41 protein-coding genes, 1 other RNA gene and 1 pseudogene (2 of these 43 running past the window's edge) are annotated in these 57,671 nt (G+C 72.3%); 18 read left to right on the top strand and 25 right to left on the bottom strand.

Features of this window, described 5'->3' with window-relative positions; genetic code table 11:
• Positions 1 to 921, top strand: the 3' portion of a protein-coding gene (locus ACIBSV_RS32760) for a prenyltransferase (RefSeq protein WP_395869500.1). Its footprint begins 213 nt before the window's first position; the window shows 921 of its 1,134 coding nt (coding positions 214–1,134); its start codon lies beyond the left edge, outside the window; the stop codon is at positions 919 to 921.
• Positions 922 to 1,270: 349 nt separating this feature from the next.
• Positions 1,271 to 3,103, top strand: coding sequence for a protein kinase (locus tag ACIBSV_RS32755; protein ID WP_395869498.1), 1,833 nt, complete (start codon positions 1,271 to 1,273; stop codon positions 3,101 to 3,103).
• A gap of 72 nt (positions 3,104 to 3,175) precedes the next feature.
• Here ACIBSV_RS32755 and ACIBSV_RS32750 read toward each other — a convergent pair whose 3' ends face one another.
• The 7 genes from ACIBSV_RS32750 to ACIBSV_RS32720 all read right to left on the bottom strand — a co-directional run bounded on the left by ACIBSV_RS32750 (position 3,176) and on the right by ACIBSV_RS32720 (position 11,295).
• Entirely contained in the window at positions 3,176 to 4,189 is a 1,014-nt protein-coding gene (locus ACIBSV_RS32750; protein WP_395869496.1) for an LLM class F420-dependent oxidoreductase, read from the bottom strand.
• Between the two features lie 256 nt (positions 4,190 to 4,445).
• Positions 4,446 to 5,333, bottom strand: coding sequence for a hypothetical protein (locus tag ACIBSV_RS32745; RefSeq protein WP_395869494.1), 888 nt, complete (start codon positions 5,331 to 5,333; stop codon positions 4,446 to 4,448).
• A 180-nt stretch (positions 5,334 to 5,513) separates the two neighbouring features.
• On the bottom strand, positions 5,514 to 6,524 hold the full coding sequence (locus ACIBSV_RS32740; protein WP_395869492.1) for a hypothetical protein: 1,011 nt from the start codon (positions 6,522 to 6,524) through the stop codon (positions 5,514 to 5,516).
• A 111-nt stretch (positions 6,525 to 6,635) separates the two neighbouring features.
• Positions 6,636 to 7,658, bottom strand: a complete 1,023-nt coding sequence (locus ACIBSV_RS32735) for a hypothetical protein (RefSeq protein ID WP_395869491.1) — start codon at positions 7,656 to 7,658, stop codon at positions 6,636 to 6,638.
• 240 nt (positions 7,659 to 7,898) lie between these two features.
• Positions 7,899 to 9,002 (bottom strand): N-acetylmuramoyl-L-alanine amidase, encoded by a 1,104-nt coding sequence (locus tag ACIBSV_RS32730; protein ID WP_395869489.1) that lies wholly within the window; start codon positions 9,000 to 9,002, stop codon positions 7,899 to 7,901.
• A complete protein-coding gene (locus ACIBSV_RS32725) occupies positions 8,992 to 10,299 on the bottom strand; it encodes a hypothetical protein (protein WP_395869487.1) in 1,308 nt (435 codons plus the stop codon). Before ACIBSV_RS32725 ends, ACIBSV_RS32730 begins: the two co-directional genes overlap by 11 nt.
• Before the next feature lie 357 nt (positions 10,300 to 10,656).
• Positions 10,657 to 11,295, bottom strand: coding sequence for a class I SAM-dependent methyltransferase (locus ACIBSV_RS32720; RefSeq protein WP_395869485.1), 639 nt, complete (start codon positions 11,293 to 11,295; stop codon positions 10,657 to 10,659).
• 196 nt (positions 11,296 to 11,491) lie between these two features.
• Here ACIBSV_RS32720 and ACIBSV_RS32715 point away from each other — a divergent pair, with 196 nt between their 5' ends.
• The gene (locus tag ACIBSV_RS32715; RefSeq protein ID WP_395869483.1) at positions 11,492 to 13,696 is read left to right on the top strand and encodes an acyl-CoA dehydrogenase; all 2,205 of its coding nucleotides are present in this window, start codon (positions 11,492 to 11,494) and stop codon (positions 13,694 to 13,696) included.
• Positions 13,697 to 13,835: 139 nt separating this feature from the next.
• Positions 13,836 to 15,038: a lipid-transfer protein gene (locus ACIBSV_RS32710; RefSeq protein ID WP_395869481.1), complete on the top strand. Its 1,203-nt coding sequence runs from the start codon at positions 13,836 to 13,838 to the stop codon at positions 15,036 to 15,038.
• Between the two features lie 186 nt (positions 15,039 to 15,224).
• Here the strand turns inward: ACIBSV_RS32710 and ACIBSV_RS32705 are convergent, their stop codons facing one another.
• Entirely contained in the window at positions 15,225 to 16,523 is a 1,299-nt protein-coding gene (locus ACIBSV_RS32705) for an NYN domain-containing protein (RefSeq protein WP_395869479.1), read from the bottom strand.
• A 181-nt stretch (positions 16,524 to 16,704) separates the two neighbouring features.
• Here ACIBSV_RS32705 and ACIBSV_RS32700 point away from each other — a divergent pair, with 181 nt between their 5' ends.
• Entirely contained in the window at positions 16,705 to 18,387 is a 1,683-nt protein-coding gene (locus ACIBSV_RS32700) for a long-chain-fatty-acid--CoA ligase (protein WP_395869478.1), read from the top strand.
• 199 nt (positions 18,388 to 18,586) lie between these two features.
• Here the strand turns inward: ACIBSV_RS32700 and ACIBSV_RS32695 are convergent, their stop codons facing one another.
• The 5 genes from ACIBSV_RS32695 to ACIBSV_RS32675 all read right to left on the bottom strand — a co-directional run bounded on the left by ACIBSV_RS32695 (position 18,587) and on the right by ACIBSV_RS32675 (position 22,535).
• Positions 18,587 to 19,231: a LysE family translocator gene (locus ACIBSV_RS32695; protein WP_395869476.1), complete on the bottom strand. Its 645-nt coding sequence runs from the start codon at positions 19,229 to 19,231 to the stop codon at positions 18,587 to 18,589.
• A 358-nt stretch (positions 19,232 to 19,589) separates the two neighbouring features.
• Positions 19,590 to 20,240 (bottom strand): organomercurial lyase, encoded by a 651-nt coding sequence (gene merB, locus ACIBSV_RS32690; protein WP_395869474.1) that lies wholly within the window; start codon positions 20,238 to 20,240, stop codon positions 19,590 to 19,592.
• A complete protein-coding gene (gene rarD, locus ACIBSV_RS32685) occupies positions 20,237 to 21,217 on the bottom strand; it encodes an EamA family transporter RarD (RefSeq protein WP_395869472.1) in 981 nt (326 codons plus the stop codon). The genes merB and rarD overlap by 4 nt, the downstream gene beginning before the upstream one ends.
• Positions 21,218 to 21,309: 92 nt before the next feature.
• A complete protein-coding gene (locus tag ACIBSV_RS32680; RefSeq protein ID WP_395869470.1) occupies positions 21,310 to 22,203 on the bottom strand; it encodes an SDR family NAD(P)-dependent oxidoreductase in 894 nt (297 codons plus the stop codon).
• Between the two features lie 74 nt (positions 22,204 to 22,277).
• The gene (locus ACIBSV_RS32675) at positions 22,278 to 22,535 is read right to left on the bottom strand and encodes a hypothetical protein (RefSeq protein WP_395869468.1); all 258 of its coding nucleotides are present in this window, start codon (positions 22,533 to 22,535) and stop codon (positions 22,278 to 22,280) included.
• A 158-nt stretch (positions 22,536 to 22,693) separates the two neighbouring features.
• Here ACIBSV_RS32675 and ACIBSV_RS32670 point away from each other — a divergent pair, with 158 nt between their 5' ends.
• The 4 genes from ACIBSV_RS32670 to ACIBSV_RS32655 all read left to right on the top strand — a co-directional run bounded on the left by ACIBSV_RS32670 (position 22,694) and on the right by ACIBSV_RS32655 (position 27,857).
• Positions 22,694 to 23,308: a TetR/AcrR family transcriptional regulator gene (locus ACIBSV_RS32670; RefSeq protein ID WP_395869467.1), complete on the top strand. Its 615-nt coding sequence runs from the start codon at positions 22,694 to 22,696 to the stop codon at positions 23,306 to 23,308.
• A gap of 477 nt (positions 23,309 to 23,785) precedes the next feature.
• Positions 23,786 to 24,895 (top strand): Scr1 family TA system antitoxin-like transcriptional regulator, encoded by a 1,110-nt coding sequence (locus ACIBSV_RS32665; protein ID WP_395869465.1) that lies wholly within the window; start codon positions 23,786 to 23,788, stop codon positions 24,893 to 24,895.
• A complete protein-coding gene (locus ACIBSV_RS32660; protein ID WP_395869463.1) occupies positions 24,865 to 24,978 on the top strand; it encodes a hypothetical protein in 114 nt (37 codons plus the stop codon). Before ACIBSV_RS32665 ends, ACIBSV_RS32660 begins: the two co-directional genes overlap by 31 nt.
• Before the next feature lie 1,313 nt (positions 24,979 to 26,291).
• A complete protein-coding gene (locus ACIBSV_RS32655; protein WP_395869461.1) occupies positions 26,292 to 27,857 on the top strand; it encodes an ABC transporter substrate-binding protein in 1,566 nt (521 codons plus the stop codon).
• A 136-nt stretch (positions 27,858 to 27,993) separates the two neighbouring features.
• On the opposite strand, the gene ACIBSV_RS32650 is transcribed toward ACIBSV_RS32655, so the two are convergent.
• Entirely contained in the window at positions 27,994 to 28,698 is a 705-nt protein-coding gene (locus ACIBSV_RS32650) for a PaaI family thioesterase (RefSeq protein WP_395869459.1), read from the bottom strand.
• Positions 28,699 to 28,845: 147 nt separating this feature from the next.
• Between ACIBSV_RS32650 and ACIBSV_RS32645 the strand changes: the two genes are divergently transcribed.
• The 4 genes from ACIBSV_RS32645 (at position 28,846) to ACIBSV_RS32630 (ending at position 34,305) form a co-directional block, all read left to right on the top strand.
• Entirely contained in the window at positions 28,846 to 29,706 is an 861-nt protein-coding gene (locus tag ACIBSV_RS32645) for a MaoC/PaaZ C-terminal domain-containing protein (RefSeq protein ID WP_395869457.1), read from the top strand.
• A gap of 1,118 nt (positions 29,707 to 30,824) precedes the next feature.
• Positions 30,825 to 31,901 carry a Zn-dependent alcohol dehydrogenase gene (locus ACIBSV_RS32640; protein ID WP_395869455.1) on the top strand — a complete coding sequence of 359 codons (1,077 nt, stop codon included), beginning with the start codon at positions 30,825 to 30,827 and terminating at the stop codon, positions 31,899 to 31,901.
• A gap of 145 nt (positions 31,902 to 32,046) precedes the next feature.
• Positions 32,047 to 32,976, top strand: a complete 930-nt coding sequence (locus ACIBSV_RS32635) for a 3-oxoacyl-ACP reductase (RefSeq protein WP_395869453.1) — start codon at positions 32,047 to 32,049, stop codon at positions 32,974 to 32,976.
• Positions 32,977 to 33,156: 180 nt separating this feature from the next.
• Complete coding sequence (locus ACIBSV_RS32630) at positions 33,157 to 34,305, top strand: hypothetical protein (RefSeq protein ID WP_395869451.1); 1,149 nt, start codon at positions 33,157 to 33,159, stop codon at positions 34,303 to 34,305.
• A gap of 108 nt (positions 34,306 to 34,413) precedes the next feature.
• Here the strand turns inward: ACIBSV_RS32630 and ACIBSV_RS32625 are convergent, their stop codons facing one another.
• The 9 genes from ACIBSV_RS32625 to ACIBSV_RS32585 all read right to left on the bottom strand — a co-directional run bounded on the left by ACIBSV_RS32625 (position 34,414) and on the right by ACIBSV_RS32585 (position 51,197).
• Positions 34,414 to 36,207: an ATP-binding cassette domain-containing protein gene (locus tag ACIBSV_RS32625; protein WP_395869449.1), complete on the bottom strand. Its 1,794-nt coding sequence runs from the start codon at positions 36,205 to 36,207 to the stop codon at positions 34,414 to 34,416.
• A gap of 3,004 nt (positions 36,208 to 39,211) precedes the next feature.
• Complete coding sequence (locus ACIBSV_RS32620; RefSeq protein WP_395869447.1) at positions 39,212 to 40,978, bottom strand: ABC transporter ATP-binding protein; 1,767 nt, start codon at positions 40,976 to 40,978, stop codon at positions 39,212 to 39,214.
• Between the two features lie 459 nt (positions 40,979 to 41,437).
• A complete protein-coding gene (locus ACIBSV_RS32615) occupies positions 41,438 to 41,575 on the bottom strand; it encodes a VenA family class IV lanthipeptide (RefSeq protein WP_020549100.1) in 138 nt (45 codons plus the stop codon).
• A 79-nt stretch (positions 41,576 to 41,654) separates the two neighbouring features.
• Positions 41,655 to 43,472 carry an alpha/beta fold hydrolase gene (locus tag ACIBSV_RS32610; RefSeq protein ID WP_395869610.1) on the bottom strand — a complete coding sequence of 606 codons (1,818 nt, stop codon included), beginning with the start codon at positions 43,470 to 43,472 and terminating at the stop codon, positions 41,655 to 41,657.
• Between the two features lie 5 nt (positions 43,473 to 43,477).
• Positions 43,478 to 46,585 (bottom strand): lanthionine synthetase LanC family protein, encoded by a 3,108-nt coding sequence (locus ACIBSV_RS32605; protein ID WP_395869445.1) that lies wholly within the window; start codon positions 46,583 to 46,585, stop codon positions 43,478 to 43,480.
• A gap of 340 nt (positions 46,586 to 46,925) precedes the next feature.
• Positions 46,926 to 47,597: a response regulator gene (locus tag ACIBSV_RS32600; RefSeq protein ID WP_395869443.1), complete on the bottom strand. Its 672-nt coding sequence runs from the start codon at positions 47,595 to 47,597 to the stop codon at positions 46,926 to 46,928.
• Positions 47,594 to 48,856 (bottom strand): sensor histidine kinase, encoded by a 1,263-nt coding sequence (locus ACIBSV_RS32595; RefSeq protein ID WP_395869441.1) that lies wholly within the window; start codon positions 48,854 to 48,856, stop codon positions 47,594 to 47,596. The genes ACIBSV_RS32600 and ACIBSV_RS32595 overlap by 4 nt, the downstream gene beginning before the upstream one ends.
• Before the next feature lie 86 nt (positions 48,857 to 48,942).
• Positions 48,943 to 49,710, bottom strand: a complete 768-nt coding sequence (locus tag ACIBSV_RS32590) for an SDR family NAD(P)-dependent oxidoreductase (protein WP_395869608.1) — start codon at positions 49,708 to 49,710, stop codon at positions 48,943 to 48,945.
• A gap of 179 nt (positions 49,711 to 49,889) precedes the next feature.
• Positions 49,890 to 51,197 carry a PASTA domain-containing protein gene (locus ACIBSV_RS32585; protein ID WP_395869439.1) on the bottom strand — a complete coding sequence of 436 codons (1,308 nt, stop codon included), beginning with the start codon at positions 51,195 to 51,197 and terminating at the stop codon, positions 49,890 to 49,892.
• A 169-nt stretch (positions 51,198 to 51,366) separates the two neighbouring features.
• Between ACIBSV_RS32585 and ACIBSV_RS32580 the strand changes: the two genes are divergently transcribed.
• The 3 genes from ACIBSV_RS32580 (at position 51,367) to ACIBSV_RS32570 (ending at position 54,222) form a co-directional block, all read left to right on the top strand.
• Complete coding sequence (locus ACIBSV_RS32580; protein WP_395869437.1) at positions 51,367 to 52,194, top strand: Nif3-like dinuclear metal center hexameric protein; 828 nt, start codon at positions 51,367 to 51,369, stop codon at positions 52,192 to 52,194.
• Between the two features lie 136 nt (positions 52,195 to 52,330).
• Complete coding sequence (locus tag ACIBSV_RS32575; RefSeq protein ID WP_395869606.1) at positions 52,331 to 53,074, top strand: zinc ribbon domain-containing protein; 744 nt, start codon at positions 52,331 to 52,333, stop codon at positions 53,072 to 53,074.
• Positions 53,071 to 54,222, top strand: coding sequence for a bifunctional RNase H/acid phosphatase (locus ACIBSV_RS32570; protein WP_395869435.1), 1,152 nt, complete (start codon positions 53,071 to 53,073; stop codon positions 54,220 to 54,222). Before ACIBSV_RS32575 ends, ACIBSV_RS32570 begins: the two co-directional genes overlap by 4 nt.
• A gap of 267 nt (positions 54,223 to 54,489) precedes the next feature.
• Here the strand turns inward: ACIBSV_RS32570 and rnpB are convergent.
• Together rnpB and ACIBSV_RS32560 are read right to left on the bottom strand one after the other, a co-directional pair.
• An RNA gene (gene rnpB / locus ACIBSV_RS32565) (RNase P RNA component class A) lies at positions 54,490 to 54,899 on the bottom strand.
• 41 nt (positions 54,900 to 54,940) lie between these two features.
• Positions 54,941 to 56,368, bottom strand: a pseudogene (locus tag ACIBSV_RS32560) (RNB domain-containing ribonuclease); the annotation flags it as partial.
• Between the two features lie 150 nt (positions 56,369 to 56,518).
• On the opposite strand from ACIBSV_RS32560, the gene yaaA reads away from it, so the two are divergent.
• Together yaaA and ACIBSV_RS32550 are read left to right on the top strand one after the other, a co-directional pair.
• On the top strand, positions 56,519 to 57,316 hold the full coding sequence (yaaA, locus tag ACIBSV_RS32555) for a peroxide stress protein YaaA (protein WP_395869434.1): 798 nt from the start codon (positions 56,519 to 56,521) through the stop codon (positions 57,314 to 57,316).
• Between the two features lie 175 nt (positions 57,317 to 57,491).
• Positions 57,492 to 57,671, top strand: the start of a protein-coding gene (locus tag ACIBSV_RS32550) for a DUF732 domain-containing protein (RefSeq protein WP_395869432.1). 501 nt of this gene lie beyond the right edge of the window; the window shows 180 of its 681 coding nt (coding positions 1–180); its start codon is at positions 57,492 to 57,494; its stop codon lies off the right edge, out of view.

The following is a 57,671-nucleotide window of genomic DNA, read 5'->3' as shown; positions in this document are numbered from 1 at the left end:
GACGAGGCCGAGCGGGCGTACCGCTGGCTGGCGAGCCGGCAGGAGCCGGACGGCTCGTGGTACGCGGCCTACGTGGACGGCGTGGTCACCGATCGCAACAAGGAGGCCAACTTCACGGCCTACCTCGCGGTCGGCCTGTGGCACCACCATCTGCTCACCGGGGGCGAGGAGTTCCTGGTCCGGATGTGGCCGAAGCTGCGTGCGGCGATGGGCTTCATCCTGGACCTCCAGGCGCCCGGCGGCGAGATCCGCTGGAAGCGCGACGAACACGGCGTGCCGGTGCCGGACGCGCTGCTCACCGGCTCGGCGAGCATGTACCAGGCGCTGCGCTGCGCGCTGGCGATCGCCGAGCACCTCGGCGAGCCGCAGCCGGACTGGGAGTTGGCCGCGGGTCGGCTGGGCCACGCGGTGTTGTCGCACCCCGAGCGGTTCCTGGACAAGAACCGCTACTCGATGGACTGGTATTACCCGATCCTGGGCACGGCCCTGCGGGGGCCTGCGGCGGACGAGCGGATCAAGGACGGCTGGGACACCTTCGTGGTGCCGGACCTGGGCGTGCGGTGCGTCTCCGACCGGCCCTGGGTGACCGGTGCGGAGAGTTGCGAACTGGCCATCGCGCTCTGGGCGTTGGGTGAGAGCGACCGTGCGGTGGAGATCGTGTCGTGGATCCAGCGGTTGCGGCACGAGGACGGGTTGTACTGGACCGGGTACGTGTTCGAGGACGACGCGATCTGGCCCGTGGAGCGCACGGCGTGGACGGCGGGGGCGATGATCCTGGCCACGGCCGTGCTGGGGGGTGAGCCGGCGACCACCGCGGTGTTCGGTGGTGGGGGCTCGGCGTTCGCGGGCGACGGGTTGCCGGTTGGGCTTGCGCCCGAGCAGGTGCGGTGTGGCTCGGAGCTGTGCGTGGATGGGGTTTGAGGCCGGGGTCCTCAATCGCCGGACGGGCTTGTCCTCAAGCGCCGGACGGGCTTGTCCTCAAGCGCCGGACGGGCTGAAGGGGGCGGTTGGCTTGGGCGTGGGTGTGGCGGGCTTGGGCTTGAGCGTCGGACGGGCTGAAGGGGGCGGTTGGTTCGGGCGTGGGTGTGGCGGGCTTGGGCTTGGGCGCCGGACGGGCTGTATGGGTCGGTAGTCGGCGTGGGTGTACTCGGTTGTCGGGGTTGGTCGGGGCGGCAATAGGGTTCGCGTGGGGGGCTGGGCGACTCGCGTGACGAGGGTGGGCATGGCGGCTGGGTTGGGGCCGGGGGACCGGATAGGTCCTTATACGGTGGTGGGATTGCTGGGCGCCGGCAGCCCCGGGTGGGTGTATCTCGCGCGGACCGGTGCCGGGCGGCCGATGGCCGTGCGGATGTTGTACGGCGAGCAGCGTGGCATCAAGCGGGCCCAGAAGGTGCGCGGGCCCGGTGTGATCGAGGTGATCGGCAGCGGTGGCGCGACCCGCAATCCGTGGGTGGCGTCGGTGTACGTGCCCGCGCCGTCGCTGGGGGACCTGGTGATCTCGTGCGGCCCGCTGCCGCCGGACGCGGTGCGGTGGCTGGCGGCCGGGATCGCCGAGGGTCTGGTGACGATCCATCAGGCCTCGCTCACGCACGGCGATCTGCGACCCGCGCAGATAGTGGTGGCCTCGGACGGACCGAGGGTGACCGGATTCGGGATCGAGGGCGCGGGCAGTCCGCTGACCGCGCCCGGGTACCTCGCGCCGGAGCAGGCCCGAGGCGAGGAGCCGGGGCCGGCGTCCGACGTCTACGCGCTGGGCGCGTTGTTGTGCTTCGCGGCGACCGGACGGCCGCCGCACACCGGCGAGGGCGAGGCGGCGATCCGGCGCAGTGTGGCCGGCGGCGAGCCGGAACTTGCGAATGTGCCGGTTGAGTTGGCCGAGCTGATCCGGTCCTGTCTGGCCCGGGATCCGGAGGATCGGCCCACGCCGCGCGCGCTGTTGGAGGAGTCGGCCGCGGAACTGGCGGATCGTCAGGGGGCGTACGGTGCCGCGTCGTGGTTGCCGGCACCCGCGGTGGAGCTGATCGACGCGTACCACCGGCGTGGGCGTCTGGTCGGCGACCCGCCGACCGTGCCGCTCGGCGATCGATTCGGCGGCGCGTCGAAGGGCGGTTCCGCACACGGCGGTTCGGTCGGGGACAAGGTCGGCCCGAGAAAGGCCGTCAAGGCCGCCGAGCCCGCCGGGCCCGCCGAGGCGGGCGCTCCGGCCGAGGACGCCGAGCCGGCCCGGGAGGGTGTGGCCGTGTCGGCTCCGGCCGGCGCGGCGAAGAAGGATCCGGCGAAGAGCGAGGCCGTGCCGAGCGGGGCCACGAAGGCCGATGCGGCCAAGCCCGGGGAAGGCGCGCCCGAGCCGGAGGAGGCCGTCGCCGAGACGATGCAACTCGCCCGGATCGTCGACGCGATGGTGCCGCGGATCGACGACAGCGACGACCGTCAGGACCCCTACGACCTGCCCGTTCCGCCCGAGCCGCACGAGGGCGGCGGGGCCGGGTGGCTCCTGGTCGCCGCGCTCGTGGTGATCGCGCTCGTGGGCGGCCTGCTCGCGGGTGTCGCCTACGAGCGCGGGCGCGGGGATCGTGATCGGGGCAAGGCGGGTGCGGCCGATGCCCGCCCCTCGATTCCGCCCGGCGACCCGGTCGCGGCCTTCGTGGCGAGCGTACCGGTGGGCGGCTGTGTGGACTTCGCGAGCGACGGCACGCCCGGATGGCGACCGGCCGCGCCCCGCTCGCTGCCCTGTGAGGACCCGGCGGCCCGGCAGCGGGTGCTGGCGCGTACCTCGGCGGCCGGCGGCGCGAGCGACTGCATGAGTACCGACGGGCGCAGCCGCTGGCCGGCGACGCCCGGCGTGCCCGCGCTGTGCCTGGAGCGGATCTTCCGCCCGGGCGAGTGCGTGCCGGCCGAGACGCGCGACGGTCGGCAATGGGCCTTCCTGGCCTCGCTGGTGCCGTGCCAGGGGCCGCTTCCGCAGGATCGCCCGGCGCGCCTGCGGATCGACGAGGTGCACCCGATGACCGCGTCGAACGCCACCAGTTGCCCGGGCCGCTCGCCGGTCTACTATCCGTTGCCGTCCCGAGTCCAGGAACTGTGCATGGCCCCGCTGCCCTGATGGCAGGCCCGGGTCGTCCCGACCGCCGCTCCCGTGCCCGCGGGCCACGGGGCGGCGACGGCCGGGCGGCGGTCAGCTCGCGAGTTCGGCGAGGAGCTTCAGGGCCTCGGGGTTGCGGGTGGTGACGATCATGTCGGTGACGTGCGGGTCGGCCGCCCACGCGGCGTAGCGCTCGCGGATGCGGTCGGCCGGGCCGACCAGGGCGATCTCGTCGACGAAGCCGCTCGGGACGGCGGCGATCGCCTCGTCCCGCTTGCCGGCCATGAACAGCTCCTGGATTCGGTCCGCCTCCTCGGCGTAGCCGAACCGGCGCATCAGGTCGGCGTGGAAGTTCTTGTTCTTCGCGCCCATCCCGCCGACGTAGAAGCCCATCGCCGCCTTGATCGGGAACATCGCCTGTTCGACGTCGTCGCCGAGCGCGACCTGCACCATCGGCGCGATCCGGAAGCCGTCCGGCTTGTCGCGCAGCGCGTCCGCGTACACCTCGGGCCGGGTCGGCGCCCAGTGCAACGGCAGCCATCCGTCCGCGATCCGCGTGGTCAGGTGTACGTTCTTGGGCCCTTCGGCGCCGAGGAAGATCGGCAGATCCGCGCGCAACGGATGGGTGATCGACTTGAGCGGCTTGCCGAGCCCGCTGCCGTCCTCGCCGGTGTACGGGTGCCGGGCGTAGCGTCCTTCGGCGACCACCGGCCCCTCGCGGCGCAGCACCTGGCGGATCACGTCGACGTATTCGCGGGTGAAGGTCAGCGGGCTCTTCGGGAACGGCCGCCCGTACCAGCCTTCGACCACCTGCGGCCCGGAGAGGCCGAGGCCGAGGATCACCCGCCCGCCGGAGAGGTGGTCCAGGGTCAGCGCGTGCATCGCGGTCGCGGTGGGCGTACGCGCGGTCATCTGGGTCACCGCGGTGCCCAGCTTGATCCGCGACGTGTGCGCGGCGATCCAGGTCAGCGGCGTGAACGCGTCCGAGCCCCACGACTCGGCGGTCCACACCGCGTCGAACCCGAGTCGTTCGGCCTCCCGCGCCAGTTCGACGAAGTCGGCGGACGGGCCTCGGCCCCAGTACCCGAACGTCAGACCCAGCCTCATGGCGTTACCTCCACGGAGTTGCACGGCGAATCGCCCCCGCAGACTAGAACACGTTTTAGTTCGTGGGGAGACCGACTCCCCTGGCGCGGACTTCCGGCCGCTGCCGGACGGGCGCGCGGACTCGCGTCCCGGGCAGGCGCGGACTTCCGTACCCGGGACAGGCGAAAGGGCGCCGTCCGGTGTGGACGACGCCCTTGCCTTGTTGCCGAGTCGCGGTTCGTGTCTCGGTACTACCGGTTCCTCGGGAGCACCGGAGTCACGAGCGCTGGATGCCGATCGTGTTCTGGAGCACGCCGCGCACGTTGTCGACCTCGACGAGCAGGCCGTTGGGGTGCTCGGCCACCGCCAGGTACCAGACGCCCGTGTTCAGGACGCCCTTCTCCTGGTTGGTGTGCTCGTCCAGCATCGGCCGCGAGTCCGGCACCGAGAACCAGAAGGGCTGGAACGGCGCGCCGCCGGGTGCCGCGGCCGGGTTGGGCTGCTGCGCGCCGGGACCCTGCGGCCCGGGAGCACCGAAGCCACCCTGCGGACCCTGGGGACCCTGCGGCGCCGGGCCGCCGAAGCCGCCGGGCTGCGGGGCGCCGCCGTACGACTGCGGACCCTGGGGGCCCGGCTGGCCACCGTAGGGCGCGCCGCCGTACTGCTGCTGCCCCTGCGGGCCGCCGAACTGACCCTGCGGACCCGCCGCGGGGCCCGCGGCGCCGAGCAGCGGCGCCTGGAGGGCGGGCACCAGCGTGGTGGCGATCAGGGTTCCGCTGAGCACGAGGACCAGCAGAATGATGATGATGCCGCCGAACTTCATCTCCAGGCCGTCGTCGGCACCGCCGATCGACCACAGCGCGTTGATCGGCGAGATCGCCGCGAGCGGCAGCGCCCACTGACGCGCGGTCAGACCGAGGATCTGACGGTCGCGCAGTTGCGGGAGCAGCCCGCCGAGGATGAACAGCACGCCGGCGATGATCGGGGTCAGGACGACCGCCGAGATGGTCGGGGCCAGGAACCCGGACCAGGCGTTCCAGGTGAAGTCGGACGAGCGGCCGAGGCCGTCCTTGGCACCGATGTAATCCAGGAACGAGAAGATGAAGATGAGCACGGCGGCGACCCCGATGACCGCGTCGCCACGCGAAAGCTTTCTGACGTCCACTAATACTCCTCCCGAGGGGGATGGGCGCCGACAGCGTACGGGGGCGACCCAAGTCGTGCCACCGACGTCGCCCCCGCGCGTCCCCGGTGCATTGGTCCGGGGACACTGTGCCAGACGGGCGAACGATCTGTGCCCCGACCCCACGCGACGCGCCGTATGGGGGCATTTTTTCAAAGATGTCTATTCGCCCCGCTGAATGCCCGTCAGATCGGTCAACATGCCCTGCAGGCCGTCGATATCGATGACGATGCCGCCGTCCTGCACGCCCACCGCGAGATACCACACGCCGGGATGCAGCGTGGCCACCGCGTCACCGGGGTGGTCGAGCGGCTGGAGCGGCCTCTGTTCGGGCACGGCCAGCCAGTACTGCTCGAACGTGCCCGGATCGCCCGATTCCGGCTCCGGGGCGCGGACCGGGTCCGCGGCCGGGGCGGGTTCCGGTTCGTCCGACTTGTACAGCAGTACCGGCGGTTGCACGGCGGGCGGTTGCATCGGCGGCGTCAGCGGCGGGGGAGTGTTGCCGGACGGCCCGTAGACCGGCGGCGCGACGGGCGGCGGGACCGGGAAGCCGCCGGTGCCGGGCGGGCCGGGCGGATACCCGCCGGGAGCGCCGGGGAAGCCGCCGCCGGGGTAGCCCTGCCAGTTGTTCTCGCGCGGACGCACCAGTGGGACGTTGAGCCCGCCGATCCGGTCGATGGTCAGCAGCAGCAGAGCCTGGAGCACGGCGAAGCCCGCCAGCCCCCACGCGCCCCAGCCGTGGCCGGCATCCACGGTCGCCTGCGCGTCGCCGTTGGAGCGGGCGATCTGCTCGGCGGCGTGCGCCAACTTCTCGTAGCCGCCGTCCGCGCCGAACACGGCCCACACCGCGCTCCACGCCGACGCGACGCCCAACGCGATGCCCCACTGGCGAAACGCCAGACCGCCGAACTGGATCTCGGTCGGCTGCGGCGAGCCCGGCCGGATCGTGTACCGGCCGATCAGCAGCAGCACCAGCGAGATCGAGGACAGCAGTACGACGGCGGGCGCGAGCGGCCAGAAGTCGCCGATCCACGCCGAATAGTCGGTGGTTCCCTCGGTGATGCGTTTGCCCTTGGCGGTCACCGTGTACCAGGGGAGAAACGAGAAGACCAGAACTCCGATCGCCGCCACCGCGACGATCAGATCACCTCGGGTGACGCCTTTGCGTGGCATCGTGCTCCTCCCTGACGGGGCTTTTCGTACTGCTCGGAATTGCCGTGCGTCTGCTGCGCCGATCCGGTGCCGGTGCGGGTGACCGCACCGGCACCGGAGCCTGACGTACCGTCATTCTCCGCGCTGGATCCCGGAGACGTCGCCGAGGACCCCTCGGACGCCGTCGACCTCGACCAGGACGCCGCCCGGGTGCGGGGCGACCGCGAGGTACCACTGGCCGGTCTGGAGGGTGGCCACCGGCGTCTTGGACAGACCCTCGGTGGGTGCCAGCGGGCGGGCCTCCGGTACGGCGAACCAGAACTGTGCGAACTCGCGCGTGTCCTGGCCGGCCGCGGCCGGGGCGGGCTGCCCGGTGACGGCCGGCGTGGCACCGGTTCCGCCGGCGACCGCGGTGCCGGTGCCGGTGCCGGCGTCCGGCGGCGGCATGTGGGCCGGTACGCCGGCCATCGGCGCGCCGGTGCCCGTGGCGCCCGGTGCCGGGTAGGCGGGCGGCGGGAAGCCGCCGGTGGCGTTCGGCAGCGGGTAGCCGGTGTTCGGGTCGACCGGAGCCGGGTAGCCGCCGGTTCCGTTCGGCGGGGGGTAGCCCCACGGTTGCTGCGGCACCGGGCTGAACAGCGGTGCGGCCAGGCTGGGGATGCGATCCCCGATGATCAGGAAAAGCGCCGCGACGAGCCCGGCCACCATCATCAACCACGCGAAGACGGTGGGTCCGGTGTCGATCGAGTAGCGGGAGGAACCGGAGCCCTCGTACATGTCGCCGAGCATGCCGCCCGCCCCGAAGGGGGCGAAGAAGCCGCTGATCGCGCCGGTGACGCCGAACGCGATCGCCCACTGGCGCGGGGCCAGTCCGAGCGCCGGCTTGTCCGGTTGGGCCGCGAAGCGGCCGATCACCATGAGCAGTACCGCCAGCAGCGGCACCAGCACCACGGCCGGCATCAACGGATAGAAGTTGACCGTCCAGGCGTTCCAGCCCTTGCTCTGACTACGGCCGCTGCCCAGCGGGTCGTCGTCATCGCTGCTGCTGCCGCCGAAGGACGCGCTGATTTCGTAGTATTTGAAGAACGAGAAGATGAAGATCAGGACGATCGCGAGAATGACGATCGCATCGCCCCTCGTGATCCCTTTCCGGTTCAACGTTTCTCCTTAGAGGTACGGAGGGGGACGTGACGCCGACGGCGCGGGCGCGCCGTAGGACGTGCGGTGCGTGGACGGCTCGTGCCGGGCCCGAGCGTGCGGCTCGCGGCGGTCGGTTGGCCCGACCCGGAACCGTCCGGTGGTGCACGGCGCGCGTGGACGCCGCGAAGCGGGGACCGTCACCGCTGCGTGCGCGGCGAGAACGGTCGGGAAGACCCTAGGGGACGAGTGACTCGTGCCTCACGTCCCCTTCAGGAGATAGGCCGTGATCCCGGTCGCGATCCCGGACGCGGCGCGTTCGCGCCAGTTCGGGTCGGTGAACTGCGCGGCGTCCGAGGCGTTGCGCATGTTGCCGCATTCGATGAACACCTTGGGTCGGGTGGACAGGTTCAACCCGCCGAGATCGGTGCGGGTGACCAGCCCGTCGTCGGTGCCGAGGTAGGTCGCCGGGCTCGTGGCGGTCGCGGCCCGGAAGGCGGCGGCCAGGGTGCTGCCCAAGGCGCGCGAGGGGGCCAGGATCGCGGTGGTGTCGACGTTCTTGTCCTTGACCGGGGCGGGCAGGATGACATGGAAACCCCGCCCGCTCGCCGGTCCGCCGTCGGCGTGGATGGACACGATCGCGTCCGCCCGGGACGCGTTGCCGCGCGCCGCCCGCTCGTCCACGCACGGACCCCAGACCTCGGTCTCCCACGTGTAGAGCACGGTCGCGCCCTGGGCCTCCAGGAGCCGCTTGGTGCGATGTGCCACGTCCAGGGTGAACTCGGCCTCGGTGTAGCCCTTGTCGGTCTCGGTACCGGTGGTGTCGCACTCCTTGGACAACCCGCCCGCGTACACCTGCTTGTTGATCTCGCGGGAATGGCCGCCATTGCCCGGATTGTGGCCCGGGTCGATCATCACCACCCGGCCGGACAGCGGCAGTCCGGTGGTCCCGGCGTGCGGCGGCGCGCCGGCCGAGGTCGCCGGTGCGCCGATCGGCGGTGCGCCGGACGCCTGTTGCCCGCCCGGCGAGGAGGTCGCCGTCGGGGCCGGCGCGCCGCCCGCGGTCGCCGGGTCGGAGGAGTCGGCCGGCGCGCCGGGGGTGACGACGGTCGGGATCGGCCGCCCGACGTCGGCGCGGGCCTTGTCGTGCCCGTCCGGCCAGGCCACCGCGATCGTGGTGCCGGTTGCGGCGAGCGCGAGCGCGAGCACGGTCAGGGTGATCCGGCGACGCCGGCGCAACCGGTCGCGCGCGGCCTCGACTCGGGCCTCGTGCGACGCGGAGTGGCCGAAGAAGCCGGCTTCTCGGCGGTACGGAAAGCCGGGGTCGTCGGGACGGCCGCGGTCGTCGCGGCGGTCAGAGGTCAAGTTCACTCCTGGACGTGAGGCCGTACCGCGACGCGAGCGAGTTCCAGGTCTCGACGAACGACTTCTTCGCGGTGGACGCCTCGGCGCTGATCGTGGCGCCGTCGTCGTAGAGCGAACGGGTGCCCGGACAACCCGAGTCGGCGGCCGACTGCGCCCACGCGGCGAAGGCCCGGTCGGCGCGCGCCGACGCGGTCCACGCGGTGCGCAACGTCGGTGCGGCGGACTGGAGTTCCGGAACGCCGTCGAAGCGCATCGCGTCCAGTTGGGTGACCAGTTGATCGCGTTGCGCGGCGGCGTCGAGCAGCGCGGAGCGGGACGCGGCCAGCGCCGAGCACGAGCCGACGTTGTTCACCGCGTCGATCACCGCCTGCCGGGACGAACCGCTGCGCGAGAGCAGCGAGTCCAGCGCCGCGGCCTGAGTGCGGCCGTCCGGCGGTGCGGTGGTCGGCGGCTGGGTGGTCACCACCGCGCTCTGCGTCGGGGGCGGGGCGGGGGGCAGGCCCGAGCGGTCGCCCGAGGGGGTCGGGGAGGCCGCCGTGGACGGTCCGGCACTCTCCGAGCCTCGCGCGGCCGGTTCCTTCTTGTCCTCCTCCCACGGCCGCAGCGCGAACAGCGTGCCCAGCGCGGCGACGAAGACGACGGCGACCACGATGAACAGCAGCGTGCGCTCGAAGGACGGGCCGGGCGGGGTCGGGGACAGCGGTCCCGGCGGCGGCGGGCCGGCCGCGCGATACCAGTCCGGCGCGGCCGGTACGTCCCGTGCCGGCGGCACGCCGAAGCCGTGCACGGGAGTGTGCGCCGCGTCGGCGAAGGTGCCGCCCGGGGGCATCGGCGAGGGGCCGCGCTCGTGCTGGAACCAGTCGGCGGGCGGGGCCGGTTCGCCCGGCGGCGCGGACGGGCGGGGCGTCGGGGGCGGGGCGGGAACCGGCCACGCGGGCGGCGGAGGCCCGGCCGGCAGACCACGCGCGGCGGGGTTGTCCACCGTGTCCTGATCCTCGAGCGAGCGAGGCGCACCGGGTGGAGGGGGCGGCCCGAGTGGTGCGGGGGGCGCGGATGGTGCGGGTGGTGGAGTGGGCGGTGCGGCCGGCCCCGGAGGCGCGGCCGGCAGGTGTGCCGTCGGCTGGTGGTGTGGTCGCGGCGGCGGGTCCGGGTTCACCACGGTCGGCGGTGCGGCCGGTCGGCGGCGGACCCAACCGCCCACACCGCCGTTGGCCGAACGGTCCCAGACGGTCTCGAACCGCTCGCCGTCCGCCTCGGGTTCGCCGGGCCGGTCGTCGTGCTGTTGTTGATCGGACATCAAGATCCCCCCGCGTCCTTCCCGGAACGGCATTGTCCCAGCAAACGGGACCCGCGCGGGACCGGATCCGATTGCTTTCGGAAATCGAATCAGGCTCGATTCACTCTTGACCGGGTCAACGGGGCGCGCGCGGCGGTGGCGAGGCAGACCGCCGGCCCGGCGGGTTCGGGGCGGGTCGGTGGCGGATCCCGGGTGCCGCGGGTCTGGTCGGGTGAGGTCGAGTCGCCTCGGGTGTGGATGCCTCGTCGGATCCGGGTCGCCTCGGGTGGGTCCACCTGGGTCCGAGACGCCCTGGGTCCGAGACGCCCTGGGCCCGGGCCCGCTCTGTCCCCGCGCCGCTTCCGTCCCCGGGCCCGCTCAGATGCCCGGGGCGATCCGCCGCAGCACCCGCAGCGACCCGTCGCCGGGCAGTTCCTCGAACGCGCCCGACGCCAGCGCGCGCAGGTAGACCCGGTACGGCGCCTGGCCGCCGTCGGCCGGATCCGGGAACACGTCGTGGATCAGCAGCAGCCCGCCGACCGCGACATGCGGCGCCCAGCCCTCGTAGTCGCCCTGCGCGTGCTCGTCGGTGTGCCCGCCGTCGATGAACACCAGGCCCACCGGGGTGTTCCACAGCGGCGCGATCACCCGGCTGTGCCCGACCAGGGCCACCACGTACGGCTCCAGGCCGCTGCGGTACAGCGTGCGCCGAAAGCGCGGCAGCGTGTCCATCACGCCGACCTCGGGGTCGACCAGGGTCGGGTCGTGGTACTCCCAGCCGGGCTGCTGCTCCTCGGAGCCCCGGTGGTGGTCGAGGGTGACCACCACGGTGCCGGCGTCGCGGGCGACCGCGGCGAGCAGGATCGTCGAGCGACCGCAGTAGGTGCCGAGTTCGACCAGCGGGCCGACCTTGGCGGCCTCGGTCGCCGCCGCGTACAGCGCGTCGCCCTCGTTCGCCGGCATGAATCCGGTGGCGGCCTCGAACGCGGCCCGCACGGCGGGGTCGATGGTGCTCATCCTGGGGTTCTCCTTGATCGAGCCGCGCGCGGCGCACCGGGTCGGTGCGACCCCGGGGCCGCCATGCTGCCGCAGCCGCTCCCGCGGCACCGTGTCGGGGGCCACATTCGGGCCCCTCGACGGCACTTCGGTCTCCCGATTAATTGAAACGGGTTCTACTATCGCAAGTACTGGACCGAGTCACGGAAGGCGCGATATGGCCATCGGCATCACGGAGGAGCACCGCTCCCTGGCGGAATCGGTACACGGGTGGGTGCAACGTGTTGCACCCATCGGAGAGGTGCGCCGGGTGCTGGAGGCGGCGGCCGAGGAACGGCCCGGCCACTGGGCCGGCCTGGCCGAACAGGGCCTGCTCGGCATGCATGTCGCGGAGGAGTTCGGCGGCGCGGGATACGGCCTGGTGGAGACCGTCGTGGCGCTGGAGCAGGCCGGTCAGGGCATGCTGCCCGGCCCGTTCCTGCCCACCGTCCTGGCCTCGGCGCTGATCCAGGCGGACGGCGGCGACGCGGCCAAGGAACTGCTGCCGGGCCTGGTGGACGGCACGTTGATCGGCGCGGTCGCGGTCGGCCCCGGCACCGTGGCGGCGAGCGAGGAGGCGGGCGGCCTGCGGGTGACCGGCGTGGCCACGCCGATCCTGGGCGGCGCGCTCGCCGACGTGCTGGTACTGGCCGCGCGCCGGGCCGACGGCACGCCCGCGTACGTGGTCGTGGACGCAGCGGACGTGAGCGTGCGCGCGCTCAAGAGCGTGGACCCCACCCGGCGCAGCGCCGAGGTCACGGTGGACACCGTGGTCCCGGCCGGGCGCGTGCTCGGCGGCGTGGACGAGGACCTGGCCCGCGACCTGGCGGCCGTACTGCTGTCCGCCGAGGCGTGCGGGGTGGCCGCCTGGGCGCTGACCACGGCGACCGAATACGCCAAGGTGCGCGAGCAGTTCGGTCGGCCGATCGGCCAGTTCCAGGCGATCAAGCACCTGTGCGCGGACATGCTGGTGCGCGTCGAGCAGTCGCGCGCGGTCACCTGGGACGCGGCGCGCGCGATCGACGCGGGCGCGGACGCGCCGACCCGGTCCTTGACCGCGGCGATCGCCGCCACGTACGCGATCGAGGCGGCGTTCACCACCACCAAGGACTGCGTGCAGATCCTCGGCGGCATCGGCTTCACCTGGGAGCACGACGCACACATCTACCTGCGTCGCGGTCTGACGCTGCGTCAGTACGCCGGGCCCGCCGCCTACTGGCGGTTGCGCGTGTGCGAGCTGGCGAGCGCCGGCGCGCGCCGCGAACTGGTCCTGGACCTGCCCGAGGAGGCGGAGGGCCTGCGCGACACCGCGCGTGCGATTTTGACCGAGGTGGCCGGCGAGTCCGGCGCCGAGCAGCGCGCCAGGCTGGCCCCGCTCGGTTACGCGGCGCCGTACCTGCCCAAGCCGTACGGCATCGGCGCCGGTCCGGTCGAGCAGTTGGTGATCCAGCAGGAGATGAAGGCGCTGGGCGTGCGGCTGCCGGACATCACCATGGGCAACTGGGTGATCCCGTCGCTGATCGCGTACGGCACGCCGGCCCAGCAGGAGCGCTTCGCGCCGCCCACGCTGCGCGGCGAGATCCAGTGGTGCCAACTGTTCTCCGAGCCCGGCGCGGGTTCGGACCTGGCCGCGATCAGCACGCGCGCGACGCGGACCGAGGGCGGCTGGCTGATCAACGGGCAGAAGGTGTGGACCTCGCGGGCCCGGGAGTCGCAGTGGGGCATCCTGCTCGCGCGCACCTCGCCGGACAAGCCCAAGCACGAAGGCCTGACCTACTTCATCGTGGACATGGCCGCTGCGGGCCTGGACATCCGGCCGCTCAAGGAGATCAGCGGCCTGGCGATGTTCAACGAGATCTTCCTCGAAGACCTCTTCGTGCCGGACGACATGGTCGTCGGCAAGGTCGACGAGGGCTGGCAGGTGGCCCGCAACACGCTGGGCAACGAGCGGGTGCACATGGGCGCGGGCAGCTCGTTCGGCGCGGGCATCGCGAACCTGGTCGCGGCGGTGAACGGTCCGGCGGGCGAGTTCGTGGACGGGGGCTTCCGCGAGCGGCTCGGCGCTCTGGTGGCCGAGGCGTCCTCGCTCGCGCTGATCGAACTGCGCACCACGCTGGCCCGGTTGTCCGGCCTGGAGCCGGGCGCGGGCGCGTCGGTGCGCAAGCTGGTCGGCACGCCGCACCAGCAGCGCGAGTCCGAGCTCTCGCTCGAACTGCTCGGCCCGCTGGGCGCGGTGGACGAGGGCGCGGGGCAGCAGGCGGCGTTCGGCTTCCTGATGAGCCGCTGCCTGACCATCGCGGGAGGCACCACGCAGGTCCAGCTCAACGTGGTCGGCGAGCGCATCCTCGGACTGCCCAGGGACCCGCAGCCGGCCGAGAAGTAGTTCCTTCCTTTCGTTCGGTTCGGACTGTTCGTTTTGTTTGTTCGATTCGTTCGGTTCGTTCCGTTCGTTCCGTTGGTTCCGCGGGTTCCGCGGGTTCGATTTTCCGTTCAGTGGTTCTCTTTCAGTGGGAGTTCGCGACATGGCACAAAAGGCGTTCATCGTCGGCGTCGGCATGACCAAGTTCGAGAAGCCGGAGAGCCGCGACTGGCAGTACTGGGACATGGTCAAGGAGGCCGGCGACAAGGCCCTGGCGGACGCGGGCGTCGGCTACGACCTGGTCGAGCAGGCGCCGGTCGGCTACTGCTTCCAGGCGTCCACCGCGGGCCAGCGCGCGGTGTACGAGCTGGGTCTGACCGGCGTGCCGGTCTACAACGTCAACAACAACTGCGCGACCGGCTCGTCCGCGCTGATGATGGCCCGTCAGTTCGTCGCGGGTGGGCTGAACGACTGTGTGCTCGCGATCGGCTTCGAGAAGATGAAGCGCGGATCGCTGGGCGGGGGTGGCGAGGGCGACTTCTCCACGTCGCCGGTCGCGCGGCACTACAAGATCATGGGCGACGCGCACGGGTTCTCGATGACCGCGCCGCCGACCGCGCAGATCTTCGGCAACGCGGCGCGTGAGCACATGGCCCGCTACGGCACCACCGCCGAACAGATCGCGCACGTGGGTGTCAAGAACCACCGGCACTCGGTGAACAACCCGTACGCGCAGTTCCAGGTCGAGTACTCGCTCGAAGAGGTGCTCGGCGCCAAGGAGATCCACTCGCCGCTCACCCGGCTCCAGTGCTCGCCCACCTCGGACGGCGCCGCCGCGGCGCTCGTGGTCAGTGAGCGCTTCGTGCGCGAACACGGCCTTCAGGACCAGGCGATCGAGATCGTGGCGCAGTCGATGACCACCGACACCGAGGAGAGCTTCGCCTCGAACACGTGCATCGACGTGGTCGGCAAGCCGATGTCGGCCGCGGCCGGTCGGCAGGTCTTCGAGCAGTCCGGTCTGGGCATCGAGGACGTCGACGTGATCGAGCTGCACGACTGCTTCTCGATCAACGAGATCCTCACCTACGAGGCGCTGGGCATGTGCGGCGAGGGGGAGGGCGGCAAGCTGGTCGCCGAGGGGGCCACCACGTATGGCGGGCGCTGGGTGGTCAACCCGTCCGGCGGCCTGATCTCCAAGGGCCACCCGCTGGGCGCCACCGGCCTGGCCCAGGCCGCCGAGATCAGTTGGCAGTTGCGCGGGCTGGCGGACGCGCGCCAGGTCGCCGACGCCAAGGTCGGCCTGACGCACAACATCGGTCTGGGTGGCGCGGCCGTCGTGGGGCTGTACCGCCGGGGTCAGTTCTAGTCGTTGCCGTTGCCGTTGCCGGCGCCGCCGGTGCCTGCCGGTGGTTGGTTGCCGGTCGTCGTCCGTGGCTTCCGGCTGTCCGGGGTGTCGTGATTGTCGCGTTATGGCTGCGCCGGGTCGGCGTCCGTGGGGCGGCTCGACATCGTGACGGGTGCGGCGTGGGGCCGCACCCGTCGTCGGGTGCGGTCAGCCGCCGTTGGTGCCCGGGACGATGGTGAGGTCGGGCGCCATCCGGTCCGCGGTCGTGGTCTTGCCGTGCAGCCACTCGGACAGCATGGCGCGCTCGGTGTCGTTCAGGTACAGCCGGGCGTTGGCGCACAACGTCTCGACGTTGCGCAGGAACGCGACCGCCAGGTCGTCGGCGGAGGCGACCGGGTGCGCGGTGGAGGACCAGTAGCCGGAGTAGACCAGCCCCGTGGTGACGAACGCGATCGCCTTGCGGGCGATGGTCTGCATGCGCTCGGCGCACCGGTCGCGGACCGCGCCCGAGGTCTGGTTGCCCTGGAAGCCGTTCTCGCTGACCTCGGCGTGCAGTTCCTCGAAGAGCACGTGGTACTCCTCCGGGGACAGCCGGGGCGCACCCGTGACCGTGGCCACCCGGTCGATCAGGTCGCGGACCGGCTCGCGTACGTGGTCCATCCGACCCTGGCCGTTGGGACGTGCCGAGGGCGGCTGATGTCGGGTCCGGTCGTAGATGTATCCAGGGGGGACCCGGCTGATCAGCAGCTTCTCGTCGGAGCCCTGCTCCAGCATCAGTTCGAGCAGGGACGAGAAGGTGGCCGCGCCGCCCCAGCGGGTGCGGGTGACCTGCTCCCGGCCGACCTGCTGGAGCACCGAGTGGGCCAGCGTCGCGAGCACGATCGGCTCCTCGGACCCGCCGAGTTGCTCGCGCACGTGTGCCATCACCTGTTCGCGCACGCCCTCGTCGGCCGGCGCGACGTCGATCTCGTCGCGCAGGGCCCGTTCGATGAACTCCTGGTCGCTGATCACCACGTCCCCCGCCGCGACGTACGCCTGGGCGGCCGGGCCGCTCGCGATCACCATGGTGCGCCGGTCGTGGCTGCGCAGCCGCAGCAGCACGGGCGTGAAATCCGCGTCCGCGCTCATGATGATGACCTCGTCGAACCGGGTCGAGTGTTGGAGCGTGTCGAGGACGTCCATCACCATGTGGATGTCCGCGCTGTTCTTGCCCCGTCCCGTCAGCGGCGGGCAGTCGATCACGCGAAAGGCCGACCGCGTGAAGAAGGCCCGGTAACGGTCGTGCATGACCGGGTTGAGGTAACAGTTGCGCACGAGCAACGATCGGCGCAGGCCACGCTCGGTCGCCTCGTTCTCCAACCACTCCAACCACTGGGAGGGCTTGCGGGCGAAAATCTCCGCCGAAGCCCGATCCGTCTCGCGCAGCCCGCTGTAAATATTGTCAAAGTCAAGAAAAAGCGCGCTGCGAATTCTGCCTGGTATGCCCGAATCCATACTCATGTCCATGCCTGCCTCCCCCGATGCGTACGGCTTCAATCTGTCCGACGCGTCACGTGCGGGCAAGCGAGGCCACTTACGGTCCGGTTCCGATCTTGGCCGTCTTCCGATCCGCGCGCACCCGGGTTAGGTTGCCAAGCGAAAGCTTGATCGTGCCACGTACGTGTGTCTGTCCGTCAGGAGTCGTGCCGTGTCGGGACGTTGGACCACCACCCTGGACGAACTGCTACGCCGGCGGGCCGCGGATTCCTCGGCCGCACTCCGATCCGAGGACCGGGTGTGGTCCTGGGCCGAAGTGGTCGCCGAGTCCGCGCGCCGGGCGGCGCTGCTGCGTGGGATGCGGGTCGAGGGCCGGCCGTGGCACATCGGGGTGATGCTGGAGAACGTCCCCGAGTTTCCGCTGTTGCTGGGTGCCGCGGCGCTGTCCGGCGCGGTGATCGTCGGGCTCAACCCGACCCGGGTCGGTTCCGAGCTCGCGCGCGACATCGACCACACCGACTGCTCGCTGGTGATCACCGACGCCACGCACCTGGCGCAGCTGCGCACCGCCGCTCCGGACTTCCCGGCGGACCGGCTGCTGTGCGTGGACGACGCGTCCTGGGCGGCGGCGCTGGAGCCGTACGCGGACGCCGAGCCGCCGGCGGAGCGACCGGCGGTCGAGGACACCTTCATGCTGATCCTCACCTCGGGGACCACGGGGCATCCCAAGGCGGTGATCTGCTCGCAGGGCAAGATCGCTTCGCAGGGGGCGAGCGTCGTGGCGATGGAACGGCTCACCGGCGCGGACGTCGCGTACTGCGCCATGCCGCTGTTCCACTCCAACGCGGTCATCACGTGCTGGGCGCCGGCGGTCGCGGCCGGGGCCGAACTGGTGTTGCGCCGGCGATTCTCCGCGTCCGGCTTCCTGCCCGACGTGCGGCGGTTCAAGGTCACCTACGCGAACTACGTGGGCAAGCCGCTGTCATACATCCTGGCCACACCGGAATTGCCCGACGACGCGGACAACCCGCTCACGCGCGTCTTCGGCAACGAGGGCGGGCCGCAGGACGTCGAGCGGTTCGCCCGGCGGTTCGGCTGCACGGTGCGGGACGGATTCGGCTCGACCGAGGGCGGCCTGTCCTTCGTTCCGGTCCCGGGCATGCCGCCGGGTGCGCTGGGCCGACCCAACGGCGAGATCCGGATCCTGAACCAGGACACCCGCGAGGAGTGCCCGCCGGCGGTCTTCGACGCCGAGGGCCGGATGACCAACGTCGAGGAGGCGGTCGGCGAACTGGTCAACATCGGCGGCGCGGGTTCCTTCGAGGGCTACTACAACAATCCGGTGGCGACCGCGCAGCGCATGCGCAAGGGCTGGTACTGGAGCGGCGACCTGGCCTACCGGACCGAGGACGGCCTGATCTTCTTCGCGGGCCGCAGCGGTGAATGGCTGCGCGTGGGCGGGGAGAACTTCGGCGCCACACCGGTCACCCGAATCCTGTCCCGGCACCCGGACGTCGCGGTGGCGACGGTGTACGGCGTGGCCGACGAGGCGGCGGGCGACCAGGCGATGGCGGCCCTGGTGCTGCGCGAGGGCGCGAGCTTCGAACCGGCGGAGTTCGCCGCGTGGTTGGCGGAGCAGTCGGACCTGTCCCGGGCCTGGCATCCGCGCTACGTCCGGATTGCCGCGGCGCTCCCGCAGACCAGCACGAACAAGATCCTGACCCGCGTCCTGGTCCGGCAGGCCTGGTACACCGGCACGGACGAGTTGTGGTGGCGCGACGCGAAGGACGGCCCGTACCGACCCTTCACCGAGGCTGATCGCAAGACGCTGGAAACGGCATTCGCCGACCGGGGGCGGGCGCATGTTTTGGCGCTGATGGAACGGGAGGGGTAGGGGCGGGAGTGCGCGCGGGGCGGGCGTCGGGTCGGGGCGGTCGAGGTCGGGTTGGGCTGTGTCATCCCGAGGTGACGTGCGGGCGCGGGCGCATCAACCGACGTATCGTCGCGCTCGGCTCGGCACTGACTCGATGGCCGGCGCGACGCCCGCTTCCCGTCGCGGCCGGTCGCCGGTGGGGCGGGGAGGCCGTGCGGCTTCAGCCGTCGGAGGCGGCGAGGCCGATGCCGAAGGCGCCGATGACGGTGCCGGTCGAGGCGTCGAGGGTGCGGCGGAAGCGGGGGCGGCGGAGCTTGGCGCGCAGGCTGTTCGCGCCGAGGATGATCACCGCGAACCACACCATGCCCTCGATGTCGTGGACCAGCGCGAGCAGTATCCCGAAGGCGAGGTGCGGCGTCCCGGACGGGATGAACTGCGGGATCATCGCCATGTAGAAGACGCCGACCTTGGGATTGGTCAACGACGTCAGCACGCCGCGCCCCCACGCCGACCACAGTCCCGGAGCGGCCTTGGCGCCGGACTCCGCGCCGACCTCGACATCGGTGTACCGGTTCGCCCACGCGGCCCGCAGCAGCCCGTACGCCAGCCACAACAGGTAACAGGCACCGACGATTCGCAGGCTCGTATAGGCGACCCGGGATGTGGTCAGCACCGCCGAGACGCCGGCCGCCGCGGCGGCGCCCCAGACCAGCGTGCCGGACCCTATGCCGAGCGCGGTGGCGAATCCGTGCCGAGACCCCCGGGTGAGGGCAGCGCGCAGCACGATTGCGGTGTCCGGGCCCGGGATGATCGTCAGCAGCCCGGCGACCAGGGCGAATGAGGCGAGGTGCGTCAACACGTCCATACGGTCATGCTGCCGGCCTCGGCCGAGGGCCCAAGCGGTGGGCGAAGATCGGTCGCGCGACGTGCTGACACGTCGTCATGATCGAGTCCTGGCGGGCGATTCGGGCGAGGTCGCGTACGGCCGGGGCGGACGGCCGATGCCGGGCCCGGGTTGGGGCGGGGCCGGGACCGGTGCCAGAACCGGAGTCCGGGGCCGGGGTCGAGGCGGCGGTTGGGCAGGCGCGGGATCGGGCGGTGAACTTCGCCCCCGGCGTGTGTGCGGCGAGGGCTCGGAGCGGGCGTGGTGTCGGGCGCGTTCCGGCGCCGGTGGGCCGTGCCGGCGTTGACGGGTGGCACCGTTGGGGCCACAACGGCGCGTCTCACAGGCCCCAGAAGCGGCCTTCGAGTCCGATCGAGGCGAAGTAGGCCGCCGCCATGGCCGGGTCGCGGCGTTCGTAGCCTCGGTGCAGGCGACCCTCGTACCAGTGCTCGGCCAGGCGCCACAGCGTGGTCAGGTCGAGCACGTAGCCGCGGGTCTGGCCGGTGCGGGCGAGCCAGCGATCCACGCAGCCCTCGTCGCAGAACAGCCGCTGGTTGCCGCACGCGTGCACCACGTCGTCCCACAGCATGGTGATCGGGACCAGGAAGTGCGCCACCTCGTCGCCCTTGGGCGGCTGTTCGGTGCCCACGTTCCAGGCGAGTGCCCCTGCGCAGCCCGGGCAGCGGGTCGCGACCAGGACCTCTTCGTCCACCAGGTGCGGCACCGCGAAGGAATCCCACGCGCAGCCGCCCCACCACAACGTGCGCGAGCCCATCACCGAGAAGCCCAACGGGACCGCGCTGAATGGATGCGCCATCACGATCGCCCCGTCGTGCAGCACGATGTGCCGCTGCTCGTGCAGCGTCCACAAGCCCGCGCGTACGGTGAGCTCCGAGACGCCCAGGATCGCGGCCAGCTCCTGATCGGACGGTGCTCGCCCGGTGTCGGCGAAGCCCCGATAGACCGCCAGGCGCAACTGTTCGACGCTCACGAGGTCGCCTCTCGTTCGGGCACGACGGTGACCGCAGTCTCCCGGGGCGCGGTGGTGACAGTGGCCTCGGGCTCCCGCTCGGATACGAGGACGGCGACCCGATTGCGGCGGGACTGGCGGATCGCGTCGTAGGTGAGCACCGCGAGCGCCGTCCACACCAGGGCGAAGCCCGCCCACCGGGCCGCGGGCATCGGCTCGTGGTAGACCGAGACACCGATCCCGAACTGGATGATCGGGGCCAGGTATTGCAGCATGCCGATCGTGCTCAGCGGCACCGTGTTCGCGGCGACCGCGAAGCACAGCATGGGGATCACGGTGATCAGCCCCGCCGTCATCAGCATCAACGCCTGCGGCGTCCCCTCGTGCCCGAACGTGCCCTCACCGGTCCAGGCCAACCAGGTCAGGTAGCCGAGCGCGGGCAGGAACATCACCGCCGTCTCGGCCGTCATCGAGTGGGTGGCGGGGAGGTTCATCCGCTTCTTGACATAGCCGTAGGTCGCGAACGACGCGGCCAGACTCAGCGCGATCCACGGGACTCGGCCGTAGGCGACGATCAGCACCATCACCGCCGCGACGCCCATCCCCACGGCGGTCCACTGGATCGGCCGCAGCCGCTCGCCGAGCACCACGACACCGATGCCGATCAGCACCAACGGGGTGATGAAGTAGCCCAACGAGGTCTCCACGACCTGGTCGTGGTTGACGCCGTAGATGTAGGCGCCCCAGTTGATCGAGATCATCACGGCGGCCAGCGTGACCGTGGCCAACTTGGCCGGGGCGCGCATGATCTCGCGGATCCAGGACCACTGCCGGAGCGCGGCGAGCAGGACGAGCATGCACAGCAGTGACCAGGTCATCCGGTGCGCGAGGATCTCCACGGCGCCGGCCGGTTTGACGTGGGGCCAGTAGAGCGGGAAGAGACCCCACATGACGTAGGCCGCCGTGCCCAGGAGCAATCCGCGTCGTTCTGAACCCATGCCGCAGACGGTACTGGCGAATTGGCCTGCCGTCAGGGGCCAATCCGGAATGAGTGGATCCGCCCCTCGCGCGGCCGGGCGCCGCCGGGGTCTCAGTCGCCGTCACGGCTCATCGCCTCCCAGCGGTCGTTTTCCTCACGGCGGGCCCGGTCCAGCTCGGCGATCATGTCGTAGGCCGCGCCGCCCAGGATGATCCGGCGGGGCGGCTCGGGCAGATCGACGAGTCGCAGCAGCACCGTGGCCGCCTTGGCCGGGTCGGCATCCTTCGACTCGGCCCACATCTCGGCCAGTTCGGCGCGCAGTGGCGCGTACGCCTCGTTCTCGGTGGTCATGGTCAGGCCGTGGGTGAACAGCGTCGTCTCGTAGCCGCCGGGCTGCACGAGGGTCACGTGCACCCCGAAGACGGCCATCTCCATCGCCAGGGCGCCGGTGACGTTCTCGAGCGCGGCCTTGCCCGCGCCGTACAGACCGGTGGACGCGAAGCCGACGGCGGAGCCCATCGAACCGATCTGGAGGATGTGCCCCGAGCCCTGCTCGCGCAGGTAGGGCGCCGCGGCCTGGCTCACCCACAGTGCGCCGAAGAAGTTGACGTCGAAGTGCGCCCGGACCTGCTCCTCGGTCACCTCCTCGACCATGCCGATCAGACTGACGCCGGCGTTGTTGACGACGACGTCCAGCCGACCGAAGGTCGCGATGGCACGGGCCACGGTGCGAAACACCGCTCCGCGGTCGGTGACATCGAGCGGAAGAGCCACAAAGCGACCCTCGTACTCGGCGGCGAGATCGCCGAGCGGCGCGACGTCCCGCGCGACGCCGACGACTCGATCGCCCGCCGCGAGCGCGGCCTCGGTGAAGGCCCGACCCAGACCTCGCGACGCGCCGGTGATGAACCAGACGCGGGGCTCGCGGTCGGTGGGGCCGGTGACAGCGGTCGGTTCGGTGGCGGTGGTGGGGGTGGTGGTGTCGGCAACAGTGGCGGTGGTCATGAGCGTGGGCTCCTTCGTGGGGGTGGTGTCGGAGGCTGTCGGCGGGATGGTTCGGGCGGTGGTCGGGATCGGGCTCACCTCGGTCGGTAGCCGGACGAGGTCGCCGCGCGGCGGCCGGCCGGCGCGGGACGAGGGGCGGTGATCCGCGCCTCGCGCCGGTGGCGCGGTCGGGGCGGCTCGGCGGGGGACACCACACGAGGGACGGCTGCGGCCGCGGCGGAGATCCGCATACCGGTCGTGGTCGCGGTTCGTACATCGACGACGGAGAACGCGTCGCTCGCGTCGGTCGCGGGGACGGTGATCGGCGCGGCGGCGGTCGGGGTGCGGAACATGAGTGACAACTCCTCGAAAACGCGATGGCGAGAGGCATGCGGGACGTATGTCATGTGAGACGAGACGGTTCGTCTCGCTTCGAGATTCGAGCATGCATGCTTCGGCTCTGCATGTCAAGACGAGACGGTTCGTCTCGTGGATCGGCTATGCTGTGCCCATGAGCATCGACAACACGAGTAGCGGCACCGCCGCGAAGCCGAACCCGTCCCGGCGCAGCGAACAGTCCCGCCGCGCGATCCTCGCCGCAGCCCGGGAACTGGTCTCCGAGCTCGGTTTCGCGAAGCTCACGATCGAGGCCATCGCGGCACGCGCGGGCGTCGGCAAGCAGACCATCTACCGGTGGTGGGGCTCCAAGGGCGAGGTCGTCTTCGAGGCGTTCCTGGCGCTGAGCGACCCGGGGGAGGGCATCGTGCTGCCCGATACGGGTGATATCGCGACGGACCTGAAGTACCTGATGCGCGAGACCGTCGCCGAGTTCGCCGATCCCGCGTTCGAGGGCCCGATCCGCGCACTCAACGCCGAGATCATCAACGACCCCAAGCTCGCCAGGCTCTACCACGAGAAGATGGCCGCCCCCGTCGACGAGGCCAAGAAGGAACGCCTGCGCAGCGCCCAGCGGGCCGGCCAGATCGCCCCCGACATAGACCTCGACCTGGCCCTCGAACTCCTCTACGCCCCCCTCTACCAACGCTGGCTCCTCCGCTCCGGCCCCCTCACCGAGCAATACGCCGACGCCTTGGTCGACTTGACCCTCAAGGCCCTCCGCCCCTGAGAGCCGAGCCCCGCCCCCGACCGACGACCGATGCTCCCCACCCGCAATCGGCAGCGCGCTCCGACGGGTTCGCGGGCCGGGCAGGCGGGTGTCGGTCGGAGCAGCCGCATACCGGACGAGCGTCTCCGCGCGGGGCGGGCGGCGAGTGTTGGTTGCGCGCCTTGCGGTTGCTTGTCGTCGGGGAGTCGGCTCGACCGTCGCAGGCGCGGTGGGAGTCCGCGCCGTGCGAGGGGCGCGGCGGTGAGCCTTGCCGCGCCGCCGGGGCCGGGTGCGGCACGAGCCGGCATTCACGGATCGACTGCCGGTCAACCTGATCCAGCCTGTGTACCCGGCTCCCGCCCGACTCGCTCGGCGACGTGTTGGGCCACATCGATGCCCGGGGCGAGAAGGTGCGGTCGCTTGGACCGCGACCCCGGATCGGCGATCGGGACGGCCGGTCAACCGCGCCGGGCTGCGGGTCGCCACCATCCGCCACCTGTGCAGAAGCATGAAACGGCGAAATGGGCGGATCAAGGTGGTTACCGTGTGTTTGGTGATCATCTTGGGGGCGTCGTGAAACGTTTGATCGAGCCGGGCAACCCGGCGTTCGTCGCCGCGCGGCACCAGCGTGGGTGGCACTCCCAGCAGCGGCTCGCGGACGCCTTCGAGCAGAAGGCGGTCGAATGCGGGTTTCGCATCGGTGTCAGCGTGCGTCAGGTCCGGCGCTGGGAGAGTGCCGAGCCGCCGTGGCCGTCGAGCGACTACCAAACGGTCCTGGAGGCACTGTTCGGGCTGCCGCTGACCATGCTTGGCTTCTCGCCACCGGTCGGCTCGCGCCGGTTCGAGGAGGAGATCGCGAGCGCCCAGGTCGTCGACATCGTCGAAGGACTGCACGAGGGCGAGCAGTCGGGGTGGTGGCGCACCGACCCGAGCGAAGGCTCCGGCGCCCGCGTCGATCGCCTTGTCCAGGTGGAGCAACGGGCGGTCGTGACGCGGACGTACGCATCCAGCCTGATTCCCGGGCCCCTACAGGTCTATGAGTATGCGGTGGCGGCGATCCGCGCCTATTTGCCCGCACTGCCCGAGGATGAAGTGATCCAGCGAGCGCGAAGGCGCACCGAGCGACTGGGTGATCTGCAGGCGCGCCCCGATGGATCACGCGCGCTGCTGTACATCATCGACGAGCCCGTCTTGCATCGTCCCGTGGGCAACGAAGCGATCCTGCGGAAGCAGCTCGCGCATCTACTCGTCACGGCGTCCGCGCTGCCTCACGTTCAGCTTCAGGTGATGCCGCTGTCAGCCGGCGGTCATCCGGGCATGGCCGGGCCCTTCACGCTGTTCGACTTCGGGGACAGGCGCGTTGTGTATGCCGAGGCCCTCACCGGGGCTACGTGGACTTCTCGGCCGGCCTGTCTCGCTGCGTACTCGCTCGCCTACGATCGACTCCAAGCGGCGGCGCTCACTGCGGACGAGTCGATGGAACGCGTCGCGCACAGACTCGCGGAATTGGAGACGGCATGGATGCTCGCGGGCGATGGAAGACCAGCAGCCACAGCGGAGGAGAAGACTGCGTCGAGGTGGCGTCCCTGGGAGCCGCTGTCGGAGTGAAGGACAGCAAGGTCGCCGACTCGCCGGTGATCGCCGTCAACTCGGCCGCGTGGGCTCACCTCATAGAGCGTGCCGGTCGCTGATCGGCGCCTTTGTGGGTCAGGCGGCCGCAGTGTCCCGGTCGCGTCGATCTCGTTTCACGATTCGACGGATGACGTTCGAGAGCGTCGCAAGAGCGCCTGCGGGCCCGGTGGGAGTCTTCCTTCCGCGATCACGCGCAGGTAGTGGGCCCGGCCGCAACCGAACTCGCGGATCAGGCAATTGGCGACGCGGTGAAGCACCGAACGCGGACCGGTCACCGGCCCCGAACCGGCGACGGACATTCGTCCCGTCGGAGGCGTCGAGCGCTGCGCTGCGCCGCCCAGGGGGCCGCCGCAGCGGTACCCGGCGATAAGCCGGGTGACGCCACCGACGTGTAGCTCAAGCGCGCGGTGCTCCTTGCGCCCCGCGCGCGCTCGCGTTCCCGTGCTCCCCATGCCCGCGACGCGTCGAACGTGTCGCGTGGTCGGATCAGCGACGCCGGCATGCCTCGGCCCCAGCCCGCTCCACCCCGTCCCCGTTCACGCCCGGCCCTGTTCCCGGGCCGCCCCCTCGACCGCCCCGCCCCGCGCGTGGGCTTCGGGCCCGGATCGGCAGCTCCGGCCCACCCCACCCCGGCCCGGCCCGTTCCCCGCGCCCCCTCGCCCCGCGCGTGGGCTTCGGGGCCCGGATCGGCAGCTCCGGCCTCACCTCGGCCCCACCCCATCCCGGCCCGTTTCCCGCCCCGATCAGCCCGTGCCGCGCCTGCTCCTGTGCGCGCCGCGTTGAGCGTGGGCCTCGTCGCCTCGGATCGACGGCTCCCGCTCCGCCCGTCCCCGTCTCCCCTCCGCCCGTCTCCACCCCTGTGCCGCCTCCGCCGCGCGCTGCGATGTGCGTGCGCCTTGGGCCTCGAATCCGCAGCTCCCGCTTCGGCCCGGCCCAGTGCCGCCCGCCCCTGGCTTCGGCCCGGCCCCGCGCCGCCCGCCCCGGCCGGCCCGCTCCGCCTCCCGGTGTGGTCCATCTCGTGTTCCGCGGGCTTCGGGGGGTGCGTGATCAGGACTGGGGTGCGTGAATCGGATGGTGCGTGAATTGGCTCCGGGGTGCGTGATGTGGCTTGGGGGAGGGGTCCGAGGTGGGGGATATCGGGGCATCGGTCGGCGGGTCAGGGAAAACTGACGGAGAGTCACTTCGGTCGGTGGAATTTGGGGATTGGGGCTGCGGTACCGTCACGGACGGTGCGGAATTGTTATTTGACGGACCGTCAGATTTCTCCTTACCGTGGCCGTATATCCACGTCTGGATCAAGGAAACGACGCCACCCCGCTCCCGGGACGGCGTGCCTTGTGCTTCCCGAACGCAGGAGCGTCCCGTGCGAACCGTGAACTCGACACCCCTCAAAACCCGCCTGGTGCGCCGCGCGGGCGTACTCGCGGGCCTCGCCGGCCTGACGCTCGGTGCCACCGCGTGCGGTGGCGGCGACGACGCCGGCAGCGGAGCCTCCGGCTCGATGACGGTGCTCATCACGCAGGAGGCCAAGGGCATCGACCCGATCATGACCACCGTGTCGTCGCTGACCGGCGGCAATCAGGCCGCGGCCGTGTTCGACATGCTCTTCTGGATCAACCCCAAGACCGGCAAGGCCGAGCCGCAGATCGCCGAGAGCGCGACCGCCGGCGAGGGCAACTCGGTCTGGACGATCAAGCTCAAGCCCAACGTGAAGTTCTCCGACGGGACCGCGCTCGACGCCGAGGCGGTCAAGTTCAACTGGGAACGGCACACCGACCCGGCGAACCGGTCGGTGCAGTTCACCGCCGTCAAGGGGATGAAGTTCGACGCGGTCGACGCGCAGACCGTCAAGGTCACGCTGCCCGCCCCGAACGCCCACTTCGACCTGGTCGTCGCGCACAACCTGGCGTTCATCGGTTCGCCGACGGCGATCAAGGCGGACCCCAAGCTGTTCGCGCAAAAGCCGGTCGGCGCGGGCCCGTTCAAGCTCAAGACGTGGATGCGCGACTCGCAGCTCACGCTGGAGCGCAACGACTCGTACTGGAGCCAGGGCAAGCCCGCGCTCAAGGAGTTGATCTTCAAGCCGGTGATGGACCAGAAGCAGCGCCTGGCCGCGCTGTCCTCGGGTCAGGCCCAGCTCATGACGACGGCGCACTTCCCGTCCACCGAGCAGGCGCGCAAGGACGGCATGACGGTCACCCTCGATCCCAAGAGCGGTGGCTTCATGACCATGTTCGACACGTCCAAGCCGCCGTTCAACGACGCGCGCGCCCGCCGCGCGTTCGCGTTGATCATGAACCCGGACGACCGTAACCAGACGATCCAGGGTTCGCCGGGCCAGACGCTCAAGACCCTGTTCCAGCCCGCGTCGCCGTTCGCCAACCCGGACGCGGTGTACGCCACCAACAACCGGGTCGAGGCGCAGAAGCTGCTCGACGAACTGGCCGCCGAGGGCAAGCCGCTGAACTTCACGTACACCACCAACAGCAGCGCGAGCGCGCGGCTGACGGCCGAGTACTGGCTCACCCAGATCGGCAACATGAAGAACATCACGATGAAGACCGAGTTCCTCGAGGGCGCGGCCTACATCCAGAAGGTGTTGATCAACAACGACTTCCAGGCCTCGGAGTTCGTGATCACCTTCGACGAGCCGGAGCCGGTGCTGTACAACTTCACCCACTCCAAGGGCTCTGAGAACCGCACCAAGTGGAACGACCCCGTCGTGGACAAGGCGCTCGACGACGCCCGCAACAGCGACGACGCGGCGGTGCGCAAGGCCGCCTACCAGAGCGTGCAGGCGGAGATCGTCAAGGAGGTCCCGTTCTTCTCCTACGAGAAGTCCTTCGCGGCGTCGGTCCAGGGCAAGAACACCAAGATCGAGGGCCTGGCGCTGTTCGAGGACGGCCTGATCCTCTTCGACCGGATCGCGCTCAAGTAGTCGCACCCGACGCCGACCGGGCCGACGCAGTGAAGTGACGCCACGTCAGGGACGTACCCACGGTACGTCCCTGACGTCGTCTCAGGTGAACCCGGGCCGGCTGCACCCGGCCCCAAGCGGCTGCGGGCCGCTCGGATCAGCCGCGCGGCGCGGCCCGGATGAACAACGCCTCGGCGTCCGCGACCAGTTCGCCGTCGGCGTACGACCGGGCGGTGACCCAGGCCTTGCGCCCGTCCACGCGGGTGACGCCGGCCTCGTAGTCGATGCGCGTGTACAGCGGCGTCGCGCGGCGCATCCGCACGGTCAGCCACCCGGTCATCCCGAGTGCCCCCGCGCCGGACTGCGCGCAGCCCATCACCTCGTCGAAGGCCGCCGCGACATAGCCGCCGTGCACGCGCCCGTACGGCCCCTCGTACGCTGCGCCGAAGGTCACATGCGCCCGCACCAGTTGCCCGTCGCCGGTGATGTGCAGCGGCGGCGCGAGTGGGTTCGCGGCGCCCACGAGCGGGCCGCGTTCGTGCAGCGCGAGATCGCGCGAGGTCGGTGTGCGCTCGCCCACACGGGCCAGTGTGGCGATGCGATCGGCCAAATCTGATACATCGTCAGCTACGCTTTCCAGCGTGCTCTCGGCACCCTCCGGGTCGACCGACTTCACCGCCTCGATCAGGCGGCGGGTCGCCTCGGCCAGCCGGTGTCGCGCCGCGCGTCCGGCGCTGTCCGGGTCCGGGCGCGGCGTCCAGGTCAGGCGCAACTCGCGCAGTACGTCGTCCGGTATCGGCGGTGGGGCGAGGGCCTCGTCGGGCTCGCGGGTGTCCGTGGGTTCGCGGGCGGCGGCGGTCATGACGGCTCCTGGGTCGGAGTGGCCTGGCTTCGGCCGGGCGAATGGCCGATCATTGCATGTAAAGAGAACGAGTTCTAGTTTTGACGGGCTGCCGTCGCAGGCGGCGCCGTCGTCGTACGGAATCGCAGTCACAGTAGAGGAGACGTCATGCCGATCGATGCCGCGAAGGCCACCGGAGCCGAGCCCCGCACGGGTGAGATCGCCTGGTCGAACAAGGACGTGATCCTCTACCACCTGGGTCTGGGCGCGGGCACGCCCGCCACGGGCGCGGACGAGTTGCGCTACACGTACGAGAAGAACCTGCACGTGCTGCCGACTTTCGCGACGGTGGCGGGCACCAAGGTCGGCGGCAGCCTCTCCGCGCTGCCCGGCATCGACATCAACCTGCGCGCGGTGCTGCACGGCGGCCAGGAGATCGTCGTGCACAACCCGCTGCCGGCCAAGGCCAAGGGCGTGAAGGCGACCAGTCGGGTCGCGGACGTGTACGACAAGGGCAAGGCCGCCGTGATCGTGCTGGAGTCGTCGGCCGAACTCGAGGACGGCACCAAGCTGTACGACTCGCGCGCCGAGATCTTCGTGCGCGGCGAGGGCGGCTTCGGCGGTGAGCGCGGGCCGGTGACCAAGATCGACGTGCCCGAGCGCGCGGCCGACCACACCATCGATGTGCCCACCGGCGCGGACCAGGCGCTGCTGTACCGCCTGTCCGGCGACTGGAACCCGCTGCACGCCGACCCGGACTTCGCCAAGGCGGCCGGCTTCGACACCCCGATCCTGCACGGGCTGTGCTCGTACGGCCTGACCCTGAAGGCGGTCGTGGACAACGTGCTGGGCGGCGACGTCTCGCGGGTCAAGCGTTACCGCACCAAGTTCGCCGGCATCTTCTTCCCGGGCGAGACGATGCGCGTCCGGGTCTGGGAGGAGGACGGCAAGCTGCTGATCAACACCTCCGCCGTCGAGCGCGACGATGCGATCGTGCTCTCCGACACGGTGGTGGAGTACACGTCCTGACGACGCGTCCTTGCCGAAGCGGCGCGGTACGCCGGGGAACCCGAGGTCGCCCCGACCTCGCGACCCCGGCGCCCCGCGCCACACCCCTCCGCCACGCGATACGCCCCACCCCGCGCCCGAACCCGCGGCCCCGCCCCGGGGCCGACCCACATCACCGGCCCGAGCGTCTTCGCCGCGCCCGGCCCCACCGCCGTGCCTGCCCGAGCGACAGGCCCGCCGCCGCGCCGACCGCGCCGCTTGCGCCCGCCACTGCGCCCGCCCGGTCCCACCGCCGTTCCCGTCCACGCCGTCGCATGCCCGCTCGCCCCACACACCGCAGCCCACGCCGGCAAACCGCCCGCACCTGTCGCCCCGTTCGCCTCGACTGCGCGGGCGCGCGCCGCTGAGCCCTCCCAGGTCCCCACCTCCGCGCCTGTCCTAGCTGTACGCGCGCCATCGCCCCCGCGCAGTCGCCGACCGGGTCACTTCGAGCCCCGTCCACCGTCGCGTCCGCCCTGCACACGCTGTGCGTGCGCCGTCCGCGCCTGCGACCGCATCGGCATGCTGCTTGCACCCGCACCCGCACCCGCACCCGCCTGCCCGCCTTCGCGCCCGCGACCCCGCACGCCCCGTCCGCCACTGCGCCCGCCCGGGTGCACCGCGTACGCCCCCGCCGTCCCGTCCGCTCCGCATCCGCCGCGCGTGCCCTGCGCTCATCCGCGCCCAGCGTGCCTGCGCTGCCGCCCGCACTGACGACGCCGCGCGTCCGCCCGCATCCGCACGCTCGGCGCCACGCCTGCGCCTCGCCCGCCCACACCCGAACCGCCACACCCGCCCCGTAGCCGTGCGCACCCGCCGTGCCCGCGGCGCCCGTCGCCCGTCGCCCGTCGCCCGCCGCCCGCCGCCCGCCGCGCCCACGGTGCTCCCGCCCCACGTCGTTCGTGCTCGTGAGCGCAGCGTCGGGCGGCGAGTGGTCGACGGTCGGGTGTGTGACCTTGCCTTGTCCCGGGTCCGATGCCTTTCGCCTTCTCGTGGGGGCGGATACCTTGACCGTGTCATTGGTCTTGAGTCAAAACGAGAACAAGTTATAGTTCTTGACCGGGCCAAGTATTGGTTCGCAGAAAGACGAGGGAGCCCCCATGCGCGCAGCGGTTCTGCACGAGACCGGCCAGGACAAGCTCGACGTCCGCGATGACGTCGAGGCCGTGGGCATGGGCCCGGGACGCGTGCGGGTCAAGCTGCACGCGACCGGCGTATGTCACTCGGACCTGTCGGCGATGACCGGCGTCCTGCCCCAGCCCGCGCCGTTCGTCCCCGGCCACGAGGGCGCCGGCGAGGTGGTCGAGGTCGGCGACGGCGTGAGCACCGTCGCGGTCGGTGACCGGGTGATCATCTGCTGGGCGCCGCCGTGCGGCGTGTGCAACTACTGCCGCGGCGGCCAGTCCAACCTGTGCCTGGCCGGCTTCATGAACGCGGGCACGCAGAACTTCACCTTCGGCGGCACCCCGTCGTACGGCTTCACCGGCACCGGCACCTTCGCCGAGGAGGTCGTGGTCGCCGCGCCGTGCGCGGTCAAGGTCGCCGACGACGTGCCGTACGAGATCGCGGCGCTGATCGGCTGCGGCGTCACCACCGGTGTCGGCGCGGTGTTCAACAGCGCGCGGATCGAGCCGGGCGCGTCCTGCGCGGTGATCGGCGCCGGCGGCGTGGGCATCGCGGTGATCCAGGGTCTGCGCGCGGCCGGTGCCGCCGAGATCGTGGCCATCGACCCGGCCGAGTCCAAGCACGTGTGGGCCAAGCAGTTCGGCGCCACGCACGCGATCACCCCGGACCAGGCCGCGGACGCCAAGCGCGACCTGACCGCCAATCAGGGCTTCGACTACGTCTTCGAGGTGGTCGGCAAGTCGTTCACCGCGCGCAGCGCGTACGACCTCACCCGCCGCGGCGGCGACGTGATCATCGTCGGCGCGGGCGCGATGGACGACAACGTCTCGTTCAACATGTTCGAGCTGTTCTTCGACCAGAAGCGCATCATCGGCAGCATCTACGGCGGTGGCGACATCGTCTCCGAGTACGAGCGGATCACCAAGCTGTGGCGGGCCGGACGGCTCGACCTGGAGGCGATGATCACGCACCGCCTCACCCTCGCCAACATCAACGACGCGTTCGACCTGATGAAGAGCGGCGAGTCGATCCGCACCATCGTCACCCTCTGACCGAGCAGCACCAGAGCCCCAGCAAGCGGCGCCGTAATCCGCAGCCCGCCCACCCGAGACAACGGGTGGGCGGGTGGGCACGACAACGCCCACGCCAACCAAGACGCGACCGCAGCAAAGCCACCGACCCCACGGGAGTTACCGCATGACCACGTCGCTGGATGGCAAGGTCGCCGTAGTCACCGGCGCCGGCCGGGGCCTCGGCCGCGCCGAAGCCCTCGAACTCGCGAAGCAGGGCGCGGCCGTCGTGATCAACGACTTCGCCCCCGAAGGCAGCCCCAACCCGGCCGACGACGTCGTCGCCGAGATCGTCGCGGCCGGTGGCAGGGCCGCCGCCCACCGCGGCGACGTCTCCGACTTCGACGCGGCGGGCAAGCTGATCCAGCTCGCGATCGACACCTTCGGCTCGATCGACATCGTGGTCAACAACGCGGGCATCCTGCGCGACCGGATGATCTTCTCGATGACGGAGCAGGAGTGGGACTCGGTCCTGGCGGTGCACGCCAAGGGCCACTTCAACACCACCCACCACGCCTCGAAGTACTGGCGGGAGAAGTCCAAGGCGAGCGGCGGCGCGGTGTACGCGCGGGTGATCAACACCGCGTCCGAGGCGTGGCTGGCCGGCTCCGCCGGGCAGCCCAACTACGCCGCGGCCAAGTCGGCGATCGTGGGCCTGACCATGTCCACCGCGAACGCGCTGGTCAAGTACGGCGTGCGGGCCAACGTGATCTGCCCGCGGGCGCGCACCAGCATGACCACGCACGTGTTCGGCGAGAGCGCGAACAACATCGCCGAGGGCGAGATGGACCCGCTGGCGCCCGAGCACGTCGCGCCGCTGGTCGCCTACCTGGCCAGCCCGGCCGCCGAGCAGATCACCGGCCAGGCCTTCGTGGTGCACGGCGGCTTCGTCGCGGTGATCGAACGCCCCACGCTCCAGGCCAAGTTCGACTCGAAGCAGGCCACCTTCACGCCGGACGAGCTGGACCAGGTGCTCTCCGCGCACTACGCGGACAAGAAGCTGGGCGCCGGCTACACCGCCGACGACCTGCTCTTCCTCAAGCGCGACCCGCGCTGATTCCCGATCCGCGGGGCCGGGGGCGGCGGAATCGCCCCCGGCCCCGCTTTCGCCCGCACCGTTGACACGTGTCGTGACGCGGCCGCGCAGGGCTCCGCGCGGATCGCCGCGATCGGGCCGCGGCCGGCCGGCCGCCGGTCCGAGGGGCATCTCTCGTACCGCACCAAGAAGGGGCTCCCCGTGCTGACCTCCGCCGACGACTTCCCGATCCACCAGACGCCCGAGCCGGTGGCCACGCCCGCCACCTCGGACCGCAACGCGTACGACCGCTACTGGTTCAACGGCTACGACCGCGACGGCGCGTTCTACTTCGCGTTCTCGCACGGCCTGTACCCGAACCGGTTCGTCGCCGACGCGCACTTCACGATCAGCGTGGACGGCGTCCAGCACAGCCTGCACGCGTCCCGCCGGGCGCCGCTGGACCGGTTCGACCTCACCGTCGGCCCGGTCGGGATCGAGGTGCGCACGCCGCTGAAGGTGCTGCGGGTGTACGTCGAACCGAACGAGCACGGGCTGGGCTGCGACCTGACCTTCACCGCGCGCGCCGCCGCGATCGAGGAGGAGCGCACCACCACCCGCAACGGGCACCACGTGATCATGGACTCGACCCGGTTGACCCAGCTCGGCGTGTGGTCGGGGACGGTGACGCTGCCCGGCGGCCGGATCCTGGAGATCGACCCGGCGACCACACTGGGCACCCGGGACCGCTCGTGGGGAGTGCGGCCGGTGGGCGAGCGGGAGGGCGGCGCGCCCAAGCCGTTCAATCCGATCCTGTGGTTGTGGACGCCGATCCACTGGGCGGACGAGGTCAGCCTGTGGGCCTCCTTCGAGCGCGCGGACGGGCACATGTACCACGTGGACGGCAAGCGGGTCGCCGCGACACCGCTGGGCACGCTGCCCGACCCGGCGGATGTTCCGGTCCCCGAGGACCAGCCCGTGTTCGAGAAGCTGACGCCGCATCACCACGCACTCACCTGGGTCCCGGGCACCCGGCGCATCCAGGGCGGCGAGTTCCACATGACCGACGGCGCGGGCGAGCCGTTCGCCTACCGGATCGAGCCGATCGGCACCCGCGGGCTGCTCGCGGGCCTGGGCTACCTGCACTCCGAGTGGGGCCACGCGGTCTGGCAGGGCGAGCTCAAGGTCGGCTACGAGAGCTGGGAGCTGGACAAGGTCGACCCGCTGCAGTTCGACCGCCAGCACCAGCAGCAGGTGATCCGGGTGACCGAGCTGACCGGCGCGGGTCGGGTGGGTGTCGGGGTGGCCGAGCAGTTGTTCTTCGGCCCGCACGAGCCGTACGGCTTCACCGAGATCCTCGACGGCGCCTGAGTCGGCGGGCTGGACGCGCCCGAGAGGGCGCGTGGGACGGCGCCCGAGACGGTGCGTGGGACGGAGCCCGGGTTGGGACCGCCCGGCGGCGCGCGGGATCGGGTCGGGTCAGCGTCGGACCCGGCCCCGCGCGTTCTCCTCGGCGCGGACGGGCTTGCGCTCGAACCAGCCGACCGGGTCGGTCGGCCGCTGCTCCCACGCGCCCACCAGATCGCGGTACAGCGCCGATTCGGCGAGCAGTTCGTGATGGGTGCCCAGCGTCGGCCGGTTGCCGTCCATGAGCAGGATGCGGTCCGCGCGGCGGGCCGAGTCGATCCGGTGTGCGATCACCACCAGGGCGCCCGCGCGAGTCGCGAACGCCGCCTCGGCCAGCGCCTCGGTGGGCGGGTCCAGGTGGCACGTGGCCTCGTCGAGGATCACGAAGCGGGCGGGGGACAGGTACGTCCGGGCCAGCGCGATCAGTTGGCGCTCGCCGGCGGACAACGCGCCCGGGTCGGCGATCCGCGCGTCGTAGCCGCCGAGCCGGGCGATCAGTTCGGCCGCGCCGACCAGGCGCACCGCGCGGTCCAGATCGGCGCGCGCGACGTCCGGGTCGAGGTAGCTCAGGTTCTCGTGCACGGATCCGGCGAAGACGTACGCCTCCTGCGGGACCACCGCGATCGTGGCGCGCAGCGCGGGCTCCGGCCAGTTCGGGAGCCGGGTGTCGGCCAGGGCGACGCTGCCCTGATCCGGCGCCAGCAGGCCGGCCAGCAGGGCGGCGAGGGTGGACTTGCCGATGCCGCTCGGTCCGACCACCGCGAGATGCGAACCGGCGGAGACGGTCATCGTCAGGTCACGGACGACCGGTTCGGCGAACGGGCCGTAGCCGAAGGTGACCCGGTCCAGGACGAGACCACCGGAGCCGGATGGGGCGGGCGCGGGGCGGGCGGCGGGCATCGGCGCGGGCTCGGTCGTCTGGGCCAGGCGGCCGGCGACCACGAGCAGTTCCAGGAACCAGCCGCCCACGGTCGCCGTCGCGGCTCGCACGGCGGGCTCCAGGTGCTGGGCCAGGTACAACGCGGCACCCGCCACCTCGCCGGTGCTCAGGGTGCCGTCGCGGACCAGCCAGGGTGCCGCGATCAGCACGGCGAGCAGCGGGAGTTGGCCGCCCAGGGCGACCACGAGCAGCCGTAGCGAGGAGGCGCGGGCGAGCAGCTTGGCGGCGCGTGCGCGGGCGTCTGCTTCGGCGCCCAGTTCGGCCACGACGCGCTCCTGTGCGCCGCACGCGACCACGTCCCGCAGACCGGCGACGGTGCGGCCGGTGTGGGCGGCGATCTCCTCGTCGGCGAGTACGAGGGCGCGCCGGCGCCGGGCCAGCGGCGGCAGCAGGCGTACGAACAACCACACGGCCAGACCGAGGGGGATCAACACGAGCGGAAGCAGGATCGGCGCGAGGACGGCGAGGCCGAGCAGCGCGGCCACGATCGTGACGCCGAGCTGGCGCAGCGTACGCAGGAGCGACGCGGTCAGGTTGCGGCAGCTCTCTACCTGCTCGGTCAGCCGAGCCACCGCCGCGTCCGCGCGCATCCCCGCGCCGGGACTCCCGGACGTCGCGTCCAGCACGGCGTCGGACACCACCCGGCGCACCAGGGTGTCCCGGATCGGCTCCACCACGGCCGCCAGGTGCGGGAACATCGCGTACGTGGCGGCAGCCCGAATCAGCATCGCCAACGCGAGCACGCCGAGCAGCACGAACCCGACACCGAGCCGCCCGGCCAGGAACCCGCGATCGAGCGCGGCGGCGAGCAACGCCCCCGACAACAGCGCGGGAATCCCCTCCGCCACCGACCACCCGAGCACCCGCCCCAAAGCCGCCCGCCGTGCCCGCAACAACCCCACCAACAACGCCTGCCCGGCCCGCAACCCACCACCGTAGGGGCCGGCACTGTGCCGCCGACGGGGTCGGGGGGCGCGGGGGGTCTGGCGGGAGTTGTGGGGCTGGTGCGGGGAGGTGTCGGATTCGGGCGGGGAGGTGTCCGGCGCGTCCGGGAAGGTGCCGGATGCGGGCGCGCAGTCGTCCGGCCCGTCCGGGGAGATATCCGATCCGGGTGTGGAACTACCGGGTCCATGACCGGAACTGCCGAGTCCGGGCAGGGAAACGTCGCTTGACTGTGCGGAGTTCTCGGGCGGTTGCGGAGAGCTGTCGGATCCTCGAGGGGAGTCGCCAAGCCCAGGCGAGGAGTCGCCGGGGGAGCCTCCCGCGTCGTCCGTAGCACCATCACCATCGCGGACGCCCACCGCTCGTCCCCGTCCCCACCACGAGCGGGCCGCACGCACGCCGGAGCCGGCTCCGCCCTGACGCCCACCATCGCCCCGCCGCCGATGCCGAGCGGGCCCACCCCGGCCGACACGACCGTCGCCCGACGGACCGTCAACCGGACCCGGCGGCGAGGGCACGTCGTGTCGGGGCGGCTCGATCGAGGGCGGGGTGTGCGCGGGAGCGCCTGGGCTGTCGCTGGGTGGAGTACGGTCCGGGGTCCCCGCGGCCGAAGGCACATCGCATCGAGTCCGCTCGATCGCGGCTCCGCCGCCGGGTGGGGTGTCCACATGGGTCGGGATCGCGGCGCCCGGGGCTATGTCGCGTCGGGACGGTTCGATCACGGGCGGGGTGTGTAGGGCAGCGCCCGGCTCGTCACTCGGCAGATCCCGCGCCGGGATCCGCACGGCCGAAGGCACATCGCATCGAGACGACTCGATCCCGGGCCCACCGGTCGGCGGGGAGTCCAAGGCGGCGCCAGGGTTGCCGCCGGGCGGAGCCTGCGTCGGGTTCCCTACCGCCGAGGGCGCATCGCGTCGAGACATCTCGGCCGAGGGCCCGGCGGTCGGCGGGGCGTCCACGGCGGCCCGGTGACTCGACCGTTCGGCCCTCCGAGTCCGCCATCGGCGCCCGCGAGCGACGGGTTCGGTCGTCACAGCCGCGTCCGCGTCCGCGTCCGCCCGCACCGAGTCATCCCCGAATTCCGCTCCGCCTCCCACCCACAACACCCGCCGCCCGCCCCGACCAGGAGTTTTGCCCGCGCCTGCGTGCTCCTCCGGTGCAGGTGCGGAGAGTCCTCCCGGCTCCGAGCCGCCGCCCGCCCACAACAGCCGCCGCCGTCGCCCACCCCGGCCGGTGGTCTCGGCCGCGTCCTCCCCTGGCCCGGCCGGGAGCCCTTCCGCTTCCGCACCTGCCCACGAGATACGTCGTCGGCTACTACGGCTGAGGGCCTGAGCCGCGTCCGAGTCGTCCTCCGGCGCGGTCGCGGAGAACCCCTGCGATTCCGGGCCCGTGCCAGCCCACGGCACCCGTCGTCGCCTACTCCGGCCGAGGGCCCCGGCCACGTCTGCGCGCTCCTGCGGCGACGGCGTGGAAAGTGCTTCCGACTGCGGGTGGACGCCCGCCCGGGGCACCCGCCGCTGTCGTCCACTGCGGCCGGGGGCCTGAGCCGAGTCCGCGTCCTCCTCCGGCGCCGGCGCGGGGAGTCCCTCCGGCTCCGGGTCCGCGCCTACCCGGGGCACGCGCCGTTGCCCACGCCAGCCGGGGACTTCGACCCCGTCCCCGTTGTCCTGGATTGTGAATGCCGGGAGTTCGTGCGATTCCGGGTCCGCGCTTGCCCGTGGCACACGTCGTCGCCTACTCCGGCCGGGGGTCTCGGCCGCGTCCGCGTGCTCTTCCGGTGCGGGCGCGGGGAGTTCTTGCGATTCCAGGTGGGCGCCTGCTCGGGTCATGCGCCGCCGCCGTCCACTTCGGCCGGAGGACTGGGCCCCGTTCGCGTTGTCCCGCGTCGTGGGTGCCGGGAGTTCTTGCGCTTCCGGGTCCGCGTGCTCTTCCGGTGCGGGCGCGGGGAGTTCTTGAGCTTCCGAGTGGGCGCCTACCCGGGACACCCGCCGCCGCCCTCGTTCACTTCGGCCGGAGGGCCGGCCCGCGTCCGGGTGCTCCTCTGGTGCAGGTGCGGGGAGTTCTTGCCATTCCGGGGATCCGCTTGCCCACGACGCCCGTCGCCGAGCGCTCCGCCCCCGTGCGGTTCGGGAGCGCCACCGCCGAACACGTGGGCCGGGGGCCTCGGCCGCCGGGGCATCGCCGGGGTCCGGGCCGGTGGTGTGCGAGGCACGGGAGGGGTCCGTGTCCCACCCCGGTTCCCTACGCGAGCCTTTCCCCACCGAGCCGCGAGCAGCACGGGATACCTCCTCGGGCTCCTCCGGGGCCGGCGGTTCGGCGCGACGTCGACTCGGGTCCCATACCGGAACCACCACGCGCCGGCGTCGCCCGGTGGGTCGGGCCGGGGCGGGGTTCGGCTCCGTGGTTCGGTCGTCGTGTGGCCCGTCGTCGGTCATCCGGCTTCCCCCTTCGGCCTCGGCCCCGGCAGGAACGCCGGGCTCGGTGCTGTCCTCGGCGGTGATCGGCGCCCGTTGCCCATTCCGCGGCAGCGCCGAGCGGGCCGCGTGCACGGTCACCGCCGAACACCAAGCCCACTCGCCGGCCCGGCCCGCCATCGCCGCGCGCTGCGCTTGCTCACCCGGGGCGTCCTGCCGGCCGTCGCCGTCCACCGCCGCGTGCCCTGCCCGTTCACTCGGGCCGTCCGGCAGAGCGCCGCCGCCCGCCATCGGCGCCCCGCCGCCCTCCGCCGTCGCGCACGTCGTCCGCCCGTCGGGATCTCCCCGCCCGAGGCTCTCCTCGGCCTCCACGTGTCCCGGCCGTTCGTTCGGCCGGTTCCGTGTGTGGGCGGCCTCCGGTGGTTCGTGCGTCGTTTGCTTGTTCGGGTGGTCCCACGTGTTGCCGGCTCCCTGCGGCGGGGGGCCGTGTCGCTCGTTCCGGGGCTCGGGTGGGGTGGGGTGGTGGCGGTTCGGCGGAGGTTCGTTGGTGTCGTCGGTCATGTGACCCCGTGCCTCATCGGGTCGTGTTCGGGTCGGGGGTGCGGGTAGTGAAGATCGCGCGGTAGGTGGGGTCGCTCCAGAGTTCGGCGTGGGTGCCGATCGCCTTGATGCGGCCCGCGGCCAGCCAGGCCACGAAGTCCGCGCCGGCCGCCGCGGTCGCGCGGTGGGCGACGACCAGTCGGGTGCGGCCCGCGAGCCCGGCGCGGAACGCCTCGTGGATGTGGTGTTCGGTGACCGTGTCCAGGCCGCTGGTCGCGTCGTCCAACACCAGCACCCGCGCGTCCTGTACCAATGCCCGTGCCAGACCCAGCCGCTGCACCTCACCGCCGGACAGCGCGAGCCCCTGGGTCCGGGTCGCGTAGCCGGCCGGCAACCGACGGACGAAGTCGTCCGCGAACGCCATCCGGGCCGCCTCCGTCACCGTCTCCGCATCCGCCCCGGGCCGCCCGTACGCGAGCGCCCCCGCCAGATCCGCGCCCACCAGGACCGGCCGCGGAAACGCGTACGCGATCGCGCGCCGCAACTCGCCGCGTGCCAACCGGGTTACCGGCATCCCGTCCAGGAGCACCTCACCCTCGTCCGGCTCGCGCAACCGCCCCGCCAGCGCGGCCAGCGTGGACTTTCCCGAACCGGACGCCCCGACCAGGGCCACACACGCGCCCGCCGGCACCGTCAAGTCGATCCCGTCCAGCACCACCCGCTCCGCGTCCCGACCCGGTTCCGATACCCGCACGCTCACCCGCCGGAAGGTCAACTCGCCCCGTCCCGGCGGCAGTGTGCGTGCCGTCCCGTAGCCGGCGGGTTCGACCGCGAGCAACTCCGCCGCCCGAGTACGCCCGGCCCGCGCGTGGGCGACCCCGACGAGTGCCTCGACCTGCTCCAGGAAGCCCAGTCCCAGCGCCGCGTACCCGGCCGCCGCGACCAGTTGGCCGGGCGGGATCCGCCCCTCCACGAGCAGCCACCCGGCGATCGACAACACGGTCAACTCGACCATCGGCGCGAGCAGCAACACCTGGGCGACCGCGTTGCGTTGGGCCCGCCACAAGCCGTGGCCCGCCGCCGACAACTCGGGCAGCGGGGCGAGGATCCGGGTGATCTCGCGATCCCGCGTGCCGCAGGCCCGGATCGTCCGGGCCCCCGCGAGTGCGTCGGTCAGCCGGGCGGCCAGGCCGCTCTGCACCACCTGGTAATCGGTGAACAGACCGGTCGCGCGGGTCATGAACAGCCGTACGACGAGCAGCCCGGGCAGCAGCCCGCCGAGAAAGCCGACCGCCAGCCACGGATCGATCAGCGCCAGCGCGACGATGCCGCCGAGCGAGGTGACCAGCGCGCCCAGCGTGCCGAGCAGCGAGGGGACCAGGCCGGCCGCGTCGGGCGCCGCGCCGACCAGCCGGGAGGTGACATCCCCGGCGGCAAAAGGATTCCGCGCGCCGGTGCCCAGATCGGTGACCTGTACCGCCAGTCGCCGGCGCAACCGCGCGGTCAGGTCGGCGGCCAGTCCGGGACCGGCCACCTCGGCCAGCACTCCCGCGAGCAACCCCAGCGCCAGTACGGCCACCAGCCGCACGGTCGGTCCCGTCGCGGAGTCGCCGCGCACCACCGCGTCCACGGAGCCGGCGACGGCCGCGGGCAGCAACAACGCGGCGATCGACCCGGCCGGGACGGCGAAGGCGAGCGTGAGGGTCGCCCCGGGCGCGGTGCGCAGCGCGGCACGGAACCCGGTGCCGGTGCGGTCCACCCGCTTCGGGGCGGTCTGCGTGGCTATCGGCACATCGGCCACAGCGTGACTCCTCGGGTGCGCGGACCGTGGAACGGGCGGCGCCCGAACGGCACCGTCGCGACGAAGAAGGACGACGAAAACGGAGAAGGAAGTCGAAGACGGAGAGGCGAAGACCGGGAGACGGAGAAGGATGTCGAAGACGAGGAGACGAGAAGCACAACCAGGACGGAGCAGCAAGACCACGCCGAAAAGCAGGACCAAGACGAAGAAGCGAAGACCAAGAAGGAGGCACGAGCGGCGTGCCGCCGGCCCGGAACCGGCCGCGATTGCCATGCTGAGGATCGGCCCGAGACCGGGAGCTCCTGATTCCGGCAGGAACTCCCGGTCCCGGGTTCGTACTTACCGGATCGACCACCGGCTGTTCGACCCCGGCTCACCGCTGCGAACAACGGTTCACCGCACGGATGCCGGTCCGTCGACGCGCACACCGCCCAACCGGCCGGCGACGCGATCCCGGAATTAGCTGATCGTGAAGATCAGGCAGGTGACGAGCAGGCAGGTGAACTGACACCCGTTGCCGCCGTGGCCGCCCAGCTCGACCGACTCGGTCTCGGGGAGCTGCTGCAGGGCCGCGAGGTCGGTCTCGATGTGCTCCATGGTGATTCTCCTTCGGGACGGTGCCGCCGTCGCGAGCGGTCGCCCGCGACGGGTGGTGCGGGGCGATTCCCCCCTGTCGTCACACCCGGCCGGTTTGCAGGAAACCGGTCAGGCGGGCGTGGAGATCGGGTGCCCCATCCCCGGTCAGGACGTCGTGGCCCAGACCGGGAAGCTCCAGGTAGCGAAATTCGGTGCCCTCGACCCGGCCGCGGCCGAGCAGGGTGTGGCGCAGGGTCCGGGACTGGCCGACCGGGATGGTGTCGTCCCGGTCGCCGTGCACGAACAGCAGCGGTACGGCGATGCGATCGCACACCGCGACCACGTCGCGCGGACCCTGTTCGTCGGCGTACTCGGTGTCGCCACCGAGTCGGGTCATCAGCGCCCGGATCGGCACCGAGGCCTCGGCGATCAACCGCGGTCCGGACAGGAACGGTGCCACCGCCAGGCACCTCGACCACACGTTCGGCGCGAACGAGGCGGCCAACAGCGCGAGATAGGCCCCGTAGCTGACCCCGAACAGGGCTGGCGGGGCGAGTCCGAAGGCGGCCCGCTCGGCGCCGATCGTGCGGCCGATCGCGGTCACGTCGGCGAGGTCCGGGCCGCCCCACGCGCCGTGCAACTCGCCGGCGAACCGCGCGCCGTACCCGGTGCTGCCGCGCTGATTCGGCGCCACCACCGCGATGCCCGCCGCCGCGAGCCGTTGCAACAGCGGGTCGAACTCGAACCGCCACGCCGCCGCCGGCCCGCCGTGCAGGGCGAGCAGCACGTGTTCGGCCGCGCGCCAGTCCGGACCGCCGTACACGATCGACTCGACCGGCCCCGTGCCGCCGACCAGCAACTCCAGGTGGGCCGGTCGCCAGGCGGGCCGGGCCGCGTCGTCGAACCCGATGAACGGGCCCGGTTCGCCGTCCTGGCGCCACGTGTCGGGTCGGTCCGGATCCAGCCTGGCCAGGCAACTGGGCCGATCCGGCGCGGAGTACGGGATCCGCAGCCCCTGTTCGGTCCACCGGCCGACCGCACCCAGACAACCGTCCGGCGTGGCGACCTCCACCAGCGTGCCGTCCTCGGGGGTCCACACCGCCAGCCGCGAGATCGCGCCCCGATCGAGTTGGAGCGCCACCCGGCGGCCGTCCGGCGCGATCGCGATCGGCCGCACCGCCGCGTCGGGCAGGTGTACCAGCTCCGGGAAGCGCACCTGTCCCGGCGCCTGCGCGCGGTCGGCCGGCAACCGGATCCAGCCCAGCCGGTCGCCCCCCGGCGCGTCGCTCGCGATGACCAGCAGGCCGCCGACCGGATCGGCCAGCAACAGCCGGTCGTTGCTGGCCTCGGTCAGCTCCAGGAAGGGCCGCACCGCGGCGGTCTCGAAGTCGAGGACGACGGTCTTGACCCGGCCGTCCCGCACCTGGTCCAGAGCCAATCGCCGGCCGTCCGGGTCGAGTCGGACCCCACCGCCGTACAGGCCGGACAACTCGGCCACGGGGTCCAACCGGCCGTCCTCGCGGACCAGCCACACCGTGGTCGACGGCGTCGTGTCGGCCCCGAGCGCGAGCGCGAGCGCGTCCGGACCCGGCGACGGCAGCAGCCGCAGACCGGGCAGCCGAACCGTGCCCAAGTGCCGTTCGCTGCCCGCTTCGTCGGCCTCCAGCAGGACCAACTCGTGCCGGCCGGGCTGGTGTCGACAGATCAGCACCCGGCCGTCCGGCAACGCGAGCAACTGGCTGTGCAGCCGCTCGGGCGCCCCGGTGCCCACCGGCAGCGCGCCACTGGCTCGGCCGGGCCGCAACGACCAGGACTCGACCCGCCAGGTGCCGTCGCCCGGTGTGGCCAGACACGCCGCGTGCCCGCCGTCGGCCGCGAACGACCAACTGATCCGACGCAGCGGTCGCGTCGTCACCATGGTGTTCACGCGTCCTCACCGTGCAACCAGAGCCGACCGCCGCCGTGGCCGAGCCGCAGCAGGAAGCCGAGGACGCCCGCGGTGCCGGTGCCGTACGAGGCGGAGACGCCGATCGCCGTCTCGTCGGCGGGCACCCGCAGGCCCTCGATCAGCGCGGTCCGGGCCCGGAGCTGGTCGGCCAGGTCGGCGGCGCGCGTGCGATGGCTCTCGTCGTCGAGCAGTTCGGCCAAGTCGAGTAAGAACTCGCCGTTGCCCGCGAGGCCGTGGCACGCGGCGGTGCCCGAGTGCCAGCGGGCCCGATGGACCGCCGCGCCCGCCCGCTCGGCCAGGTCGCGGTGCTGCGGATCGCCGTCCGCGCGCCACAGCCGGACCAGGAAGGTACCGACGCCGGCCGAACCGCTGCACCAGTGCGCCAGGCGTACGCCCGCCGGATCGCCGGGGCCCTGCGGCCACCACGCGGTGTCGCCGTCGGCGCGCACGGTCCGGGTCAGGGTGCGGGCCGCGGCCCGGGCGCCGTCGAGGCAGCTCTCGCGGCCGGTGGCCAGGGCGGCTTCCAGCAGAAACGTGCCGACGCCGGCGACGCCGTGCGCGAAGCCGAGGTGCGCCGCGCCGGCCAGGCGCGAGTCGAAGTCCTTCGGGACCGGCCACAGGGTCAGGTCGCCGGCCTGCCGGGCCGCGCCGAGCAGCGCGTCGGCGCACGCGACGACGCGCTGCCGGAACCGCTCGTCGCCGGTCGCCTGCCACATCCGGACCTGGAGCAGACCGGCCCCGGCGGCCCCGTGGCACACATCCGGATTGGGCCACGTGATCGGTACCCGCAGGGCCTCGTCGACGGCCGCGGCGGCGAGCTTCTCGTCGCCGAGCAGGGCCGCCGCGTCCCGCAGGGCCCACGCGGTGCCGGAACGCCCGAAGTGCAGGCCGGGCAGGACCACCGGTTCGGCCGCCGCCCGATCGCGCAGCCACGCCGCGCCGTCCTCGACCGCGCGGTGCAGCGCGTAGCGCAGTCGGGGTTCGAGCGTGGTGGTGTGCGCGGCCCGGGCCAGTACACCCAGCACACCGGCGGCGCCGTACTGCACGCTGCACGGATCCATCGCCGCAGCGCCGGCCGTCATCGGCCACAGCCGATCCACCCGCCCCGGCGTCATCGTCGCGATCAGGTGGGCGAGCCCGTCCAGGAGCAGCGGATCGTCCTCCGGCGGCTGCGGATGCGGCGGGACCTTGTCGCCCTCGGTGTCCGGATGCGGCCGAGGTCCGTCCGGCGCGTCCTGGCGCCCGGCCACACCGACCTCGGCACCGGCACTCGCGCCCGCGAAGCCCCGACCGCCGTCCCTGCCACTCCCGCCTTTCGGCCCGGCGGCAGCGCCGTCACCGCCGTCCAGCCCGGCCACGGCGCCGTCATCACCGTCCCGGCCGACAGCGACGCGCTCCCCGGCGTCCACGCGCTCCCCGCCGCCCCGACCCTCGCCCGCACCGTCGTCACCGTCGTCACCGTCGTCACCGGAGACACCCACTCCCGAACTCGGGCCCGAGCCGGAGCCCGCCCCGACCCCGCCATCCACCCCCGCGACGTACGCGCCCAACCGCTGCACCGTCCATCGCGCCGTCGGCTCCTCGTGCCACAGACCGCGGATCGCCGGCGCCAGCCGCCGTGCCGTGTCGCCCTGCCGTGCCGCCAACTCCAGCCACGCGCCCAGGCGTTCCACCGTGCTGCGGTTCGCCCCCACATCCTCGGGCAGGGCCGGGTCGGCGCCGGTGGCCAACAGGAAGAACAGGCCGCCCAGGCTGTACAGATCGGCGGCGGGGTGCACGGGATGCCCACCGTCCGCGGTGGGACGCTGCTCCGGCGCCCGATAGCCGGGAGTACCCGCCGCACCCGCCCAGGAGCCGATCTCGGCGGCCAACTCCAGGTCCACCAGACGCACCGCGTGGTCCGGCCCGACCAGGACGTTCGTCGGCGACAGGTCGCGGATCACCAGGCCCTCGTCGTGCACCGTCCGGACCAGTCGGATCAGTTCCTCGACGATGCCCCGGGCCCGCGCCCAGGGCACGTCCGGGTCCTGCGCGTGTCGGCCGACCCAGGTGCGCAGCGGCTCGCCCGGAACCCGCTCCTGGGCCAGGAAGATCGTCTCGGCCTCCTCCACGAGCGCGACGTGCCGAGGGGTGAGGCCGGTGTGCGCGAGCCGCCGCATGAGCATCGCCTCGTGCCGCAGCGCGGCGCACGCGTCCCGCCCGGAGCGGTCCACCTCGATGTGCGCGCGGGCCTGCTTGACCACGACGTCGGTGTCGTCGGTGGTGTCCCGGCCGACGAAGACGCCGCCCTTGGCCGAGTGCCGCAGCGCCGCGGTGACCGCGAAGCGGCCCGCGATCAGCACCCCCGGGGGCCGGGCCGGCGCGGGCGCGGCGGCGGGCGCCGAACGGGCCCGCCGCAGCAGCGGATCCGGCGCCCACGGCGGCGGGGTGAACCAGGCCTCCCGGGCGTCGTCCACGGCCAGCCCGTCGGGGTCGGTGAGCACCGCCCGGTAGCCGCCGTCGTTGCCGAGCACCGCACGTCGGCCGAACCCGCCGTAGCGGTAGTGCACGACGCTGCCCGGTCGACACGGCCGATCGGAGAGGATGCCCGGCCCGCTCAGCTCGCGCGTCACCTCGTCGAGCGCGTCCACCAACTCCATGAACTGCTCGTCGTCGTCGGGATAGACGGTGATGAACTTGCCCGCCGAAGCCCGGTCCGCCTCCCGCGAGTTGAGCATCCGCAGCCGCTCGGTGTCGCCGGCGAACTTGAACGCGACCCGGCGCGGCAGGAGCACGTCGCAGACTCGGCCGAGCACGTGCGGGGCGTCGCCGGTGCGCGCGCTGACGTGGATCTTCCAGCCCTGGGCGCGGGCCGCGTGGCCCGGCGGTCGTACGGTGCACCAGAAGTCGTCCGAGCGCACGTCCCACCCGGCGCCGGTCTCGGCGGGGTCGGGCCGACCGGCGGCCCGACCGTCGTGATCCTGTTCCCGGGCACCGACCGCAAAGCGGTCGAGCGCCGCACGGACGCGGTCGACCAGGTTCGTACCCGGCGCGCCGTGGCCGCCGGTGCGCTCCGCACGGTGCCCACGAGTCGTCGTCGCCATCCCTGGACTTCCCCCTCGACTGTGCCCTCGCGCCCCGGTCGGCGATGCGCGTCGCGCTCGTCGACCGGTGCCCGGAAACGGTTGTCGGACGACCGTTGTGACTCGGTCGCCGACATGGCCGCCCCGCCTCGGATCGCTCCCCCCGGCGGGACGGCATGACCGTACGCAGCGCGTTCGGGCCACCTCAACGAGTTGCGGCAGCCTTCACCCCTTTGAGTGAAGTGACCCGCATTGAGGGTTGGTTGGTCAGTTGATCTGCATATTTCCGAACAGTCGACATCGGCGCAGGTCAACGGGCTGGCATGGGGGCAACCATGCGGCTGGGAATGGGCTGATCGAGTTACTCGCCGATTCCGCGCTGTTGGGCCAGGATCGCGGCCTGGACCCGGCTGCGCAGGCCCAGTTTGGTGAGGATCCGGCTCACGTGCGTCTTGGCCGTGGCCTCGGCCATGTCCAGGTGTTCGGCGATCCGCTGGTTCGACATGCCCCGGCCCAGGCACGCGAGCACGTCGCCCTCGCGCGGCGTGAGCGACGCGAGCGCCTCGGCGCCCACCTCGGGCCCGTCCGCCGGTCCCGGGCGGGAGGGGCTCGCGAACGCGTGGATCAACCGGCGGGTGACCTCCGGTGCCACGAAGCCGTCACCGCGCGCGACCAACCGGACCGCCTCGACCAGGCGTTCGGCGTCCACCGTCTTGAGCAGGAAGCCCGCGGCGCCCGCGCGCAGCGCGCCGAACACGTATTCGTCCAGGTCGAACGTGGTCAGTACCAGGACGTCGAGCCCTTCCGCGGTCAGCTCGCGGGTGGCGCTGATCCCGTCCAGGCGGGGCATCCGCACGTCCATCAGCACCACGTCCGGGCGCAACGACCGGGCCAGTTCCACCGCGTTCTCGCCGTCGACGGCCTGGCCCACCACCTCGATGCCCGTTGCCGCGTCCAGGATCAGCACCAGTCCGGCCCGGACCGCCGCCTGATCCTCGGCGACCAGCACGCGCAAGGTGTCGATGTCGCTCACCCGGTCCCACCCTTCGGCCCCAGCGAGGCGTTGTCTCCGGCGCCGCGCACCACGTCGTCACCGCACGGGAGTTCGGCCCGTACGTACCATCTGCCGTCGCGCGGCCCCGCCTCGAACACGCCGCCGAGCAGCGAGACGCGCTCGGACATGCCCACCAGTCCCGCACGGGCGCCGGGTAGTCGGGTCACGTGCTCGGGATCGATCCCGTTGTCCCCGATGATCACCACGTCCTGGGCACGATAGGCGAACACCATGCGCAACCGCTGCGGTGTGGCGTGCTTGAGCGCGTTGGTCAGGGTCTCCTGGACCACCCGATAGGCGGCCAGGTCGACGGGCGTGGGCAACTCCCGCACCACGCCGGTGACCTCGATGTCGACGATCAGCCCGGCCCGGCGCACGTGTTCGACCAGCCGATCGGTCTCCGCCAGACGGGGTACGGACACCGGTTCCTCGGGGGTGTTCTCCGAGCGCAGCAGGCCGATCATCCGGCGCATCTCGGTGAGCCCTTGCAGGCTGCTCTCCCGGATCACCTCCAGCGTCTCGCGCAGCCGGGCCTCGTCCATGCTCCTGACCGACAGCGCGGCGGTGGACTGGACCGCCACCGCGCTCAGGTGGTTGGCGATCACGTCGTGCAATTCGCGCGCCATCCGGGCACGTTCGGCGACCACGGCGGCCTGGTGGTCGAGTTCGGCCAGCCGCGCGGTCTGGGTCGCGCGCAACCGTTCCACCTCGGCCTTCTCGCGGTGTTCGCGCACCGAGAAGCCGGTGAGCACGGGGGAGATGCCGACCAGTCCGATGTAGAAGATGGACAGGACGAAAAGCCGGAACTCGCGGGTCACCGCCCAGACCGTGCCCGCGCCCAGGATCAGCGCCACCACGTTGCCGTACAGCAGCCCGAACGCCAGTCGCGACGTGCCGTACAGGCACGCCGCGTACAGCACGTCGGACCACATGATCAGGCCGCCGATGGAGGGCCCGAGCGCGATGTCCACGCTCTCGCAGGCCAAGCCCAGGAACACCGCGAAGCGCGGCGACGTGCTGCGATGGCACTCGGCGACGGTCAACGGCAGCAGCGGCAGCAGTCGGAACCACCGGTTCGGGTCCCACGCGCCCCAGATCAGGTAGGAGTTGGTGACGAGCAGGACGAGGGCGCCCGCGAGGACCACGCCGCCGATCGCGCAGTCGCGGCGGATGGGCGGCGCGAGGCCGGGGAGATGGAAGGGCAGGGGGCGCTGCCACGCCGAGGTCGGATCGCTCACGCCCCCATCCCAACATCATTGGGGCGGACATGCCGACCGTCTGCGCCGAGCGGCGCGATGATCGTCCTGATTGATGCCGATTCCCACTACTTCGGCTGAAAGCGAATGCCGCCGTCGAGCCGGATCACCTCGGCGTTGAGGTAACTGTTGGTAAGCAACTCGTACGCGAGCGAGGCGAACTCGTCCGGGACGCCCATGCGCTTGGGGAACAGCACCTGCTGCCCGAGGGTGTCCTTGACCGCCTGCGGTGCGGCGGCGAACAGCGCGGTGTCCATCGTGCCGGGTGCGATCGTGTTGACCCGTACGCCGATCGCGGACAGGTCGCGCGCGACGGGCAGTGTCATGCCGGCCACGCCGGCCTTGGACGCGCCGTACGCGGCCTGGCCGATCTGCCCGTCGAAGGCGGCCACCGACGCGGTGCACACGATCGCGCCGCGCTCGCCGTCCGCCTGCGGCGAGGCGCTCGCCATCGCGGCGGCGGCGAGCCGGACCGCGTTGAAGGTGCCGATCAGGTTGAGCCGGACGATGAACTCGAAGGCGGCGAGCGGGTGCGGCGTGCCGTCCCGGGCCACCGTGCGGGCGCCCATCCCGGTGCCGGCGCAGGAGACCAGCGCGCGCAGCGGCGCGACGGCGACCGCCGCGTCCACCGCGGCCTGCATCTGCTCCTCGTTCGTGACGTCGGTCGCGACGAAGACGGCGCCGGCGCCGATTTCGGCGGCGACCGCCTTGCCCCGCTCCTCGTTCTTGTCCGCGATCACCACCGAGGTGCCGCCGGCCGCGAGTCGGCGGGCGGTCGCCTCGCCGAGCCCGGAGGCCCCGCCGGTGACGATCGCGGACGCGCCTGTGAGGTCCAGCATGAGCGTTCTCCCCTCGCCTGTTCTTGACCGAAGCAAGCTATTGCATGGAAAGGGGAGGCGGCCAGCGGATCTGACGGTGAGTCAGTTCCGGGTGGGCGCGGCGGGCCTGCATGATCGCGTGCGGTGCGCCGGTCCCGGTCGCCCGCGGTGCGCCCGGCCCCGATCGCCGCCGTGCGTCAGCCCGGGCCGGTCGCGGTCGCGCGCGGGGCCACGCTCACCGTCACGGTCGTACCGATCGCCACCGCCTCGCCCGAACCCGGGGTCGAGCCGGTGACCACGTCGCTCCGGGAGGCCCCGGAGGGCAGCCCGATGTTCAGGCGGGCGTTCTTCAGCGCCGCGGTCGCGTCGGCGACGGTCAGGCCGGACAGCGGCGGGACCGTGGTCGTCACCGGAGCCGACGACGGGGCGGGATCGGTGGGCCTGATCGTGATCGGCGGCCGGATGACCGGCGGCGTGGTCCGAACCCCGGACATGGTCACCACGATCTCCGCCTTGTCCCGATCCACCTTCTTCCCGGCCGCCGGGTCGGTGGAGGCGATCGTGCCGCCGGTGCCCTTGACGACGCCGCGAAAACCCTTCTCCCGCAGCAGCGCGACACCCTGCGCCTCGGTCATCCCGACCACGTTCGGCACGGTCAGCTTCCCTGGCGCGCCGGTGCTCGGCGAGGCCGAGTCGGACGCATCGGGTGTGCTGGTCACCGGCGCCTCGGTGGTCGGCACGGCGGCCGGGGAGGACGCGGCCGAGGAGCCCGCCGACCCCGTCGGGACGACCTTGGCCGCCGGCTTCTTGTCGTCCGAGCCCGCCATCGCCATACCGATCAGCAGCGCCGCGACGATCGCGGCCACCGTCGCGGCCACGGCGCCGGCGATTCTGGTCCGCCGCTTGCCGCCCCGACGCTCACGATCGTCGTGGTACGGATCCACCGGTGCGCCGACCGGTCGCCGGCCACCGTCCGGGTCGCGGTCCGTGGACACCACCCGCACCGAGAACGGCGCGCACGCGGACACCCGCATGTCCCGGGCGGACACCACCCGAACCGGGATCTCGCTCTCCTCGACCACCCGGGACACCGGTTCGAAGGCGCTGCCACCGCTGTCCGCGCCCACCTCGCCCAGGCCGAACATCCCGCTCGGCGCGACCTGGTCCTCGATGTCCGGGGGCACCGTGTAGACGATCGTCCAGATCCGGGTCTCGCCCGGATACACATCGGGCGCGCCGGGGCGGTCCAGGCCGATCCGCCGGCCGACGTCCCGGGGCAGTTCGGGGTCGTAGCGGTCCGGCGCGCTGCCCGCGTTGCGCAGGGTCAGCGTCACCATCACCGTCTCGCCGGCGGCCGCGGTGATCCGACGAGGTTCGCACCATGCCTGGACCGCGCAGGCCGGATCGCCCATGCGCTGGCCGTGCAGGTCGGTGCCGCATTGTTCGCCCGGGCAGTACGCGTCCGTCTCCAGATAGGGCGTACCGCACAGCAGACAGTGCACCATCGTCGTCGTCCCCCTCGTCGGTCGTACGACAGTGCGAGCCTGCCTACCGCACAAACGCTTCGGATGGGGCCGACTTCACACAATCCGGGGGCACTCCGGTGCACTGCGTTACCGTCCGCCCCGGATGCCCGAATCCGGGGCGGCGACCTCGGAGCGGTAACCTCCCTTCGTGCCCAAGCTCTCCGACGTTGTCAGCGCCCTCGAACGGATCTACCACCCCGAGTGGGCCGAATCCTGGGACGCGGTGGGGCTGGTCTGCGGCGACCCGGACGCCGAGGTGCGCTCGGTGATGTTCGCCGTGGACCCGACCCGGGCGGTCGCCGACGAGGCGCTCGCCCGCGGCGCCGACCTCCTGGTCACCCACCACCCGCTGTTCCTGCGCGGAGTGCACTCGGTCGCCGCGACCGGATTCAAGGGGCGCGTCGTGCATACGCTGATCACCGGCGGCTGCGCGTTGCACGTCGCGCACACCAACGCCGACTCGGCGGCCCCCGGCGTCTCGGACGCGCTCGCCGCCGCGCTCGGACTGACCGTCACCGCCCCGCTCGACCCGGCCCCGGCCGACCCGAGCGAGTGCCGGGGCATCGGCCGGATCGGCGAGTTGGCCGCCGCCGAGACGCTCGCCGCGTTCGCCGCCCGGGCCGCCCGGGCGCTGCCCGCCACCGCGACCGGCCTGCGCGTGGCCGGCGACCCGGACCGCCTGGTGCGCACCGTCGCGGTGTGCGGCGGCGCGGGTGACAGCCTCTTCGACGCGGTCCGCCGCAGCGGCGCCGACGTCTACGTCACCGCCGACCTGCGCCATCACCCGGCCTCGGAGGCGCTGGAACACGGCGGCCCCGCGCTGCTGGACGCCCCACACTGGGCCACCGAGTGGCCGTGGCTGGCGTACGCGGCCCAGGAACTGACCCGTGCGCTCGCCGCGACCGGTACTACGGTGGAAACCCACGTGTCGGAACTAGTCACGGACCCGTGGACGTTCCACACACCGCACCGCTGAGCGCCGTGACGACGCGCATGTGGCCCGATCGGCCCGACCGTCGTCCGCAACACCCGAAGCCACCCACCGAAACGCAACGGGTGGGCGGGTGGGAAGCAACCTCCCGCCCACCCGAGCCGCATCCAAGGAGCCCCCGCTGAACGCCGCGCCCGCCGACCAGCTCCGCCTGCTCGACCTCCAGGCCCTCGACTCGCGAATCGACCTGCTCGCCCACAAGAAGCGCACGCTGCCGGAGAACGAGGAGATCGACCGCCTCGGCTCCCGGCTCGCCCGGTTGCGCGACCTCGTGGTCGCGGGCGAGACCGAGGAGAGCGACGCGGCCCGCGACCAGACCAAGGCCGAGCAGGACGTCGACCAGGTCCGCAAGCGCGCCGAACGCGACCAGCAGCGACTGGACTCGGGCCACGTCACCTCGCCCAAGGACCTGGAGAACCTCCAGCGCGAGGTGGCCTCGCTCGCCAAGCGCCAGGGTGACCTCGAAGAGGTCGTCCTGGAGGTGATGGAACGCCGCGAGGACATCCAGGGCCGGCTGGTCAAGCTGGTCGCCGAGCGGGACGAGGCGCAGGCCGCGCGCGACGCCGCCGAGTCCCGGCGGGCCGCCGCCGAGGCGGAGATCGACACCGAGGTGAGCGCCACCACCAAGCAGCGCGCGGTGATCGCGGCGGCGATCCCGGCCGACCTGATGAAGCTGTACGAGCGCATCCGCGAGCAGTCGCACGGCGTGGCCGTGGCCCCGCTGTTCCAGCGCCGCTGCGAGGGGTGTCGGCTGGAACTGGGGATCACCGACCTCGGCGCGATCCGGGCGGCCGCGCCGGACGCGATCGTGCGCTGCGAGAACTGCCGGCGCATCCTCGTCCGCACGGCCGAGTCGGGCCTGTGAGGCTCGTCGTCGAGGCCGACGGCGGTTCCCGGGGCAACCCGGGGCCGGCGGCCTACGGTGCGCTGGTGCGCGACGCCGAGACCGGCGAGGTACTGCACGAGGTGGCCGAGGCGATCGGCGTGGCGACCAACAACGTGGCCGAGTACCGCGGTCTGATCGCCGGCCTGGGCGCGGCGCACGCGATCGACCCGACGGCGACCGTCGAGGTGCGGGCCGACTCCAAGCTCGTGGTCGAGCAGATGTCGGGCCGCTGGAAGATCAAGCACGCCGACATGCGCGACCTGGCGACCAAGGCCCGAGGCATCCACCCGCCCGGGCAGGTCACCTACACGTGGATCCCGCGGGAGCAGAACAAGCACGCCGACCGGCTGGCCAACGAGGCGATGGACGCGGCGGCCAAGGGCCGGGCCTGGACCCCGCAGGAGTCCACCGCGTTCGCCACGCCCCGGGCCCTGGAGCCGGAGGTCGAGGAGCCGATCACCACCAAGGTCCGCCCGACCGCCCCCGGTTGGGGCCCGGACCTGGGTCGCCCGACCACGCTGGTGCTGTTGCGACACGGCGAGACGGTGCTCACCCCGCAGAAGCGCTTCTCCGGCACCGGCGCCGATCCGGACCTGTCCGAGCGCGGTCGTTGGCAGGCCGCGCGGGCGGCCGAGGCGTTCGCCGAGCGCGGCACGATCGAGGCGATCGTGTCCTCGCCGCTGGGTCGCTGCCGGCAGACCGCGGAGGCGGTCGCACAACGACTGGGCCTGAAGGTGCGCGAGGAACCCGGCTTCCGGGAGACCGACTTCGGCGCGTGGGAGGGACTCACCTTCGCCGAGGCGCGCGAGCAGACCCCGGACGCCCTCGACGCGTGGCTGACCTCGGCGGACGCGGCCCCGCCCGGTGGCGAGAGCTTCACCGAGGTGGCCCGCCGGGTCGAGGTGGCCCGGGACAAGACGATCGCCCGGCATCCCGGCAGGACCGTGCTCGTGGTCACCCACGTGACGCCGATCAAGACACTGGTACGGATCGCGCTCGGCGCCCCGCCGGAGTCGATGTTCCGGATGGAACTGTCCGCCGCGGCGATCAGCGCGGTCCAGTGGTGGTCGGACGGCAACGCGTCGCTGCGGGTGTTCAACGAGACCGCGCACCTGCGCGGCGCCTGACATCGGGCGGCGTGGTCGAACAAAGGTTTGACGGCGCCGTCCGACGTGTGGCATAGTCGGAAGCGCCTTCAGCGTGCCCGCCAGTAGGAATCCGGGCGGACCACGCGGAGGACCAAACTTCCGAAAGCCCCGAGCCTGGGTTCAGGCCGGGGCTTTCGGCTTTGCCCGGCCGGCCCCGGACGGCTCGTCACGGTCGGCCCGACGCCTCCCGCGCCGTCGACCGGCGAGCCGCGTCGGCGGGGGAGGGGGCGAGAAAAAGGAAGGCGACGGATGAGTCGGCCTCTACGCCGGGTTCTGTCTCCCGGGAGCCTTGCGGCGCCCGGGGAGGCGGCCATCCATCTACGACTGCCGTTGCCGACAGCCTCCAGCGGTCTACCCGCGAACTCGGGCGGGCCGCCCTCGAACGTTCGCGCAGAGCACGTGTGACGGTGCTCCTCTTGACCTTGCTCCGGGTGGGGTTTACCTAGCCGCCCGAGTCACCTCGGGCGCTGGTGGTCTCTTACACCACCGTTTCACCCTTACCGATCGTCCGAGGACGTCGGCGGTCTGTTTTCTGTGGCACTGTCCCGCGGGTCGCCCCGGGTCGGTGTTACCGACCACCCTGCCCTGTGGAGCCCGGACGTTCCTCGGCGGAACCCTCCGAGGAGGAATCCCGACGCGGCCGCCCGGCCGACTCATCCGTCGTGCCCGCCATCCTAGCGGGTGCGCCCGGCGCCTTCGCCGGGGCGAACCGCACCCTGCGCCGGGCGTCGTCGGCCTCGGTCAACCGGACCCGGACCCGCTCGCCCAGGCCCAGACCCGGCCCGTCGAAGCGGGCTCGCACGGCGGGTTCGGCGAGTTGTACCGTCCCGCCGTCGCCGCGCTCGTTCAGGTCAACCACCACCGCGTCGAACTCGTCGCCGACGTGGTCGGCGAGCACGACCGCCTCGACCAGGGAGACCGCCTCGCGCTCGACCTCGTGCGCCCGCCGATCGCCGGTCTCCATCGCCTTCGGCAACTCGTGCAGCCGCGCGCCCACCCAGTCCGGCACGTCGGTGCCCGCGACCAGGGACACGCAGATCTCGCCCGCGTACCGGTCGACCAGCCGCCGCAGCGGCGCGGTCACGTGCGCGTACTCGTCGGCGACCGCCGCGTGCCCGGCCTGCTCCGGGACCCCGGCGTCGAACGCCGTGTAGCCCGCCCCGCGCAGCAGACCGGTGGCCTCCTGGAGGAACGCCGCGTGCCGCGGGTTGTCCGGATCGAGCGAGCGGATCACCGCGCCGTACGTGTCGCCGTCGGGCCATGCCACATCGAGCGCGCGGCCCACCCGCCGGACCTGGGCCAGCGCCTCCGGCGCCGGTTCGGGCAGCGTGCGCAGGATGCCGACGCCCGCGTACGTCATCAGGTCGGCGGCGGCGATCCCGGTCAGCAGCGAGATCTGCGCGTTCCAGCCCTCGGCCGGGATCGGCGCCCGGTATTCCAGGCGCCAGGTGTCGCCGTCCTCGACGATCTCCTGCTCCGGGATGGGCAGGCTCACCCCGCCCCGTTCGCTCTCCAGCACCTCGCGCAGCATGCCGATCTCGGCGAGCAGCGCCAACGGCTCCTCGGCGGTGCCCGCCTCGATCGCGCGCTGCACCTGGGGATAGTCGAAGCGGGCCCGGCTGCGCACCATCGCGCGAAAGACGTCGGTGCCGATCAGGTCGCCGGATTCGTCCAGGTCGAGCACCCACACCAGCGCGGGCCGGTCCGACCCCGGCAGCAGGCTGGCCGCCGCCTCGGACAGGATCGGCGGATGCAGCGGGATGCGCTCGTCCGGCAGATAGAGCGTCTCCACCCGGCGCATGGTCTCCGCGTCCAGCGCGCCGCCGGGGGTGACCCAGGCGGCGACGTCGGCGATCGCGTAGTGCACTCGATAGCCGGTGCCCCGACGCGTCAGGTGCATCGCCTGGTCCAGGTCCAGCGACTCGGCCGGATCGATGGTCAGGAACGGCAGTTCGGTCAGATCCCGGCGGGTCAGGCTCGGCCCGCGCCGGGCGGCAGCCTCCGCCTCCGCCGACACCTCGCGGGAGAACGGGCCGGGCAGCCCGAGGTCCGCACGCAGGCGGGTGAAACCGGCGCGAAGGCGATCACCGTCGGCGGACCTGATGTGGAGATGGCGACGAGGCACGGGTCGAGCTTAGGAAAGATCGGCTGCGGTGCGAAGGACTTCACCGGCTTTTCGCCCGCGCGCCCGGAGCCGCTGCGTCATGATCGGCCCGACTCCTCCCCATAAACTTGATCGACCCCCTTTCCGCCCGCGCCGCTTGGAGTCCCGCCCGTGCTCGTGTTGTTGCCGCCCTCCGAGGGCAAGGCCGCTGCGGGGACGGGCCCCGCGCTCGATCTCGCGGGCCTTTCGATGCCGGAACTGAACTCCGTGCGGCGGCAGGTGCTCGACTCGCTGATCACGCTGTGCGAGGGCGACGAGCTCAAGGCGCTGGAGGTGCTCGGGCTCGGTCCGAAGCTGCGCGGCGAGGTGCTGCGCAACCTGGACCTGCGCGAGGCGCCCGCGCTGACTGTGGCCGCGCTGTACACCGGTGTGCTCTACGACGCGCTGGACCTGCCCACGCTCACCGGCGCGGCGGCGGCGCGCGCGGCGGGTTCGATCCTGGTGTTCTCCGGCCTGTGGGGGGCGTTGCGGCCGACCGACCGGGTGCCGCCGTACCGCTGCTCGATGGGTGTGCGGCTGCCCGGGATCGGCGCGCTCGCGGGTCAGTGGCGCGCCGCGATGGCCCCGGTGCTGCCCAGGCTCGCGGGCGAGGAACTGGTCCTGGACCTGCGGTCGGCGGCGTACGGCGCGGCCTGGAAGCCGACCGGCGCGGTGGCCGAGCGGACCGCGACGGTACGGGTTTTGCACGAGCGGATCGTGGACGGCGTCGCCAAGCGCTCGGTGGTGAGCCACTTCAACAAGGCGACCAAGGGCCGGGTGACCCGGGACCTGCTGGTCTCCGGCGCCGAACCGCGCAACCCGGCCGAACTGGCCGACGCGCTGCGCGCACTGGGGTGGACCGTGGAGACGGCCGAACCGAAGCAGGGAGGCACGCCCTGGGCGCTGGACATCGTGGTCGCCGCGGTCTGAGTACGGCGGGCATGTGTGCGATTGCGATCGAAAGAAGACTCGCCTTGACAAATGAGGAGAGCTTCATGATCCTGACGCTTCCTCCGCGGGCCAAAAACAAGGCATTTCGTCCTACTTTGGATGATCCGTGCGCCGTGCTCGACGGAGGCGACGATCCGACATCCATGGGGGATGAGTGAGTTACCCGCCGCCGCCCGGCCAGGACCCGAACCAGCCGTACGGCCAGCCCCAATACGGACAACAACCGTACCCGGGGCAGCAGCAGCCCGGCCAGTACGGCCAACCGCAGTACCCGCCGGGCCAGTACGGCCCGCCGCAGTACCCGAGCGGCTACCCGCAGGGCGCCGGCTACCCG

Source organism: Embleya sp. NPDC050154 (genome assembly GCF_044460165.1).
Taxonomy (GTDB): Bacteria; Actinomycetota; Actinomycetes; order Streptomycetales; family Streptomycetaceae; genus Embleya.
The sequence above is the reverse complement of the archived record's forward strand: the minus strand, read 5'-3'. Positions and strand labels throughout refer to the sequence as shown.

Coding starts and splice junctions, on each gene's coding strand:
- ACIBSV_RS32585 (WP_395869439.1), bottom strand. CDS start 51,197: ATGGTGCACTGTCTGCTGTGCGGTACGCCCTATCTGGAGACGGACGCG.
- ACIBSV_RS32635 (WP_395869453.1), top strand. CDS start 32,047: ATGACCACGTCGCTGGATGGCAAGGTCGCCGTAGTCACCGGCGCCGGC.
- ACIBSV_RS32680 (WP_395869470.1), bottom strand. CDS start 22,203: ATGACCACCGCCACTGTTGCCGACACCACCACCCCCACCACCGCCACC.
- rarD (WP_395869472.1), bottom strand. CDS start 21,217: ATGGGTTCAGAACGACGCGGATTGCTCCTGGGCACGGCGGCCTACGTC.
- ACIBSV_RS32645 (WP_395869457.1), top strand. CDS start 28,846: ATGCCGATCGATGCCGCGAAGGCCACCGGAGCCGAGCCCCGCACGGGT.
- ACIBSV_RS32605 (WP_395869445.1), bottom strand. CDS start 46,585: ATGGCGACGACGACTCGTGGGCACCGTGCGGAGCGCACCGGCGGCCAC.
- ACIBSV_RS32725 (WP_395869487.1), bottom strand. CDS start 10,299: ATGTCCGATCAACAACAGCACGACGACCGGCCCGGCGAACCCGAGGCG.
- ACIBSV_RS32650 (WP_395869459.1), bottom strand. CDS start 28,698: ATGACCGCCGCCGCCCGCGAACCCACGGACACCCGCGAGCCCGACGAG.
- ACIBSV_RS32670 (WP_395869467.1), top strand. CDS start 22,694: ATGAGCATCGACAACACGAGTAGCGGCACCGCCGCGAAGCCGAACCCG.
- ACIBSV_RS32705 (WP_395869479.1), bottom strand. CDS start 16,523: ATGGACATGAGTATGGATTCGGGCATACCAGGCAGAATTCGCAGCGCG.
- ACIBSV_RS32710 (WP_395869481.1), top strand. CDS start 13,836: ATGGCACAAAAGGCGTTCATCGTCGGCGTCGGCATGACCAAGTTCGAG.
- ACIBSV_RS32715 (WP_395869483.1), top strand. CDS start 11,492: ATGGCCATCGGCATCACGGAGGAGCACCGCTCCCTGGCGGAATCGGTA.
- ACIBSV_RS32615 (WP_020549100.1), bottom strand. CDS start 41,575: ATGGAGCACATCGAGACCGACCTCGCGGCCCTGCAGCAGCTCCCCGAG.
- ACIBSV_RS32640 (WP_395869455.1), top strand. CDS start 30,825: ATGCGCGCAGCGGTTCTGCACGAGACCGGCCAGGACAAGCTCGACGTC.
- ACIBSV_RS32695 (WP_395869476.1), bottom strand. CDS start 19,231: ATGGACGTGTTGACGCACCTCGCCTCATTCGCCCTGGTCGCCGGGCTG.
- ACIBSV_RS32740 (WP_395869492.1), bottom strand. CDS start 6,524: ATGCCACGCAAAGGCGTCACCCGAGGTGATCTGATCGTCGCGGTGGCG.
- ACIBSV_RS32610 (WP_395869610.1), bottom strand. CDS start 43,472: ATGGTGACGACGCGACCGCTGCGTCGGATCAGTTGGTCGTTCGCGGCC.
- ACIBSV_RS32675 (WP_395869468.1), bottom strand. CDS start 22,535: ATGTTCCGCACCCCGACCGCCGCCGCGCCGATCACCGTCCCCGCGACC.
- ACIBSV_RS32720 (WP_395869485.1), bottom strand. CDS start 11,295: ATGAGCACCATCGACCCCGCCGTGCGGGCCGCGTTCGAGGCCGCCACC.
- ACIBSV_RS32750 (WP_395869496.1), bottom strand. CDS start 4,189: ATGAGGCTGGGTCTGACGTTCGGGTACTGGGGCCGAGGCCCGTCCGCC.